This is a genomic window from Virgibacillus chiguensis (assembly GCF_900129865.1).
GTDB lineage: Bacteria > Bacillota > Bacilli > Bacillales > Amphibacillaceae > Virgibacillus > Virgibacillus chiguensis.
Map to the genome: position 1 here is coordinate 1 of NZ_FQXD01000017.1, position 57,671 is coordinate 57,671.

The window sequence follows — 57,671 nt, forward strand, 5'->3', positions numbered from 1 at the left end:
TTAATGTTATGTTTTAAACCACCTCCAGTAACTATTATCGAAATAAGTTACGGGGAGGTGGTATTTTTTGTTTTCCATAAAATAACACGTACATTTGTTCGTTTTTATGGTATGCTAAGAACAAATGTTCTAAGGTGGTGTAATCATGTTAGGCTTATTTAAAAATTCATTAGATAACAAGCAAAAGATCATCATCTTTTATATGGATAGCAATAATCAAGTAACTGAACGCTACGTACGTGTATTGGAGATAAAAGAAAATAGTATTTTAGCCTATTGCTTTTATCGTAAACAAGTGCGAACATTTAACATTGAAAATATTTTATCCGCTGGAAAAGTAAGAAAGAAGGTTGTTTCATAATGGTTAATGATCGAGGTACAATAAAATGGACATCTATCATGATGCCAGAACATATAGAGATGTTGCAGGAGATGTGGGAAGAACAGGACTATAAAGAGAAGCTAATTTTGGATGAACAGCAGCAAGAGGAAATAAACAATAAACTGTTAATGGCTGGAGTAAATGACTTAACTGTCGAACTAAAGTATTTCAATAAGCACGATTTTTATAAAGTAAAAGGTAAGATAACCAGTATCAATAAGCAAAATAAATACATAAACATTGTTGGGCAACGTTTGCCTTTTGAGTGCATTATGGATGTGTGGATAAAATGAAGTGAGGACATCATCTTTTTATTAACGGTACCATTTCTGTGACTATAAATGAAATTAGTTACAAGAGATGGTGTTTTTAGTTACTCAAATAAAGACCAACAAAGTTTAAATAGTAAAAATAACCTATATAAAAACAAGGAAAAAGACGCATGGTGTATGGGTTATTTTACCATTAAGATTTATATAGAGGAAAAAAACTGCAATGTCTTCATAACGAGGGGATTTAAAAGGAGAGGGAGAAGGGGGATAGTTTGTGAAGCGTGACTTACAAATTAATTATGGGGTGTTAGATGATATTATAGGTGAACTTCGGACATATAAGCGTGCTTTAGAAAAAATGGACGATTCACTTAATAAAGTGAGTACCTTTGTGCAAACAAATGAGGGGAAAAGTGTTGAAGCATGGGATCAGAACATTAGCAGCTCGAAAGAAAAAATTGCTAATTATGAAACACAGATCAATGACCTTTTATCCCTGTTTGAAAATTATGTAACAGACACGACGAGATATATCTCACCGATTTCAAGGAATACGATGATGCGTGTGGATCGTAATGATATTTGGGCGAATTTAAAGCAAATAGAGGGGGGTATAACGAATAATCTGTTTAAGGCATTAAACAAAAGCTATCAGCAACCTGCTTCATTTTTCGGCATGTTTGATGACCCAACGGATGCGGAAAAAGAAGCAAGTGAGATCAACCGACGTCATATGGAGCGAATCCAAACGAGTATTGAAGCAACAAGAAAAAAGCTAGAACGTAATATGGACGAGCTATGGGATTTATATCATTCCAAAGTGAAAAGATTTGAAAATGCGGATGATGAATACAATAACTTGGCCGGAAACGTAAAAAGGAAATATACGAATTTCTTTGAAGGTGTCATGGATGTTGTCAGTAGTGTAAACAAAGCTGTCGATGATTTTGAAAAAGGAATTGTCAACAGCATTGCGGGCATGGTCACGGGACTACTAACCGTAGTTAAGGATGCAGGTGTTGTCGCCGTATCTGGCGTTGTACCTGATCCTGTGGAGCCATCTTGGTTAAAAGAAAGTGCAGATGAAACAGTTGATGCCTACACACGAGCTGCGATACAATTCTTACAAGACCCTATGCGTGCAGTAGAATCAACTGCCCAAGCCTTCACAGATACTGTGGAAAGTGAAGGAGTTATGTACGTTACTGGTGCTGCACTGCCTGCCTTGATACCAAGTGCCTGGGCTGTTAAAGGAGCATCAGGCGTTGCCAAACTAGGCGCAGGGGCAGCAAGAAGAGCGCCGAAATTATTGGATAGTAAGCCTTTTAGTGGTAATTATTACCGGGAAAAGGTAGATGCAGCTAAAGCTGGAATGGTTAAAGTGACAGAGAAGTTCACTTTTGGTAAAGACTATGCACTTTCAACTGATGGCGCAACTTTTATACTTAGAGATAAAGATGTTGAAAGTCACGTCAATCCGCAAATGGTTAATGTGAAGAATGGCAGAGGGGAAAGGATAGAGACTAAGGGTGCCGGTAAAGAAAGTAAGATTGATATTGGTAAAGCTGATATAAATGCACTAAGGAAAAAATGGAACGTTCCAGAAACTGAAACAGTGGCAGTTGGAAAAACTGATGTAAAAGGATTAGAAGATTCGAATTTTGAAGGAGGATCGCCGAAAGTACGAAAAGAAGCTGGATTACCCGATTTAGATGAAGTAATGCCTGACAGAAATATTAAAGCCCCAGGGTCTAACCCTTTGTTCACTAGGCATGCAGAGGAAGGGGTTCTGAATGAATTTGATTCAGCAGTAATAAATGCAGGTATAAAACCAGAAGATGTAACAGGAACATTAAAACTTCATCAATCGAATCCTTCAGGTGTATGTAGAAAGTGTTATCAAGGATTAGCAAACGATAAAGTTCCGCCTGGTGTGTTAAAGCAATTAAGTTTAAAATACCCTAATCTAAAAATTATAGTAACATCGGAAATTGATGAAAGCATTAAAGTAACTGGTAGGCTTAATCTAATGATTAAAAATGGAAATTATATTGATTAGTTGGAGGTTAATTATGGTTAATACTAACTTTAGTAGTTTAACAGAAGATGGTAAAGTAATATTTTTTCTTGGACTTTCAGAAAAAGTTTTGTCGTTATTTTCTCAAAAGGAAGATCAAATTTTAGCACAGGAAGTTATATATAAATGTTGGGGATGGCTAAAAGGTAAAGAAAATATAGGGGATATTCTTTATGAATTATTAGTTAATGAGGAAAATGGTATAACAATAATCCAAGAGATATCTGATAATGAAACAGATGTCTTAGCTTGGAACTGTGTTATTGATGCTGTTGCTTATACTAGTAGAAAAGCATTTGAAAGAGAAGGCGTCAAATATTATCCAGAACCAATTGCTTTAGTTGATGATACATTAGTAGATCATTTTATGGATTGCTTTGCGAAATGTATAGAGGATTCAGATACTTATATTCAGAGAATAGTTCTTTTATTGGATGAGTATAAGAATAGGAATATTGAGGGTGATTTGCGGACAGAAGTTTTAAGGGGATTACAAATAATAAATTAACTATTAACATATGAAAACTACCTAACACTTTATTTTGATAGTTTTCAGTATGTCCAACCTTATTTCATTTTAATCAGCGAAAGGCACATTTTTGAGTTCTTAAAGGATTATTTTAATTGTTAGTTCTAAAAAGCTCCTATTGTATTTCAACCCCTTGGGTGGATATTAAGAGATATATTTAAATACAAGAAAACTTAAAACCGTATTTAAAATAGTTATACACATTTGTCTGAAATTCTGTGGATAAACACACGTAATATACAGGTAATATACAAAATCACGTTAAATCCCTTATTTTACAATCAACCACAGTTCTCAAAACGTAATTATACAAGTTTTTGGAATCCCTCAATCGTCTGCGGTTGAGGGATTTCTTATTTTATACGTTGGTCTAAAATGTAGAAAATTCACATGTATTTTGCTCTCTTAATAAAGAGTAATCCATTGTCCTTGTTGAGCAACTCATAATCGAATTAGAAAGTAAAAAACTGGCATAACAACGTAATTGTTGCAGTTTTATGCAGAACCTTATCCACACTCTTTTTAGTTATTTACTTCATGTCATAGGATTTCATTTTATTCAATTCCTGTTTCCTCTTTTCACGAACAACATTTCTTCCCTCATGCCATCCGCCAATAAGAAAGGCTAGACCAACTGAAAGAATTAAGACATAATGGAGCAACTTTTCATTTTCATTAACGAATGTCCAAGTACGCCAAACCACGAATAATAATGGAATTAATCCTCCCAAGTAAACACTATTTCTGCTTGATAAAAAGTATTGCAAACCAAATACTCCAGCAGCAATAAAAGCATCAAAAAAACCAAAACCAAACATTATCTGTCACCTTTTTCCTGTTTATATTTTTCAATAATTAGTTTTGCTTCTTCTAAGTTAATCCGGTCATCTATTGATAGTTTTTTAATAAACTGAATAAATTCCTCATTATCCGTATCATCATTTAATTTTATTTTCTCAATTAACCTATCCAGCTTAATCCTCACTGTTGGATAAGATACATCATAAATTTTCGCGATTTTTTTTAAGGAACCTGATTGCATAACAAATTTCTTAATGAATTCCAGATCTTCTTCATTCAATGACAATATCCAACCAGGAACATCTTTTATACCCATTTATACACCCCTTTATAATGTTTAAGAAAACTTTAACATAAAAATAAACAAAACTAAAGTTTATTTTAATAAAATTGAAGTTTTTTATAAAAATCAATATTATTGTGATGATAAAGGGCAATTGAAAAAAGGATCTTAAATCTGTTATAATATGTAAATTAAACTGTGAACGACATCTATCCTAATATAGAGGGGGGGTGTTTATGTACATGCAAACAATTAGCATAATAAGTTGTAATAATTCCATATTTATTAGTGAGTATTATTCTTAAAAAAGGATAAGGACTCTTTTTTGTAGAATTTATTAGAGGTACAGGAAGTTTAAATAACAATTAAAAGACAGATCTACTAAAGTGCTGTAAGACTTACTTTCATTAATGAAGATATCAGCTAACAAGTCTTTACGAGTATTTGCAAGGGATTGGAGGTGCTTTAATTATTTCCTAAGTATAAAGGTAATAATAATTTTTCTTTCATATTAGACCACGTTATTAATACATTTAACCAATTGATTTGTTCTGGAGCTGCTGTATTTGTTATTCATAATGATGCCATTGTTTTAGAAGAATATATTGGGAAAAAATCAAACAAACCAAATGCAAGTGATGTTCAAGAAGATACTCAATTTCACGTAGCCTCTGTACGAAAAAGCTATATTGGTTTTGCTGTTGCATATGCCAATTATTACGGTTACATACAAAGTATAGATGATCCGGTATTAACATACCTGCCAGAATTGGAAGATGCCATTTGGAAAAATACTAAAATCAGACATTTATTAACACATACTCACGGTTTGAATCAAAAGGAAGAAACTGTTTTTCGCGAGTATCCTGTTGGGCGAAACTGGGCATATAGACAGGTTGGAGTTCATGCTTTAACTCAAATTGTTAAGAGGGCTACAGGGAAAACGGTGTCCGAAATAGTTAACGAAAATGTGTTTACGCCGTTAGCATTCTCTGAATCAAATTGGTATGCGCACAAACACGAAAAACTTGTTGATGTAATACTTCGTGATAAGAAAGATACAAATTGGAAAACTCCTGAAAGCACAGAAGGCGACAAGATGAATATGTATGTGTCAGCACGTGAATTGGCTTTTTGGGGTTATTTGCACCTTAAACAAGGAAATATAGACGGAAGACAAACTGTACCAAAAGAAATTATACAATTGGCTACATCTGTACAAAGCCCAAGAAGTATAGATAAAAGTCTACCGCAAAATGGTTTCTTATGGTTTGTAAAAGATTTACCTACAAAGAAATCGGAAATAGGTGAAAGAGTTCCGAAAGATTCATATCAAATACTGGGTTATACAGGTGTTAATTTATTAGTAATTCCCCGTGAAAACTTGGTTGCTGTTCGCATGTTTAATAGTTTTGGTTCACCAGAAGGATATGATTATTTATCTGATATCAGGTCTTTCGGTAATACTATAATGAGTTGTTTATAAAAAATATAAAATTAGGATGACGAATCTACTATTATCAAATACTTGAGTTGATTCAAACATACCGGTAATTTTAAACGTAACAAAATATGGGGAAACGGAGATAAAATGAAATTAAGACTAGAATTGTTCGTGGCAGATATAGAAAAGTCCATCAATTTTTATATGATGTGTTAGGCTTTCAGCTTCCTAAAGATATGAATGCTAATAAAAGCTACATATCTGTTAGGAATGATGATGTAGTTTTAGGTTTGGAGAAAATGGGAAATTTGTCTCAAAATCATTCACTTAGTGACCTTCATGGTCAACAAGTTGGTTTAGGAATAGAAATAGTTTTGGAAGTTGAAGATTTACATTAAGCATATAACAACGTAGTCTCTAAAGAATATCCAATACAGAATGAAAGGACCAAAAGACCTTGGGATTGGAGGGTTTCAGAATAATGGATCCAGATGGATATTATTTAAGGATCACTTCCTCATCGGCAAATGATTAATTTTTTTCGCTTTGCTAACGGGCGCGATTGTGACATAACAAAGTTATAATTGCCCTTTAAAACAGCTGTAATTCCTGTTTAACCACTACGAAGCTCCAAAAACGTCCCAATCATTTTTCTATCTTTTGGAGAGGACTTTAAAAATTTATGCGAACCAATTTTGACCCAATTGCAGAGGTTGAGCGGCTTTTTGGAATAACTATAATCCCTGACCTAGCTTGTAGAATTTGCTCTATACGCGTTAGGCAGACCATTACCTATAAAATTTTCAGCTATAAATATCCAAGGATAAAAAGCACAGAACGATATCTGTGCTTTTATGTGATAAGCTATTTTACAAAGAAATTTATGTGGCAAACAATTCACAACCATTAATTATGTCATCTGTTGAAGCTAAGGTTGCTTCGTATATGGTTTTGTTATACTTTTTCATATAAGCTTGAACAGCTTTATATCCTACTGCATAACCAGCGCAGAAAGGAAGACCAACAGGTTGATACCCTTCTTGCGCAGCAATTTCATCGCCAAACATATAGCTGCTTACCTCTGCAAACCCCTTTAACTCAAGCGCTTCTCTAATAACATTGGTGGAATACTCTACTTCTTCTTTATTCATACTTGTAACCCAAGGGCCTAATTGCTCTGCTCCATATAACTCTCTTGCAAATGATTCAGCTAACCCCTCTATAACGAGATAATCAGCTACTGTAACATTTCCGTAATCCCAATCAAAATAAGAAAAACGTATATTATGATGAAATTCATGAGCTATTACCGCTGGGATTCTCGGCAAATTATAATGATTTGGATATATATTTACCGTAATAAATCCAGGTATGCCTCCAAACCCTGTATAGCCATTTGATAGTTTTAATTTTTCAGGATCAGAAATATACAGTCCTAATTTTATTTCCTTAGCATTTATTTTCAAACCTGCATGAACAGCTTTATCTATACATGTTTTAATCGTATTTTCTGCTACTGCATAAGCATTAATACCTTTTAAAATAGTGAGTGCTTCTTTAATGGTTTTATCATCAGAAATGTCTGCATAACCAAGCATTTTCGTAGCCATTAAAACGTCATAACCATTTTCTTTCTTCGCTTTTATAGGGACATTAATTAATTTCCACATTTTTTCAAGTGGCAGCATCATCATATAGCGAAAGAAATCTTTCCTCTCTTCCGAATTGGTAATTTGAAGTAATCTTTCATATTGTTTTAATGAGTTAACTATTTTATAATCGATGCTCATTTGAAACACCTCCTTATTTTAAGCATAAAGTTTAACGTGACGTTAGAGTCAAGAGGTTATCCTTGCTTGGATATATTAATTGATAAAAAAGAAGCAAGGCTTAACAGAAAAAGGGTTTAATCATAAAAAACATTCTTTAGCTTTTTGGGGGTTTCCTATTATCTCAATAAAGAGAGTAACGAAAATTTGATAAAAGACTTATTTGCGGGCATCCCGGAAGGTAGTTCTATTGTTTTTGATTTTGCTGATGAAACACTTTTTCAAGAAAAGGGCGTGTCTAATCGAGTTGAAAACATGGTGAAAATGGCTTCGGCAAGCGGAGAGCCAATGAAATCAGCATTCACTTATATTGAAATAGAGCGTATGTTGGAAAAATCGGGCTTGCTAATTTATGAGCATTTGACACCAGATTCGATAAATGAGCTTTATTTTAAAAATAGAACGGATTATTTATCAGCTTTTGAGACCATTCATTTCGTTCATGCTGTAAAGAGATGATATTCATAAAGGAACAAGTGCTAAAACTAAATAAGGAAAGAACTCGTGGAAAAGTAGTTATTTTCAGTTTAGGAAAAGCACCAAATGATGCTTTATAAGCTGGGTGTAACTTTAACCTAAACAGATATACATGATGAGTTAAAAATAAAACGACAAAAGAATACGATAAAAGCAGATGATTTAAAAATGATGTGAAAAGATTGAATAGTTTGTTATACTTGCTGTAAGTGTAATAGGGCTTTCATGGGTGGTAGTTCACCCCTTTTTGAAGAAAGGGGGTGATAGTATGACAGTATTTGAAACATTGGTGTTGATGATCTCTTTCTCAACCTTAGTTGTAGCTATACTGTCACAACAAAAAAAGTAACCACCCGATGAATGCCTAGCCGCATTTTGGTTGGTTACTTTTTAACCACAAAACATGTGAGCTACCCCCTTGAAGGGCTATTACACATTAGACCGTTCCATGTACCAGCATGGGCGGTCTTTTATTATCATATGATCTTCTATATATAGTATACCTCATTTTCGTTACAAAATAAACATGTATGACGCACCAATGGATGTTTATAATGCAATATTTATTTGACTGTTTAATTAACTTAAAAATGATCTGGGTAACAATATCCTTACAAGAAAGTATATTTTAACCATTTAGTTAAATAGTGGTGTTTATATTATTTTAAAGCTTCCTTTTAGTGAAAGTCTGTATTGTACATGGATCGGCTTTGTTTAAAAGGTATGAATGATAACTAAAATCATGGTCGTTAGTAAAATAAATACCCATCCAATATCCATCCATTTATTGCCTGTCTCTACATCAAGTTCCTTTTTTGCCATAAGTGATTCAATAAGAGAGTATAAACCCCCTAAAACGAAAAAATTCAAAACGGTTAATTTATTTGTAACTAGTAAAAAGAGAACTAAAATACAAAATATAAGTGTACGAACAAAAGGTAATCTTAGCATCTTCAATTGCCACACCTCTTTTCCATATTTTATCACTTTGTACATCATTTTTGAACATTATTCCTTTTATATACAGAAAATATCATCTAAAGTGAATAAATATTAGGAGGAAAAGAATGGCGCAATACTTTTATATTGCTTCTACAAAAAAATTAAGAACAGAAGTTGTTGGTTCCAAACTAATATCCCCTGCACAGTCAAATATTTTCAAAGATGAAATAGATGCAACTGGTTTATTTTTTGAAGCAAACTATGATGCAGAGATAAGGAAGCGCGTTAATTATGCTCTTGTTTGTCATTTAAGTATCAAGTCGCTGTTAGTCATAACTTACTACCTCTAAAACATGAAGAACGCGACACTAGGGATGAAGAAAAATGCTTAACGTTATTATACGAATAGATAAGAGAAGCTATTATGGGAAGTGGTGTAATAGAGTTTTGCCATGTATAAATGGAACAGAAGAAAGAGGCGGTTGGGATGAAAAGTCCGCAACATGGTCAAACATAAAAGCGCCTTATGATTTGGTTTTAAATGACCGTGAATTTCTGGCACATTATTATTTACTATAAAGGATTAGAAACTTGTATCTAATGTCTGAGATACAAGCTGAATATTATAGAACAAAACATTAATTACTCAACTTTCGCACCTAAAAAAATCACTACATTTAATGAGCTCAGGTGCTTGGAGTTACTGTAATACATCCCTTGACAAGATATTTTAGGCAAGAATAAACACCGCAACATATGGTATAGTGGAATTAATCAAAACTACACTACCAAGAAGTGTGTCTCCTACTATGATAGTAAATAATGACCCAAATAAGCACTGAAGTGAATTCGTTATTTAAAGAATTAGGTGTTCTAAAACCCTTGCGCCATGTTGGTATTACTAAGTCTTTTGGCTTTTCCAGCGCTTTTATTTTCCAATTAATCTTTCGTCTCATCTTTGAACATAAGAATTGGTTTCGTATGTTGGCCTTGGGATTGTCAGATGGCGCAACTTTTATGCCTTGTGGACTTTTCTTTATTAAATTCACTGGATTGGGCTGAGGCTTTACAGCAATTAATCGAGATTCTTGATAATGCCATAAAACATACCAACAAGAGCCCCAAAAATTTAATTAAAGGACAAGTACGCAATGGAGAGCAGGTTTACCTAGATATAACAAGGGTTACATGCCTAATTTGGTAGGCAAAAGTTGAGTTAACTATTTAAGCATGTTTAAATTAATGCAATTTTTGTAATAAATCTTTATTTCTGAATCAATCTTTCTAGTCTAATCACAAGCTAAGCTTAACAATAGAAATACTTCAAAACAACAAGAAGGCTGGTCTCATTGGGATATTGAAGAGTGTAGAGATGCAGGAAAATAAAGAGCTTTAAAGATAAATTAAAGGTTCAACTTGGAAAGATATATGATGAAATATATATTTTCTCATTAAATAGCGTTAGAAAAATATAAAGTTAAAGATGGTCAACCATCGGAGCATTTTGTTGAACATTCCACTTACACAGAAGGAGATATTTATAATGTACTCACCAGTATTACAATTTATTTTTGTAGTTGGAATATTGCATGGTCTTATTATGCTTTTTGTGGCAATGAAACAAAAACGAAATACAAGTAAGAGCCAAATAGGACGTTCAATAGCTTTAATGGTTGCATGTGGAGCAGCGCTTCTAATAACTATTATTTAACCCATACAATTGCCCTTTAATAATTTGGTGGAACGGGGGGGGGGTATACATTTATGCTTTGAATACATATATATAGGGAAATAATATTTTTAAATTCACGCTTTTTTTATGAAAAGGTATTGATAAAACAGTGATGATCTCTTTCTCAACCTCAATTGTTACCATACTTTCACAACAAAAAAAGTAACCCCCATTGAACGCCTAACAAGCATTTGGGTGGTTACTTTTTAATTCTACAATGTAAGCTACCTTTTGAAGGACTGTTACACATCAGACTGTTCCGTGTACTAGCATGGGCGGTCTTTTATTATCGTATAATCTTCTATATATAGTTATACCTCATTTTCTTTACAAAATAAACATGTATGGCTCGCCAATGGATGTTGTAAAGTATGTAAATTAATAAAAATAACTTCCTTTTTTTTGGGTCAACACATAAACACATTCTTCCCATAAGTGGTAAGCACGTCACAATGATTGATACACTTTTCCGATAAAGGTGGTATAAAAGGTTGTACAAATGATTAAAGTCGTCCACCGTACGCTTTAAAAATTAGTAAAAGCGGGACGAAAACTATTTAAAACTTCCCTATAATTTTGTGCAGCAAAAATTATTCTGAAAGGTACTTCAGCAAATATAATATCTACACTAAATTAAATTTTGTTATAATGGATATATTAATTGAAAATTGTGGTGATAGTTATTTATTCTATTGGGAAGTTTTCTAATATTAGCAATGTGCCGATCAAAACACTCCGATATTATGATAGCATCGACTTGTTAAAGCCTTCTGTTGTTGATAAAACAACAGGGTATAGGTATTATGACTACCAAAAGATTTCTCAGGTGGAGCGCATAAAAGCTTTAAAGAGTCTCGGTTTTTCTTTAAATGAAATAAAGGAAATAATAAATGGAAGCATAAAAAAGGATTTAAATCAAAAATTGATAGAGAAACGAAACGATGTCATTGTTAGAAAAAGTCAATTAGAAAGCATTATTAGTGAAATAGATGATATATTAAGATATTCTAAGCCTTATTTTGAAAAAAAATATCATATCAGTTCAGTTTATTTTGAATATCGTTCGTCTATAACAGTTATTAGTATAAAAGAGAAGATTGAAATACATCAAATGGATCAGTTAGTCGAGCGCTTATTTCAAAAAGTGTATGCATACAATTGTAAAATAAAAGGGAATTTGATGACTATATGGCACGAATGGGACAATCCATTATCACAAGAAACAGAAGTCATGTTTGAAATAGATGGAGATATATTAAATAATACTTTAGAGAATGAAGTAAAAATTATCCCTAATGGAGAATATGCATGTGTTGATTTTGTTGGTTTGTATTCTGATTTAACGGTAGCTTATGACCAATTGAAAGATTTAATTGTAACAGATTCTTTTTTTATTGAAGAATATATGGAGGGTTTGGTTCCTCAAGAAATGGATGATATGTTATGTGTAAAACCATTAAAAGATGCAGATCCTAATAATTTTAAGACCAAAGTAATGTTGAAATTATAAAAATTTACGTATTTACCCTCCAGTTACTGGAGGGTTTATTATTTTTATAGAAAAGCGAAGGAGGAAATGGCAATGAAGGGAAAAGGAAGCTTTGTTTATCTAGAAGGAACTTCATATGAAATAGGATACAATCAAGGAAAAGATCTAAGTGTTATTCCAAACATACAAAAAATGTTGTTTGAAGATCATAAGAAAAGTAAAGCTCGTGCGGAAGATACTTTAGAAAATTTTAATATGTATTGTCCAGAATTGATAGACGAATTACAAGGGGTTTCTGATTATTTCAATAGGGATGTAGAAGAATTAAGATTTATACAAGATAGTTATTTAATGGGTGGTGGTTGTAGCTTGGCGGCTATTACACCGAAAATGACAGTTGATGAAAAAATTTATGTTTTTAGAACGTATGATTTAAGCCCGAATATATCTGATATGAGGCTATGTTCTACGAATGCAGATAATAAGTACTCTCATACAGGTTTTTCTGTTTCAACATTCGGTAGAAGTGATGGTTTAAATGAGTATGGTCTATGTGTAACCTTTGCTTCGTGTGGTGTACCAGTTGGAAACCACCCAGGAATGTTAAAAGCTAAAGTAGATGGTTTAAATTTTATGGTGGTTGTCCGAATTATATTGGAAAATTGTCAAACCATTGAACAAGCTATTGATTTGTTTTATGAATTACCCATAGCATCTAATATGAATTTGTTGATAGCTGATAGATTTGAGAAAGTTGCAATTCTAGAAGCGTATAATGGAAGTAAGGGGCATACAATAGAAGAAAGTAGATACAGTTTAGCTACAAACCATGCATTGCTAGAAAAAGTAAAAATTCAAGAACTGTCCATATTAAAACAATCTGTGGTTCGTTATGAAGCAATGGATCAATATTTTTCAAATAAACAATTGGTAACCAAAGGTGATATGAAGGCAATATTAAAAGCAGAGTATCCAAAAGGTGTGTCGTCTCTAAATTATGAAGAAGGTTTTGGAACCGTTTATGCAGCACTATTTTGTATTAGTGATAAAACAATGGAGTTTTCATTTGGTTCTCCCATGCGCAATGAAATATATCAAATTAAAGTCGGTGATAATATGCCAAACAAAGGCTTTGATATTGATTTAAAAAACAAAAGTTATGGACGAGATTTTTGGGATTTGATGGAATAGTAGAATGCAAAAACAGTGGGAGATTCCTTTCATCGCCCACTGATTGTTTGTAGCCTTAGAAAATCTCGGATTACAAATTGCACGTCTATTAGGATAAAGCAGGGCTATATTATTTTTTATACAGGAAAAGCCCTCTATCCTTTCCCCACACCAAACGTTTTTCTTCCATTACGCTACAAAAAATTTAGCGCCAACTGGCGTATCTTCACAATGGGTGATGTTTGGATTTTTAATAATTTCATAAATATACCAAAAGTCACCAGCACATCCTGCTGTATGGAGAATGAATACAATCCAAAAAGCAGTGCTTTCCATTCCAAAAATAAATAGAAGACAAAATAGTATACTATTTATAACAAACGGGGCTAAAATAATGATCATAAACTGTCGCTTTGTATAAACTTGTCCAGGGTTCGTCGCATAAAGCATCCCTTTTGTAAACCCATACTTCACTTTTCCAGATGTAGAAAAGGCTTTGAAAAATATTCCATGAATAAACTCATGAATCGGTAAGGAGACTAACGTTACTCCTAGTACCCACACCAATGTAGATAGAGAAAAGAATAAACGAACTTCTCCGATTATAATGGTGTGAGCTACCAACACAGCAACCGTTGTAATTATTAGGATCGCTATACTAAATAGGTTTATTTTATTGTATAATTTTTTATCTTCTAGAATGTTTAATTCCTTATATAGTTTCATAAGTAACTCCTTCATTCACTAATGTCTTCCTGTTTTTCTTCTGTATCTTCCATATTCCAAATGATGTTAGGTTCTAAAAAACTAGAGAACTGTCTTTACAGAGTATTCATTTTGTTAATGAGCGCACTAATTTTATTATCTTCTCCTCTATCTACACGCACTAACTCCGTATTTTCAATCAAATCTTTGTAAAAATCTTCTCCTGTTGGGTAGCTGCCGTCCCATCGTAAGGGGATGTTATATACATTTATTGTTCCGTCTCCATTGCTACTATATGTTACGGAACCCGCTACTAAACGGCTACCAGATAACTGAATGACGTCTTCGGGATAGCTCGCACTTGTTTCATCATTGGGGTTAAGTGGTGTCCCAGCGGAAAAATGGCGGATATTCAATTCCTCTACATCTTTAATTGCCCCAAGCTGTAGCCAAATACGTGCATATTCAATTTCCTCTGTAGAATAATTGGATAAGGTATCTTTTTCCGCGTTGTCTTCTGAAGAAGCATCTTTGGATTCACCTGTTTTCCCTTTATTAGATGTGTTGCTAGATGGCGTTTTTTCTAAGTCGTTGTTTTTAGGATCTTCCTTATTATCTGTTTCCGATACTGTAGTGACATCTTTCTCTGAATTCTTCGCTTCTGATTCTTCCTCCATGCTATTTGTACATCCTGCGAGTAAGAAAATAAGTAGGGTAAGTACAATGCTTCCATAAATCTTCTTTGTTTGATTCTTCATGTAACCGACATTCCTTTCTTTACACTATAGGGAGTATAAAAATTATTATTGATTATAGTTAAGAAAAACGAAGGCTTCCGCTATGAGACTTGGCGGAAAACCAAGTTTTTCTAAAAAGAAATTTGATGCTATGACGTAATCAAACAACCGAACGGGCTCCGCCGGCTTCAGCGCCCAGCGACTAGGCGACTTCACGAATTACACTACGAATAAGTCATCATCGGTTCGTACTAAATAGGAAGGCCGGCTAAAGACGGGCTTGCTGGAGGGCGCCGGCATACTCCTGTTGCAGGGAGCATGATTCCTAAAACTTTAATTGATTCGCTCCACTCGCTACGTTGCTAACCGGACGCTTGCGCCTTTGTTCATACATAGCTGTGTAATGAAGCAATATTAGCAGGTTCGTTTGAAAATTAATATAATCCTCCGGCAGTATATTTCAAATTTAACATGTGTTCATTCCAACTTACATCCCCCCATAGAATAAGTGACAACATTTCCCCTTATTCTACCATTTTCCACTATAAGTTCATAAGCTATATAGCCAAATAATAGACCTGTGATAGCGCCTAAGGCAAGTCTGGATAGGAAAGAAAAGGTCTAATAAACAGGAAATAAAACGATAAACGCGCTCTGCCAATGGTTGGAGCATATCCCTTGGTATAGCAAAAGGCTGATCGTAAATGAAAGTTAAAGGGAATTATGAAAGAGTGGCTAGGATAAGAATCTAGCCTATGATAAAACTGGTGCCCAATAAAGAAGGAAACATAGTTTTTACAGGATAGGCAAATATAATATTTTTATAGAGAATAAGCAAAACGATGACATTTTATAGCTAGATAGCTTGGCAATAACCAAGCATTTCTAAAAAAGGTTTGTTTTGATTTAGAAGATAGGTTATACCTAACGAAAGTAAAAAATATAATGAAGTAAATGCAGTAAAAATGTGCATCTGCTGAAAGCAATGGAGTAATGGCGTTACGGGGCGATGTGCGCCTTTTTAGCAAGATAAGAAAGTATAAAATTATGATGCTATAAGATAACCAAATAACCAAATCAGCCCCGTCCGACTCCATCGCCCAGCAACTAGGTACTTTACAATCGCCCTAAGCTAAGTCATCATCGGTTCGTGCCTAAGAGGAAGGTCGATTAAAACTGGCTTGCCCAAAACGTCGTCATTTCCGTTTTAGTGACATAATTGCTAAAACTTTAGTTGATTTGTTCCACTCGCTACGTTGCTAAATGGGCGCTTGAGTCTCTGTTCTTGTCATCTCCTTTGGAAAGAACAATACTAAACAATCGGAGAGCAATAATAGAAAACTTCCTCCTTCTTTTTATTAGCAAATAATACCATTCATAATTTAGACACTAATAATGAACAGAAGTCTTCAAAGCTTTGTATTGTAAGCGCTTAAATGTTTTCTATATGGCTATAAAATTTATCAATTATCCAAGTCTTTCAATCAATGCTAAGGTTGAATTGTGAAGAGGTTCACCAGTAAAAACAGAAAGGAATGTTAACGCATGTCTAAAAAAAGTACAACAAAGTTAGATTTAGTTAGCCTTGTAAAAGGATATAAAGATTCGTTTCCTTTTTACCAAGTACTAGCTCCATCAGGAGAAATTGTGCATTCTGACCTAGAACCTAAGCTAAGTGATGAAGAACTGACTACATTAATGAAAAGACTTGTATGGGCCCGGACATATGATAAAAGAGTTACATTACTAAACCGTCAAGGAGCTTTAGGAAATTATGCTCCAGGTGGAGGACAAGAAGCTAGTCAAATTGCTACACAATATGCCTTAGGTGAGAAGGATTTTTTTGCAGGAACCTACCGAGATTTAGCACCGCTTATTTTACATGGCTTACCTTTAGAAAAAGCTTTCCTTTGGTATAAAGGGCATATGAAAGGAAATGAGTATCCAGAAGATCTCCAAGCTTATGCACCGCAAGTGATTGTTGGTGGGCACATTACACACGCAATGGGTGTTGCATTTGGAATGAAAAAGCGAAATAAAAAATCAATCGTATTGTCATTAAGTGGTGATGGGGCAACGTCACAAGGAGACTTTTATGAGGGCATTAACTTTGCTGGTGCTTATCAGGTTCCTTATGTTGCCGTTGTTCAAAATAATGGATATGGTATCTCGGTACCAGTCGAACAACAAACGGCCGCTGAAACATTGGCACAGAAAGCTGTAGCGGCAGGAATTCCGGGTATTCGAGTAGATGGAATGGACCCACTTGCTATGTACGCAGCAGTCTCTACAGCTCGTGAACATGCCTTGGCAGGGCAAGGGCCTGTCGTTATAGAAGCGTTAACCTACCGTTTTGGACCACATACGATGTCTGACGATCCAACTCGTTATCGTTTAGCTGAGGAGCTAGGAGAATGGGAGCAAAAAGATCCCCTAGTTAGAATGAGAACGTATTTAAGCAATAAAGGCTTATGGACGGAAGAACAAGAAAAAGAAGTTGCAGAATCTTGTAAGCAAGAGATTAAAGACGCCGTTGCAGCAATTGGTCAAGTTGACAAACAAAAAGTGTCTGATTTCTTGAAGAACATGTATGAAGTTTCTCCTCAAAATATTCAAGAACAAATTGCTGAATACGAAGCAAGGGAGATGAAGGAAGATGAGTAAAAAAACAATGGTACAGGCTATTAATGATGCACTGGACTATAAATTAAGTAAAGATGAAAACGTTTTATTGTTTGGTGAAGATATTGGACCTAACGGTGGTGTTTTCAGGGTTACAGATGGGCTTCAAGCTAAACATGGAGAGGATCGTGTATTTGATACACCATTAGCAGAATCAGGAATTCTAGGTATGTCTGTAGGATTAGCTACAGAAGGATTTAGACCTGTCCCTGAAATACAGTTTCTAGGATTTATTCTAGAAGCAATGTCTCCAGTTGTAGCCCAATTTTCTCGAATGCGCTACCGGATGGCAAACACAAGAAGTATGCCAATTACAGTTAGAGCACCATATGGCGGTGGAGTGCATACACCAGAACTTCACTCCGATAGTTTAGAAGGTATATTAGCACAGGTGCCGGGGATGCGTATTGTTATTCCAAGTAACCCATATGATGCCAAAGGGCTACTTATTTCTGCGATTGAAAGTAATGATCCGGTTATTTTCTTAGAACATTTGAAGCTTTACCGCTCCATGAAACAGGACATTCCAGATGAAGATTATCGTGTACCTTTAGATAAAGCAGCAGTTACACGTGAAGGATCTGATGTAACCGTTATAGGGTATGGTCTTATGATTAGTGAAGCACTTAAAGCAGCTAAAGAATTAGAACATGAAATTTCTGTAGAAGTTATTGATTTAAGAACGATTGCACCAATTGATATGGACACAGTGCTTGCATCCGTTAAGAAAACAGGTCGTGTTGTGGTGACACAAGAAGCACAACGTCAGGCAGGTGTCACGGGACAATTAATGTCAGAAATTGGGGAGCGTGCCTTTATGTATTTAGAAGCACCTATTTCAAGAGTTACCGCACCAGATTCCGTTTACCCATTTGGTGCAGCTGAAGCAGACTGGCTCCCTAATGCGAAAGATATTATTAAAAAAGTGAAGGAAGTATATGATTTTTAGAATAAATGAAGGAGGATGCTGAATGATTTATTCATTTATATTACCTGATAGCGGTGAAGGGATACACGAAAGTGAAATTGTCTCGTGGGTTGTACAACCTGGGGATAAAGTAAAAGAAGACGATACGCTAGTAGAAATTCAAAGTGATAAGGCTGTTGTAGAACTTCCTTCTCCTGTTTCTGGTGTTGTAAAAAAATTATTATTTAAGGAAGGTGATGTTCCAAAGGTTGGAGACGCAATTATGGAAATTGAGATGTCTGATGAAGGTGCTGAAAAAGTAGCAACGGCAGAGGAAGGCAATGTTACGAAAGAGCGTGGTACGGATACGGTAGCCATTGAACATGAAGCTGTTCGTCATTTGACTCCATCAGAAGAACTGCCTGAGAAAACACTAGATCAAAAATCAGTCGCTAAAAAGCCAGCTTCAGACGTGGACATTAGAATGTTAGCTATTCCAGCCGTTAGAAAATATGCACGTGAAAAAGATGTTGATATTACGCAAGTTCCAGCTACTGGAAAAAATAGTCGGGTCACAAAAGAAGATATTGATCATTTCTTAGCTTCAGGTGGACAAGCTGCACAAGAAGAAGTGGTTCAAAAAGAAATGGTTCAGGAACAAGCAGCACCCGAAACAACAGTCACTGAACTAGAGCGTAGAGTTAAAATGACTCCTACTCGTAAAGCGATTGCAAATGCCATGGTAAATAGTAAAGCGACTTCACCTCATGTAACGGTGTTGGATCGTGTGAATGTATCTAAACTTGTAGAACACCGGGATCGTTTTAAGGTTATTGCCAAAGAACGAGGCGTTAAATTAACGTATACTGCTTACTTTGTAAAAGCACTGACGGCTATATTAACTCGTTACCCTGACTTAAATGCATCCATAGATGAGAAAGCAGGAGAAATTATTTATAAAAATTACGTGAACGTAGGAATTGCAACAGATACAGATAAAGGTCTCTTTGTTCCGGTAATCCATGATACAGATCGTAAAAGTTTATTTAAGATTGCTGAAGACCTTGCCGAAAATACAGAAAGAGCAATGAATGGAACATTAACAAGTGCAGACATGAAAAATAGTTCAATGACAATTACGAATGTTGGAGCTCTTGCAACTAGTGGTGTATGGTCAACTCCAATTATTAATCAGCCAGAAGTTGCTATTCTTGGGGTAGGTAGGATAGAAGATGAAGTCATCCCTGATGAAAATAAACAACCAATAGTTGCACCGATGTTAAAAATATCATTTGGTTTTGATCATAGAATAATTGATGGTGGAACGGCACAAAGAGCAATTAATGATTTAAAAGATTATTTAGCTGATCCAGAATTACTTTTTGTAGAAGGGTGATGAATTTCATGGTAGTAGGGGATTTTGCTGAAGAATTAGAAACAGTAGTCATTGGTTCAGGACCAGGAGGATATGTTGCTGCCATTCGTGCTGCACAACTTGGTCAAAAGGTAGCTATTATAGAGCGTGGAGAAATTGGTGGCGCTTGTTTAAACGTTGGATGCATTCCATCTAAAGCGTTAATTCATGCTAGTCATAAATATCAAACTTCCTTGGATTCCAAAATTTTAGGCATTCATACGAAAGAAACGACCGTGAATTTTAAAGAAACACAAGCTTGGAAAGATAAAGAAGTCGTTGCTACGTTAACAAAGGGTGTTGAAATGCTTCTTAAGAAAAATAAAGTCGAAATAATAAAGGGAGAAGCACACTTTATTGATAATGAAACGCTTCGTGTTATGTATGATGAAGATTCTGGACAGACGTATAACTTTAAGCATGCGATTATCGCTACGGGAAGTCGTCCAATTGAAATCGAATCATTTAAATTTAGTAAACGTGTTATTGATTCCACTGGCGCATTAAACTTAGCTGAAATACCTAAGAAACTGATTGTCATAGGCGGAGGATATATTGGTGTTGAACTTGCTGGTGTTTACGCTAACTTCGGTACAGAAGTGACTATTTTAGAAGGATCAGAACAGATTTTACCTAGTTTTGAAAAAGACATGGTTAAACTTGTTGTTGATGCATTCAAAGCTAAAAATGTTTCCATTGTAACAAATGCGATGGCTAAATTTGTGAAGCAAACAGACAAAAAAGCAACGGTCACATATGACGCAGGTGGGCAAGAAGAGGCCATCGATGCTGACTATGTGTTAGTATCTGTAGGACGTAAGCCTAACACAGATGATATTGGTTTAGAACTAGCTGGCATTAAAACAAATGATAAAGGCCTTATTGAAGTCGATGAACAAGGTCGAACGAATAAAAAGAATATTTTTGCCATTGGTGACGTTGTGTCTGGAGCTGCACTTGCCCATAAAGCAAGCTATGAGGCAAAAGTAGCTGCTGAAGTAATTAGTGGAAGCAAAGGTGCAGCAGTGGATTACTTGGCAATGCCTGCTATATGTTTCACAGATCCAGAACTAGCAACAGTTGGTTATACGAAAAAAGAAGCGAAAGAACATGGATATGACGTCAAAGAGAGCAAATTCCCACTTGCAGGTAATGGTCGTGCATTATCCCTCAATCAAACAGAAGGATTTGTCCGTCTCATTACAGAGAAGGAAAGCGGTACGCTATTAGGTGCGCAACTAGCTGGAGTTAGCGCAAGTGATATGATTGCTGAAATAGGATTAGCCATCGAAAACGGATTAACTGCGGAAGATGTTACATTAACGATTCATAGTCATCCATCCATGGCAGAAAGTGTGATGGATGCTGCCGAGTTAGCATTAGGACAACCAATCCATATTTAAATGTATGAGTAAGAGAGCGGGGCTTTATCACATGTTCATTCAGAAATTCTCCTTTGATAGAGCCCTTCGTATAAAAATGAAAAAACCTTCTAACTAAAAGTGGTTTTATTATAAAAAAGTTTAAAATTTAGATTTTATAATAGGGAAAAACAGAAGCTTTCCTCATTGGAGATAAGCTACGTATTTCTAACACAATGATTTAGTTTCTTGTGAATTTTTTAACAAGAGAAGGCTAAGATAACTAAAAATTTTACAGCAGAGGAGAATATTCATGGGAACAGAAACAATGACAGCCAAGAAGTTTTCGATGAATGTACTAAATGGATTAGCAATAGGTACTGTTTTAGCATTAATACCAGGTGCATTACTAGGAGAATTATTTAAAGCATTATTACCTATTTTTCCTCAAGGTCAGTTTGTTTTAGATGTTACATCCATGTCCAACTCGATATTAGGATTAATCGTTGGTGTTTTGATTGGTTATCAATTTAAATTCACTCCTATTCAATCAGCTTCCCTCGGTCTTGCAGTCATGGTAGGTGGAGGAGCAGTTGATTTTTCAGGTGACGCGCTAACTATGGCAGGAACGGGTGATGTCATTAATATGATGTTTACCGGTGCTATTGGTGCTGGGATTATTCAATTGTTAGGTTCACGTTTAAAAAGTTACAGTATTATTTTAATACCGCCAATTCTATTAATTGTTGGTGGAGGGTTAGGTTATGCGCTTTTACCATATGTTGGGCACATTACAACACTTATCGGCCATTTTGTATCTCAGTTACTTACGCTACAACCTATTATCATGAGTGTTTTACTTGCGATTTTATTCTCTATTCTTATCACAACGCCAATTACTACAGTCGGAATTGCCCTTGCTGTTTCCCTAGCAGGTATTGGATCTGGTGCTGGAAATTTAGGGGTCGTTGCTGCAGGCTTCGGGCTTGCGATTGCAGGTTGGAGAGTAAACTCAGTGGGGACATCACTGGCTCACTTTATTGGTTCCCCAAAAATGTCAATGCCGAACGTCTTTGCTAAACCGAAAATATTGCTACCAGTTATTTGTAATGCTGCTGTATTAGGAATACTAGCGGCGATATTTAAGATACAAGGAACGCCTATGAGTGCGGGGTTTGGATTTAGTGGACTGGTTGGCCCGGTTAACCATCTCAACTTGGCAGCAGGTGGATGGTCCGTTGGAAACATATTCATTACGATATTAGTATTTGTTGTCGCTCCAATAGGTTTAGGGATATTTTTTAATTACCTGTTTACAAAAATCTGGCCAATTATTTCACCAGAAGATTACAAACTCGACGTAGAATAACGGGAGGCTTACAGCATGTTACATGATTTTCAAGAATTGGAACAAAAGATAGGCAACATAAAGGAACCTAAAAAAGTAGCTGTCGTTAAAGCGGCTAATGAACATGCGTTAGAAAGCATTTTTGAACTAGCTAATGAAGGAGTAGTTATACCATTTCTAATTGATAGTCAGTCAGAAATAGAAGATTTAATATCAAAAATGGATATGAAAAACACTACTTATCATATCGTTGACGTGTCATCTGATCAAGAGGCAGCGTATAAAGGTGTTGAATTAGTAAGGGAAAATAAGGTTCATTTTATTATAAAAGGAAATATTCAAACGGGGACATTATTAAAAGAAGTCGTTCATCGGGAAACAGGAATACGAGAGAAAGATGTCCTTTCTCATCTAGCGTTAATCGATGTCCCTGCTTATCCAAAACTGATTGGAGTTACAGATGGCGGTATGCTGTTAACGCCAAATGTCGATCAAAAACAGGCGATGATAGAAAATGCGCTAGAAGTCATGCGGGCATTAAACTATTATCACCCAAAATTTGCGGTATTATCTGCAGCTGAAGTTGTTCAGCCTAAGCTTCCAGCTTCAACAGATGCAGATGAATTAACGAAACGATTTAAGGAAAGTGAAGATTGTGTTGTAGAAGGACCTATTTCATTAGATGTTGCTCTCAGACCTTCCATTGCGACTGAAAAAGGGTACCAAGGAGAAATTAACGGGGATGCAGATGTATTAGTTGCTTCTGATGTTGTAGCCGGTAATACACTATCCAAAAGTATGCTCCTACTTGCTAACGGCACAATGGCTGGCATTATTCTTGGGGCTCAAGTTCCAATTGTTTTAACATCTAGAAGTTCAAGTACACTGGAAAAACGATATTCTCTTCTGTTGGCATTACAAATTAGCCATGCACAAAAAGAGGAAGGAGTAAATGAAGATGGCGGATCGTATTCTATCTATAAATCCTGGAGCAACATCAACGAAACTTGCATATTTTGAACATGATGAATTGATTTTAAGTAAAGAATTAACCTATTCCTATGATGATATTGCTAAATACGATTCTATCATGGATCAATATGATTTTCGATTTAGAGAGATTACCATGTGGTTAACAGAACAAAACATGACGAAGGGTTCTTTCGATGCGGTTGTAGGTCGTGGAGGGTTGTTACCTCCAGTTAATGCAGGTGCATATATTGTTGATGACGCAATGATAGATTGTTTAAAACATCGTCCTGTCTTACAACACGCTTCAAATCTGGGAGCTACGCTGGCAAAAGGGGTTGCTCAAGCGTTTGGCACATTGGATTGTAAGGCCTATATATATGATCCTGTAACGGTTGATCAAATGGATGATGTTGCACGAATTTCAGGGGTTGCAGACATAGAGCGTAAAAGTATTGGTCATGTGTTAAATATGCGAGCTGTCTGTATGAAAATTGCAGAAGAAAAGTTACAGAAGCCTTATGAAGAAAGCAATCTTATTGTAGCACATGTTGGCGGAGGAAGTTCAGCTAGTGTGCATAAAAACGGCCGTATGATTGATCTTGTATCTGATGATGAAGGGTTATTTTCAACAGAACGTTCTGGAGGTCTCCCATTAAAAGAAGTTATTCCATTGTGTTTTGAACGTACGAAAAAAGAAATGACGGATTTGACACGGAAAAAAGGTGGACTTGTCTCTTATTTTGGTACAAATGACGCTCGTATTGTTGAGGAAAAAGCTAAAAATGGGGATGAAAAAGCAAAACTTGTTTTAGAGGCGATGGCTTACCAAATAGCAAAGACAATTGGTGAACTCGCTACGGTTCTTTACGGAAAAGTGGATGGAATTATTATGACTGGTGGACTTGCTTATTCGGAGTTTATTACCAGTCTGGTGAAAGATAGAACCTCTTTTATTGCCCCTGTTTTCTTTGTTCCGGGGGAAGCAGAAATGGTAGCACTTGCTAAAGGAGCGAGGCGTGTTTTAGTCGGTCAAGAAAAAGCGCAAGTTTTTAAAGAACACGACAAAAAGGCAATTGTTGTGTAAAAAAACTAGTAGGTGAGATAATGAAAATAGCAATCGCAGGATCTGGAGCGTTGGGTAGTCGGTTTGGCTACATGCTTTACGAAGCAGGAAATGATGTTATCTTAATTGATAAATGGAAAGAACATATTGATTCCATTCGGGAAAATGGTCTCATCGTTCAAGATGGAAATAACAGAAAAATAGTTAACATTCCTATCTTTTATCCCCATGAAGTGGCTGAGGAAGTTGATCTTGTCTTCGTTTTCACAAAATCAATGGGTTTGCAGGATATGCTAGAGGACATAAAACCAATTTTAAGGGAAAATACAAGTGTGATTAGTTTACTAAATGGAATTGGCCATGAAGATATATTAAAAGAATACCTTCCTGTTAAAAACATTTTTATGGGTGTGACCATTTATACTTCAGGATTGAAAGGTTCTGGCCACGTTATCTTTGAGGGATCTGGCACCATTGAAATTCAGAACTTTACACCAGGAGATCGTGAAGAGAAAAAGGCCTTACAACTTGTAGGTATGCTCAATCAAGCTGGTTTTAAAGCATACTATAGTGAGGATGTTACACATTCTATTTGGAGAAAAGCATGTGTTAATGGAGCGATGAATGCAATTTGTGCACTACTTGATTGTAACTTGGCAGAGTTCGTATCAACGAATCAAGCCGAAATGATTATTCGTCATATCGCGAAGGAGTTTGTTAAAGTAGCCAAGGAAAAGGGAACAATACTAGATGAGAATGATATAGTTGAATATATTTTACAGTCTTCTAGAAAAGTTGGAAGTCACTATCCCTCCATGCACCAAGATCTCATTCAAAACCATCGTTTAACAGAAGTGGATTTTTTAAATGGTGCTGTAGCCCGAATGTCGAAAGAACTTGGCTTTGAGACTCCATATAATACATTCATTACGCAATTAATACACGCTAAGGAACAAATCATAATGGATGAATAGTGTTTGTTCTTCGTTATAGGTTACGAGATAACAAGGTAATTTAGGGTATAGAAGAGCGGTCATGATCATGACAAGTATGTGCCAATATCTCTTTGATGCTGTCTTCTTAGTCATGAATGATGCCCGCTCGTTGTCAAATCGATTGCGAATGTATCTTGTAGATTCCTAACATAAGTAGCGAGGAATTATAGCAATTCATAAAACCCAATTTTGAGGTGTTCTATGACAATCATTTTAAAATAACCTACCTTTATCTGTTATTCGCATAATTTTTTAAAAAACGAAAAATTTAGTTGGATTTCAAATAATTTTAGTTAATTCTTTTTTATCGTATCAATGAAACGTATAGCAATATCTTTTAAGTGTTCATTTTTTCTTTTTGCAATTCCTATTTTAAAATAATTTGCTTTATCATTAAGCGGTATCCATTTTAAATTGTTATAGTTACTCAGGCGTTCAAGTGCTTTTGGCATTAAGGTGACACCACCTGTAATAAGCGTATTCTGTAATAAAACTTCCCAGTTGTCATTCATAAAAATAATATTTGGTTGAAATCCATTTTCCTGACAGGATTTATGAAGTATTTTTCCCAATACGTAATTAGAAGAAAATGAACAAATGGAAGCACCCTTTAAATCGGAGAATTGTATGGATTTTTTCTCAGCTAATGGATGGTTAAAAGGCATGACAACAGCGACTGAGTAATCTGGATTAGAAGTGTTCAAGTTTTCAATAGTAATGGAAGGCTCATAAATAGGGAAAGATAATAATCCAATATCTAGTTCCTTGTTGGCGAGCATTTTTTGTAATTTGATAGAACCAGTTTGAATAAGGGATACTTCAACTTCAGGATGGGTAGAAGTAAAATGAACAATTTCTTTCATATATTGAATAGCAAAAAGAACAGTTAGGCCAACTTTTAGTGTTTTGTTTTCCTTTTGATGGAGTTGCTGAATGGTTTCTGTTAATTCATCTACATGAATAAGAATGTCCTTTCCTTTTTCATAGAATATGTTTCCTGCCTCGGTTAGTTTTAATCCTTGATTTGTTTGATAAAATAAACGAACGTTTAATTCTTCTTCTAGCTTTTGTATGTTCCAACTTAAGGTTGGTTGCGTAACAAATAAATTATTTGCTGCTTCTGAATAACTTTTAGAGTTTGCAATGGCTACAAAGTATCTAATTTGTCGAAGCTCCATAGTAACAAGCCCTTTCTTTTATCATAGATTAAATCCGTATTGATAAATTAATCACAGCAATAAAACTATGTATAGGGTGATGATTCTATTATAAAATGAACAGTTAAAAAAATAAACTTTCATAAAATTATTATTAATTGATAGAAGGATAGTAGTAGTATCCAAGTCTTAAATTTTTATTTTAAAAGGGGGTTTTTGTGATTTTTATGGATAAAATCCTTTTAAGGATTTTTAAATACATAGAAGTCGGGAAGATTTAAATTTGGGTCTCTTGCGTTCTTGGAGATAATGGAGGCAAAAAGCTAAGATATTTGGAGCATTTCTATGACAACTTTATGCTTTCATCGGCATGCACTATATGAAAGTAGAAAAGTATATTGGCGTATAAGTTACTAATGCGTATCGTGTACTTTTTTATTGCAAGTTTATGACATTTTGCTTGCTTAGACACCATTTTATCTTGCAAAATCTTCCTCCATACAGCATAATATTTTTATACTACTGCTTGGAGGATACAGATTTGAAAAAAGTATTGTTTTTAATTGTTATTAGTATTTTGAGCCTTTCATTGGCTGCTTGTTCTGGAGAAACTGAGAGCGAAGCAAAGGCAGAAAATGAAAAAGAGACGGAGCAAGAAAATAAGGAACAAGAAGAGGCAGATAATCAAAAGACGGAAGAGAAACAAGAACAAAACAAAGGTATGAATGTGGATAAAGCAACACAATTATTAGAGGATCATGTATTAGAAGAAAATGATGAAATACAAAAATTAACGATGAACGATGGAGAAATAAAAGCTTCCATTATAATTGGCGATAACGACACGATAAATGATAAAACTTTGTTAGCTCAAATTGCTTATAGTAGTGCCGGTGATGAATTTTTGCAACATGAAGGCTGGGAAGTACTAACCATAGATTTTGTTGATCTTGCTGAAGTATCGATGCATCGAAATGAACAAGAAACCGATGAAAATGATTTTGTTTATTTTCCAATGGATAAAATAATTGATCAGTTTGAGTCAGAAGCAAACTAAATACATAGATTTTCAAACGAAAAGCTAAAAAAGTGTTTGTATTTTGAGAAGGGCATCTTGGGAAGGTGCCTTTTTTCGTTATAGGAAAGTATAAAAATTTTTGGTTTTATCGTATAAGTTACTATACATGTTGTCAGGAAACAAGGTGATTCTATGAGAATAACAAACTATTTCTTGAAAAATAAAGTTTATAAGCTAAACGACCTCATCACAAATAGTGATGTCTATATTGGCGGTTTTGATAACCAGTCATTAATTAAACTCGTACAAAAAAATAAAGCTGCGTATGTGGAAAATGGTCTACTGATGTTAGAAGGAGGGCTTATATTTCGTACAAACGGTAAAGAAATTGGCAGTATATCCATGTATGATGATTTGCCTTCTTTATATGCTTATTATTTAAATGCAGTAGAAGAATATCTAGACAGTGGGGAAGCAGGTTTTTATTATCCAAGTCAACCAATAGAAGTGGTAATAACAAAAGATATTGGTCTAAAATCTAAAGTAACAATTGATGCGAATCCCTTGATCGTCATGGAAAAGGAATTATTGCAAGCTCTCATTTACAGCTCCCAATGTTTCTTTGAGGTGTTGTTCTATGATTTAAAGCTTAGAGCATACAAACAAGAACTTTTGCAAATAGAAACAATGAAAAAGGAAATCACTAAAAATATATAAGAACGGAACACTGTTCTTTGCAGGTCTTACGTGTAAACTCTTCAAGAATAGGAGGAGTAACCTTGGAATACTAAAAAATAGTAGAGAAAACTTTATCCCATACCGTCAAAGCTAATTATTAAATAAAATAAAAAACGAGTGGGAACTACCCACTAGCCCATATTATTTGCTTCTTAATAGTAGATAAATAAAATACGGTGCTCCGATAATTGCCACAACAATACCTGTGGGAATGCCTTCTGGCTGCAATATATTCCTGCCAATCGTATCGGCTACTAGTAATAACCAAGCACCCATCAGAATAGTGATTGGTAGGAATAGCTGATGTCGTGGCCCGACGAGCCCTTTTGCGATATGTGGTGCCATTAATCCAATAAAGACAATCCCACCTGTCACAGATACGGTTGCAGCTGCTAAGGCAACGGCTACCATTAATAATACGATTCTTTCTTTTTCTACATGCATACCAAGCCCAATACCTACTGGTTCACTCATCCCAAAAATGTTTAACTGGTGTGATTTTATGTATGTATATGGAAATAAAATCAAAATCCATGGGAGCAGAGCTAAGATAAATGGCCAGTCTGTTCCCCAAATATTTCCTGCCAACCAGTTAGCGATGAAGTCGACTTTCTCATTTTTAGCACCAGATGTGAGGATGACCATAAGACCAGATAATGCCATGGAAAATCCAACCCCAACAAGAACAAGATGGATAGGATTTAGACCGGTTTTTCTTTGGTGGGAAAATATATATATCAATATGGCAGTAGCCATAGCACCGATAAAAGCGACAACAGGTAGCATATATACAAAATTTTCTACTTCTATTGGCATAAATAAAAAGAATACGGCAATAGCTAGACCAGCTCCCGAGTTTATCCCGATGATTCCTGGATCAGCTAAGTCGTTTCTAGTTAATGCCTGTAAAATAGCCCCAGAAAGTGCGAGTGCCATGCCGGCTAACACGATAATAATAAGTCGTGGTAAGCGAATAGAGAAAAACACGAAGTCTTCTTTAAATGTTCCGTTTCCTAAAATAGTCGGAATTAAACGATCTATCGACACAGAAGATGAGCCTACGCCAATTGCTATGATGGACGTCATGATAATAAGTAGTAGTAAAATGAATATAATGATGCGTTGTTTGCGTATTAGTTGGGATGGAATCATTGAAATGCGCTTCCTCCTTTTCGCACAACAAATAGAAAGAACGGGAGTCCAAGAACAGCAACAATGGATACAACTGGTGTCTCCATTGGTGCATGAATCATACGTCCGACTAAATCTGCAAGCAACATAAAGATGGCTCCAGTAAAGATAGACATCGGAATGATATGACGATAATCAACACCAACAATTGCTCGTACAATATGAGGGATCATTAAGCCGATAAATGCCATATTCCCGACTAACGAGACGGCGGCTCCAGCTAATATAACAATCACAATAAATAACAGCCAACGAATTCGCCTTGTATTTTGACCTAAACCAGTGGCAACATCTTCCTTTAAGCTGAGAATCGTTACTTGACGAGATAGAAGCAATGCAAATAGTAACCCGATTAAAATAAATGGAATAACAATGGACAGCTGTTGCCATGTCGTACCAATAGCACCTCCTGCTGTCCAAAGGGAGATGTTTTTGGAGATTTTAAAATATAAACCGATAGCATCCGCAACTGCTTGTAAAAAGATAGAAATGGCAGCGCCTGCTAATACTAATTTGACAGGGGTAAAGCCACCTTTTTGCATGGAGCCAATACCAAAGACGAGCCCTGCACCTGCTGCAGCCCCAATAAAACATGCCACCATAATTCCAAAAGTGCTTACGCTCGGTAACATGGCCAGTGCGAATGCTAATGCAGCATTGGCACCGGAAGTTAAACCAAGTAACCCAGGATCAGCTAAGGGGTTGCGTGTCATCCCTTGCATAATGGCACCGGAAACAGCAAGAGCTGCTCCAACAAACATCACGGCAACTTCTCTTGGTAAACGAATATCCCGAATAATGGAATAGCCTGGAGAACTACCTTTTTGGAAAAACGCATTAAAAACGTCAGCAAAACTCGTTTCTTTTGCTCCCATTTTTGTTGCTATAAGGAATGTGAAGAAGCATACTATAATAGCGATGATTAATTTGATTGGAAAAGCCGTATGTTGGATTTCTCTTTTTACTTTCTTCACCGTTTATTCCCCTAAAAATTTTTCTTTGAAAAACTCCAATTGATATTCAAGTGTTGACGCATCGTTAAAGTAAAATTCTTTTCCATTAACAACAAATATATGATCATTTTGTACAGCAGGAATGTTTTGGAACGTATCGGACTCTAAATAAGAAGTATCTTCTGCACCAGATTGATCACTAACAATTAAATAATCACCTGCAAAATCAGGGATCACTTCTTCTGAAAGAGCGTAATAACCGTCTTTTAAAGCTTGTTCTTTCACTGATTCAGGCATGTTTAGGCCCATGGCTTGATAGAGAATTTCGGTACCGCGTCCCCAATTATCACCAAATACATACCATTGTTTATCGAACTTTTCGATGACAGATACGGTAGCATCTTTGCCAATTTTATCTTTAATTTGTTTACCGATATCTTTTGCTTCTTTCTCAAAGCTTTCTACCCACTTGCGGGCTTCTTCTTCCTTGTTTACGAGCTTGCCAATTTCAATATGTTGATCTAAGTAACCAGCTTTTCCGTAAGTAAATGTAACGGTCGGTGCAATTTCTTTTAACTTGTCTATATTTTTAGTGGAAGATAAGCCGATGATTAGATCTGGTTCTAGCTCGATGATTTGTTCTAAATTATCTTCGGAAACGGTGGCAGCGTCTTTTAATTCTTCAAAGCGCGGGTTATCTTTCGCCCATGAGTCAGCACCAACAACATGGACGCCAAGTTTGATTAAATCTCCAGCAAATTGGCTAAGCACAACAACACGTTGCGGGTCTGCAGGAACTTCTACAGGACCGTCTTCAGATTCATAGGTAATGGTATCTTTTTCATTGTCTGAAGCTGCTTTATCGTTATCTTCTTGCTTTTCATCGTTCGTATTACAAGCACTAAGTACAAGAATGAGGATGCTAAATAGCAGAATGAATCTTTTTTTCATTGTTATGTTGCTCCTTTTGTTTAATTAGATCGTAAGTGATGCAGATCGGTTTGCCTGTGCGTGGATCTGTCCCTATTTCTCCGTCTATTTCATATACATTTCGTAACATTTCTTTGGTAAGTACTTCTCCGGGACTCCCTGTTTGAATAATTTGTCCTGAACGCATGGCGAGCAAGTGATCACTGAACCTAGCCGCTTGGTTGATATCGTGTAAAACCATTATAATGGTTCGGCCTTCTTGCTTATTCAGTTGCTCTAGCAGTTGAAGAATGTCTAGTTGATGGGCCATATCGAGATAGGTTGTTGGTTCATCAAGTAGAATGATGTCCGTTTCTTGCGCTAAAGCCATTGCAATCCACACGCGCTGTCTTTGACCGCCAGACAATTCATCTACAGTGCGGTGTTTAAAACCTATTATAGCAGTTACCTCCATTGCCCAATGAATTACATCGATATCTGCTTGTTTTAATCGACCTAAACCACTTTGATGTGGAAAACGTCCGTAAGATACCAATTCACCAACTGTTAATCCGCTTGCGCTATCTGGTGATTGGGGGAGGATGGCCATTTTCTTAGCAACGTCCTTTGTTTTCATCGTGGCGATTTGGGAACCATCTAAAAGGACAGAACCATCTTCATAAGGGATGATTCTTGTTATCGCTTTTAATAAAGTAGATTTACCACAACCATTACTACCGATGATGGATGTGATCTGCTTATCAGGAATAGTAACGGATAAATTTTGTATAATGGGCACTTTGTCATAGCCAACAGTTAGGTCATTTGCGGTTAAACGAAACATTTTCTTATCCTCCTTTCTTTATATATATATAGCGAAAGGGTAAAGGTTATTGATCATACAATGGAATTGTTTACGAACGTTTACTTCCTGAATAACAAAACATTAATTTACCCTTTAATTGAAAATGATTATCAATACCAGAATGATATACCGTATCTTTTTGTTTGTCAATTGCTAGTATTAAAATTAATATGGTGAAAAGCAGGCTTTATTAGTATCTCTATATAAAAAGGGTTGCAACACGTTGTAAAATAGTATAAGATGGATGCAAATGATAATCATTTTCAATTGTGAGGAGCATTCAAATGATTCATATATCTGAGGCAGATGTGTATGATGTAACGATTGTTGGAGGAGGGCCAGCGGGGCTTTTTTCAGCATTTTACAGTGGTCTACGTGAATTGAAGACAAAAATTATTGAGTACCATCCTTTTCTTGGTGGGAAAGTGAATGTATATCCTGAAAAAATTGTCTGGGATATAGGTGCGATGCCACCTCTTCCAGGACAACAAGTTGTTGAAAACATGGTGCAGCAAGGACTTACCTTTGACCCTGAGGTAGTGCTCAATGAGGAAGTTGTATCCATTGACAAAAATGAGGCTGGTTTCTTTGTTGTGAAAGCGTCCTCAGGAAATGTGCACTATTCTAAGACCGTAATTGTAGCAGTTGGTGGGGGAATATTAAATCCAAAACGTTTACCAATTGCTAATGCGAGCGACTTTGAAAATAAAAATCTGCATTATACGATAAAGAATTTGAAAGATTTTAAGAATAAGCGTGTATTAATTTCTGGTGGAGGGAATTCTGCTACGGATTGGGCTAAAGAATTATCAGGTATTGCGAAAGAAGTATATATTGCATGTAGAAGCGATTTTTCTTGCCATGAATCCCAGATTACATATTTACAAAATCATTCTGTTGTTTGTTTCACGCAAACTGAAATTGCGGAATTAGTGGCAAATGCCTCTGGTGATCGAATAGAAAAAGTAGCACTGAAAAATCGAGAGTCAGGTGTAAAGCAGTATATTCCGATTGACGAGGTTATTGTGAACCATGGCTATGAGAGAGACAAATCATTATTAGAAGACAGCCCACTTGATATCCAAATCTTTGATCATTATTTTATAGCTGGATCAAGCAGCAGTGAAAGCTCTATCTCTGGCTTATTTGCTGCAGGAGATATTTTACATCATGACGGCAAGCTTCATCTTATTGCTGGTGCTTTTCAAGATGCAGCAAACGCAGTCAATCAAGCCAAGCTTTACCTTGAACCCGAAGCGACGAAAACAGCAATGGTATCCTCTCACAATGAAAAACTATATGGACGGAATGAAAAGATCGTAGCGGATTTATTGAGGGAATAGAAAATGCTCGTTTAAAGAGGAAGTATAAAGGAAAGGTCAGATAAGGTCTACGAAAGAAAGGCGAGATTGATAACATAAGCAACACTAAAGCTTATGCCATAGGGGATTTCAGCTGAACTTTCTAAGATGGGTAGGTTGTCTTAGCCTTCCTTTCGAGACGTAAAGCAGCCTTTAGAAAATGTTTTCTGAAGGCTTTTATGTTGTAAAGAAAGTTTGCAAGCTGGATAAAAATTTTATGGAACACAATGAATCATGATTTGTCATTTTGCCTTTTTATACGATAGAGCCACATTAACTATTATAATAGTACAAACAAGCAAAATTCCCTCTGCTCGTTTTTGCTTATATCTATTTATATGACAGTTAAAAGGATATTACATATCATTTTTTCATTGGAGCACAGCTTTTCCGTTCAATAATATGAGTTGCTATTTCTACTTTTTTAGCTAGTTTCCTGTATCCTTTGATCCGTTCTAGAACAGTGATCATTGCTTCTTGCCCCATTTCATTTGTATTTACTTTTAATGTAGACAATGGGGGGTAAATGTATTCCGTTGTATAGTCACCATTAAATCCAATGACCGACATATCTTCTGGAACCTTTAGCCCTGCATCTTGCAATGCTTGCACTACACCAATTGCCGTTGGATCGTTAGCAACAAACAAAGCCGTTGGTATTTCCTCAAGTTCTAGTAATTTTTTAGCGATTTCTTGCCCCGCTTCTATTCCTTTGTCTCCAAAAATAACCCAATCTTCATGATATAGATCTAGTGCTTTCATATACTCGGTGAAATGCCATTTACGTGAATCAGTGTTTAATAGATCAGATGATTCTTCGGCACCTAAGCAGCCAATTTGTTCATGACCAAGTTCTCTTAAATAGTTCAGTACCTTATACACAGCTTGTCTTGTATTAAATGAAATATGGTCATATTGATCGGCATAAGGATTTGCAAGACCAATAACAACTACATGTTGCGAATGAATATACTCACGAATAAAATCATGTTCATCTTTGGAAAGGTTTCCGAGAATAATGGCGCCATCAAAAGTCGTATTCGTAGTAGAGATCGTTGTTAAATGATCCAGTGGTAAACTGACAATGGTCACATTCTTCTTCAGCGCCATATGCTCTAGTCCATTACGAATAGAAAAGTAGAAGGCTCTATCTACAGTGCTTTTAAATGCTTCATTGTTATGAATCATTGCCACATGGTATTGCTTTGGTTTTGTCCTTTTTTTACGTAAGGGCTTATATCCTAATTCTTCAACGGCCGCCAGTATTTTCTCTCTCGTTTCATCCGTCACTGTAATGGTTTTGTCGTTATTTAATACGCGTGAGACAGTTGTTTTAGAAATACCAGCTTTTCTGGCGACGTCCTCCAACTTCACCATAAAAGCACCTCCAATTTTTGGCTTATTATGAAACAGAATGTAAGGTGCTATGACACGCCAGCTGGCGATTCCAGCACCTTACATGATCATTTCGTTCCAATAGGTTTTATTAACTATCCATGAAAGCTTGACGATAAGTCACTATATTCATTTCGGTTGATAAGTAGCGCTGTATTAGTCTTAGTGAGCATGGTCTAAACTCGTTACTTTTTATAAACGCCCCGAAACACTTTTCCCTTCGTGTTTGTTAATTTCTTCAAGTAACTCGTTCCATTTTGTACCTATTAGAACGGTTTGATTTTCTGTTACTTCTACAGGTAAGCCGACCATTTCTGCGAAGATAACAGCAGCTTTATAATCCCATGCTTGTTGATCTTTTCTATAAAAACAGCTTGCTTCTCCAATTGCTACTCGAATGATTTCGATAGCACAAACTTCTAGGTAACGAACACCTTTAAAGCGATTGGCAAACGCTTCATATTTTGCTTCCTTTAGATAGCTTGGGGTAATATGGATAATTCCATATGCTGCTGTTTTTGGTCGGGTAAAAGGTTGACCATTAATAAAAGCTCCCGAGTTGGAATGAGCGTGATATAGTGTGTCTTCCTTTACATCAAAAACAAGTCCGAATTTTTCTTCATTTCCTTCAAAGGCGATGGATATAGCAAATTCACGATGACGATAAATGAAGTTTGTCGTTCCATCAATAGGATCAATGTACCAGCTGTTTTGTTTGTTTCCTGATTTTGATTGTTCCTCACCGACTATGCTATCCTTAAATCTGTTGCTAATTTCATGAACAATATGCGCATTAAGTATTTTATCTAGATTGGTAACTAAATCTTTATCGTGTTCTTTTTCTTCTATATTTTCAATGGAATGTTGCTCTAATAGAAGTTTGCAAGAGTCGATTAAGTTGATTGCAAATTCATATCGTGGCGATATAGGTTTAAGGCTCATAGACGAGATTAACTCCTTTTTGCTCAAGATATACTTTTAATGGTAGTGGCCAATCTGTCTGAATAATATCAAAGCCCATTTCTAATAGCTTTCCCCACCCTAAATCAGGGTCTTCCAACAAAGAAATATCGTCGTCAAACCCACCGCAAAGTGATGGGCGATCATTCCAAAGAACAATGGCGTTTATCATAGTGTGATAGCCCATTTCTCGAAGCGTCTGTATAGTTTCCTTTGATACATAAGCTGCTTGCGGATCATCAAAGATCATTTCAAATCCAATGATATTAATGCGATCACGATACGACATAATGGTTTCAAAGTCAGTTTCGCTCCAGACCTTTGGCAGTGTCATATATTTTACATCGTGCTGTGCTAATACTTCCAAATAATCGGTTGCTTCGACATCTGTTTTAATTATAATCGATTCTCGCTGATCTTCAAATTGATCGAAATGCTCCAAAAGCTCTTTTCCCCATTTCTTGGCATGATCAACATGTAATAATGTATGGGGATGCTTTTTCATAGCCGCCATAAATTGTTTCACTGTTGGTGGGGAATCGACAGCCTGCATATTCATATTCAGTAAAGGCATATGACTTAATGCCTCAGAGGTAAATTCGCGAAATTTTTCTTGTTGATTCAAGCGAATGGGCTCTTCATGCTCGTGAAAAATATAAAAGATACCGTCTTTTGATCGACTAATATCAAATTCTACAATATGAGCACCTTGACGAATGGCATTCAGCATGGAACGATATGTGTTGTAGGAAATATTCCCTCCTGCCGACCCTTGGTGACAAGCAATTAAACGATCATTTTTTTCCAATAGTTTGTTTAAGATAGTGGTGTATTTCATTTTGCAAATCCTCCCTTATTTCTTCTTTTCTTTTAATAACCAGCCATAAACGATTGAAACGGTGATGGCGGCAATCGCCATCAAAATTGTCGAGAAGACATAAATTAATGCTTGTGTATCGCCAGTCGCTTCCACAGATGTATATCTCCGGATCAATAACCCGAGCGGCTCCTTTAAAGGATGCGATAAAAATGCTGCGATGTTATAGTCCGATAGTAGTGAGTTGAAATTTAAGACAATTAATGCGAGAACCGTTGGCAGGAGCATAGGTAATACGATTCGACGAAACGTGTAAAATGAACTCGCGCCGAGTGATTTTGCAGCCCGCTCATAATCCTGATCCACAGATTGATAGGAAGCTCGTAATAGTCTAGAAGTAATCGGAATGAGAATAATGATATACGCTAGCACTAATATTTCGGTTGTACCGATTAACACCTTGTTTCCAATAATTAATTTCGGCTCATCATAAGTGGTTAAAAATCCAATTGCGATTAACGTAGATGGTAGCATCCATGGTATTAAAAATGCATATTCAATAAACTGGGTAAAAAGATTGTCATGCTTTCTTCTTATGCCTACACCTAACAAAACAATTATTGTAACTGCAATTGCTGCTTGGATAGAAAAATTAGCACTATTAAAAAACGGGGTAATCTTTTCTATATCATGAAATACTGTTAGATAGTTATCTAGAGTAAATGCGGAAAAGCTTAATTTTACTTCATGGATGGCAGCAGAATTGGTAAAAGAGAATGCAATGATTAAAACCACTGGCATGACATAAATAATAAATAGTAGGTAAGCTATAGCATGAACAAAGATATGAAGTGATTTATGATTAATCTTCTGTTTGACATATACTGCTTTTGTTTTTGATATAGAGAAAAAAGTTCCACCTTTTTCGAGTTTCGTGAATAAGATTAATAGCAAAATTGTTGTCAGTCCGAGTACTAACGAAAGCATAAGTGCCAACCCTTGTGACCCAGGGATTTTATTTAATTCTAAAATTAATGGGGCAATGGTTTGAAAGTCTTTTCCGCCAATAATTAAGGGAGCGGCAAATGCACTTAGCCCGCCCAAGAATTGCAAAATAGTAATGGCAAAAATGGTAGGCAACACGACAGGTAAAACAATTCTTCTTATAATGTAAAATGACGAAGCACCCATGTTTTTAGCGGCTTCAATCGTGTAGTTGTCAATGGATTTAATCGCATTTCCTAAGAACATCATATGTGAGGTTGTCGTAGATACTGTCATTACAAACAGAACAGCCCAAAACCCTCCAAACCATTGCACATTAAAATTAGGGAAAAATGAAGCAAGTGTCTTTGTCACAATTCCGTTTTCGCCGTAAATCATCGAGTAGCCTGAAACCAATATGATTCCGCCATAAATAAATGTTGTCATATATCCAATTTTTAATAGTTTAGCTCCTTTTATTTCAAAGTACTCAGAAACAAGTACAATAAAGATCCCGACAATATTCGTGGTAATTGCTAAGGATATAGCTAAGATGAAGCTGTTTTTTAACCCATCCATGGCAATGGGCGACTCGAATAGCTTACGAACAATAGTAAAGGAAAATCCTGATTCTGTTCGAAAGCTTGCTAGAATGATGTTGAAGTTTGGATATATGAGAAAGGCAATGACAAACCACAGTAGAAAGGCGCCGATTAGTAGACGCATACTATTTTTCTTCCATTGTTTTACGTTTATAAGTTGTTTCATGTCTATCATCGCCTCCCTACAAATGGATGAAATCACGTTGCTTTAGATATAATGTTACGTTATCGCCAATATTCATTTGGTTAGAAAGGTCTACCTCGACATTGCGAAGTGTCAGTCCAGAAACGGTTTTGAACGTATATTTGCTATAAAGCCCAAAATATTCCACGTTTGTTACGACACCTTCCAGTTCGATTGCTTCTTTGATAGGCTTTGTGTGCACATGATTTAGACGAAGGTAGCTTTTGCCGCTTGGACGAGAAAGGTTCTTAGCGTTTAAAAAAGTAGCCAGTTCTTTTGTTTCAAAGACGTTGCTATCACCTATAAATGTTGCTACAAAATCCGATGTTGGGTTGTTAAATACATCGTTTGGCGTGCCCAGTTGTTCCAGTTTTCCATTGTTGAAGACAGCAATTTTATCAGACATTGTTAATGCTTCTTCCTGGTCATGGGTGACATAGACAGTTGTAATCCCAAATTGCTTTTGCAGTCTTTTTAACTCTACTCTCAATTGGTTTCGTAGTTTTGCATCCAAATTGGAGAGAGGTTCATCTAAGCATAATATTTTTGGTTGAAGTACTAATGCGCGGGCGATGGCAACCCGCTGTTGCTGTCCGCCAGATAGTTCGGAGGCATTTCGTTGTAAATGCTCTTCGCTTAAATCAACCATCTGAGCAATTTCCAATACTTTCTCTTTTATTGCTTTTTTTGATAATCGCTTTACTCGTAACCCGAAAGCAATATTTTCAAATACGTTCATCGTTGGAAAAATCGCGTATGATTGAAAAACGATGCCAACGCCTCTTTTTTCTACGGATTCGTCCGTCACATCTTTACCATCAATAATAATTCGTCCTTTAGACGGGGAAACAAACCCTGTAATGGTTCGAAGTAAACTGGTTTTTCCACATCCAGAAGGACCTAACAGCGTAAAAAATTCGCCTTCATTGATCGTGATGTTAAGTTCATTCATGGCAATAAAATCATCATAGGTAATTTCGATACCTTGTAATTCAATCATTCATAATCCTCCATTGGTGGAATGACAGGTGTTTATTATCAGACAACCTGTCATTCATTATTCCGAATATAAGTTGTCGTATATGCAGATAGAAAAAATAGACCTAAAATTAAAATTGGGTAAAGGCTTTTAGTGTAACTTTATAATGCTAGCAAGCAGTGGGGGATGGAAGGATATCCCTCTTCATTACTTTCATATTAGTTTACTGTGCATATTCAAGTGCCATTTTTTCACGCCATGCATCCATATGTTCATAGATATAATTCCAGTCAAGTTCTTGTGTTTCTAAACGATCAAGCAATGCTTGTATCTCTCCACCAATTTTCTCTAGTGCTTCTTTATTTGCTGGGGCTTGTCCAGTTTTTTCTCCCCAAGTTGCTTGGACATCGGCAGAACCCCACCAGTTAATAAATTCTTCTGCGTTTTCCATTTTCTCCTCGTTACCAGTATGAATCTTTCCTACAAGAGCAGGTAAAAACGGTGTACCTACAGAAGGTTCCATAATATCTAGTTCGATATTTTTGTCACGAGCTACGGAAATCACGCCGCCTCCCCAAATGAAGCCTCCCGTGACGTCTTCCTTCAGTGCTTCTTGCCAATCTTGCGGAGCTGGATTTACGGCATTTGCATAAATATCTTCTACTAATTTCCAACCTTCTTCTGATACGCCATGCTCCCCATTTTTGTCCTGATATCTTACAAGCATAGAAGCGAACAGAACAGAACCTGTCGTTCCAGAGGGTTCGAAAATATAGTATTGATCTTTAAATTCAGGTTTTGTTAAATCAGGCCAATCTTGCGGTACTGGTGGTTGATTATTCCCACCAACTAAATTTTTATTGTACGTATAGTGAACCGTATCGATTGCCCATGGCCAGTAGTTGTTTTCTGATCCAACTAAACTGGGGTCGACATTTTCTGCCCAAGTAGGAGTAAATGGTGCCAATATATTATTTTCTGCTAAAGCTAAATGCTCTAATGGCGAGCCTCCCAAAACAACATCTGCGAGTGGATTGTTTTTTTCAGCGATAAGTCTGTCTTTCATTTCTCCTCCACCAGCTTGCACAAATACAACTTCAAAATTGAAATTTTGCTCTTCTATTAAACTTTTAGCTACTTCCTCGCGATCACCAGAAATTTGGTTGGTATACACGACTAATTCCGATTTCTTATCTGATTTTGCTTCAGTTGCTTCTTTTCCTTCTTCACTGCAAGCGGTGATGAATATAAGGGTTGAAACTATTCCAAACATGAGCAATAATTTTCGCATAGTTACTCCTCCATTTTGTTTTAGTGAATTAAAAGATAAACTAACTGTTAGTTCACTGAAAATGATATATTGTGCTTGTCTGCATTGCAATAGAAATCGGAATATTTTACAATCATTTAACGCTATATTTACAAACGAACAATTGGAGTGAGAGGGAACTTTTTATACATATTAAGAGGTTCTGTCAGATGCGTTTGGAGATGTTCTATTTACAAATATTGTTTTCAATGGAGTACCGACTTTTTTCATCGGCATACGTTTCATCTCGGGACCAATGATATGAAAATGAGTTCGTGTCACAGGAGTAGAAGGCGACAATGATTGCGTCTTGACCAGCAAAGAAACACGTCTAAAAAGCCGCTCGCTCTGATAGAAATTGGCACGAGTGCCGGGCTTCAGCTCTTGTGGGATAAGTACAGCTATTCTTATAACAATAAAGCAGATCGTTATGGAGCACCTCATTCTTATGTGCACATAACATCAGAGATGAAAGGGACTGGGATGCCTGTTCTGTATAAAGAGAGTCCACCAGTTGCATGGCGAGTTGGCGTTGATTTGTATGTGAGTGAAGTTAATAATCCTGAGAATGTAAAGTGGTTAAAAGCTTTGATTTGGCCAGAACATAAGCATAGATTAGATTTGTTCAGAAAGGCTGTGCAACAGATACAAGCCTTTTCAGTAGAATTAATTGAGGGAGATGGGGTGGAGTTACTTTTTGAAATTGCTAAGCAAGCACCTCATAATGCGTCCTTATGCATTTTTCATACGCATGTGGCAAATCAAATGCCGCAAGAGGTAAAGCAACAATTGCTAACAAGTATACAAAAAGTGGGTGAAAATAGAGACGTTTTTCATTTGTATAACAATATATGGGATGCAAATCTTCATCTAGATTATGTGATAAATGGGAAGGAACATAAACATATTATTGGCCAGACAGATGGACATGGCAGATGGTTTAGCTGGAATTAGAAATTGCCAATTTAGTGATGCTGACGTAAAATTCCTATTAAATTAAATATTCGCTTTGTGGTAGAATATTTGGAATAGGAGGTAGGAAGATGCAAGCATTTATCAAATTCAGTCACTTTATCGGAAAAACATTTGCTATTTGGGTATTGTTGGTGGCGGTAATAGCTTTCTTGTTGCCAGAGCAATTTTTGTGGATTGGTAATTACATATCGATTTTGTTGGGAATTATCATGTTTGGGATGGGGATGACGTTATCGGTGCATGATTTTCGGGAAGTCGCTCGCCAATCGAAAAGTGTAGCTATTGGTGTTGTCTCGCAATTTTTGTTCATGCCGCTTATTGCTTATGGTTTAGCAAAAGGGTTAAATTTACCACCAGAAATTTCCATTGGCATCATTTTAGTTGGAGCTTGTCCCGGAGGCACAGCCTCTAATGTCATGACATTTTTAGCAAAAGGGAATACAGCTCTTTCCGTTGCCATCACATCTGTGTCCACGTTGATTGCACCTTTGTTAACACCTGCCATTATCTATTTTCTAGCGCAAGAGTGGTTACAGGTATCCGCATCAAGTATGTTTATGTCGGTTGTAAAGATTGTCTTAATACCTATCGTTTTTGGGTTAATTGTCCAACTTTTCTTAAAAGAACAAGCAAAGAAAAGCGTTGATATTATGCCACTTGTTTCTGTAGTTGCTATCGTTTTAATCGTGGCTGCTGTTGTTGCAAGTAGTAAAGACAAGATCATTGAATCAGGCGTGCTCATACTTGCGGTTGTTATTTTGCATAATGGGTTTGGTTATTTAATTGGTTTTTTTATTGCGAAGTTATTTAGACTAACATACACGGATCGAAAAGCTGTTTCTATTGAAGTTGGCATGCAAAATTCAGGCTTAGGTGCGGCATTAGCTGCTGCTCATTTTAGTCCGCTTGCAGCAGTTCCTAGCGCCATCTTTAGTTTTTGGCATAATATATCCGGCCCTATACTGGCTACATATTGGGCGCAAAAAGCAAAGAAATAATGGAGAAGTAGGTGGTTGCTTTTTTAAGGATAAGAAAGCTTCACTTGCTTTATGTAAGATCAACCAAGTAGTTCGTTTCATGGTCTTAAAAAGATTTGCTAAAATTAAATGTCCTATCCGTAATGAACTATACGTGTTAGGTAGTGAGCGTATAATTAAAAGCTATAAATATATGTAGATAAGGAAAATGACCGTATAAGAAGGTGATCATATGGTAAAAACATTACCAGAACCACATCGTTATGCCGTTTGTGCACCAGAAGATATACCCATTAAACGGTTTTATGATGGAGTATATGAGGAAGTTTTTATTTTTTTCCATCCTTTTATGAAGCAGAAGCATACAGAGCAAGAAACAGTGCGCACGACTTGGAATAAAAATAATCTAAGCGATCAATTTGAAGTACGAACATGGAAAGAGTTTTTACACCTATCTAAAATAACTACTGTGCACCAACTAGATATTGGCTTGCGAACTAGGATCCTCGCTTTAACAAAAGAAAAAATGGATGAAGAAACTGCATTAGCAATTGATGAAACTTGTCAACAATATAATCTTATTACGCCGGGGGAAGGTAGACTACCAGAGATACTTATAAATCCCCTTTTAAAAAGTGTCCAGCAATTAGGGTATTTTTGGATATGGTGTGGTGATGAGTTTGGGACGGAGCGTAAACTAGAAGCTGTATCTGATCTCATTAGCAAGAGCAAACTATCGGATGATTACAGTAATTTTTTTACGCACTACAATGAACTGCTAATAACGACGCATTGGGATAGCCATTTTTCTATGCTATGTGGTACCAAGGAAGCGCTTGAAGCAGTTCGGCTGAGCTGTCAATTAGAAGGGTTTTATTGCAATCATAAAACTGACATATATTGGAGTGTAACTACCTGTTGAATGTCCAGCAAAAGCTGTTATGATAGTGTTGTGTTTAAGTAGTAATGATGTCCGTGGCAATTTCTATAAATGGTATAGGAGGTGGAGAAGGTGAATAGAAAACGTAGCTTCATGCAAATCTTTTTCTTGTCTGTTTTATTTACGTTTGTCTTGTTTAGTCAAGCGGTGCAATTAGTAGAGCAAATCGGTAGTCTGCCATCGAATGAAACGATTAGCAAGTCGACTATCCATGCGCAAGACTATGATGCTGTACAACTCTCATTGCCTGCTATGCCAAAAGAGGATTTGCTACTACCTATTCCAATACCGCCAATCCAAAAGCAAGTGCTTTCTCCGCATTCCTTTATAGGTTTTGATAGCGGTAGCGTGCTTTATGCTACGGATACAAGTCGAACGATAGATGTAATGAAATACGGGTCTAATTACCTCGCTTCCTTTCATGCTGATTTTAGTCATAAACAAGCATGAAAGGAGTAAAGAAAATGAAAGCAAATAAACAGTCAGAATGGAAAGAAGTATTGATTTGTTATTTGGTTATCTTTCTCATCTTAGGGCTGTATGTAGCAGTTTTTTTGATTAGTGGAAAACTCACAGGTATGGATTGGATTAGCTACGTATGCCACTTAGATATTGATGTGAATGTAGATTTGTTACGACAATTATTTTTACTGGACTAGTATCTTAAATAAAACCGTATGAAGTCCCTATTTACTGTGATTTCATACGGTTTTTTATGGTCTATAAAATTTTGCAGCTGTGGATAAACTAACTAAGTTATTTAGCCACGTCCGGTTCCAGCGCCCAGCAACTAGGCGACTTTGTTTACTTGACGTATATCACATATAGCTTATTTATTACAAAGCTAATTTCAATATCTCCACTATATCTGTAGCATTTAATTTCTTAAGGTGTCCAATGGCTTGGGTGTTATTTTTCGTTGCACGATTTGCCATTTCTTCAAAATGTGTATCGTCAATTTCCAATTCACTCAAGTGTGACTTCATGCCCATACGGGTAAAGAAATTACGTGTTTTTTCAATACTTAATTGAATAATTTCTTCCTTCGAGTGAGCGAACGGATCAATGTTAAATACGCGAACGCCGTACTTAACAAAAATATTTGGATGGAACTGACTCACATATTCCATCCAAGCAGGAAATACGATGGCCATTCCTTCTCCATGAACAATTCCATATTGCCCGCTAAGCTCATGCTCCATACGATGTGAGGCCCAGTCAGGTTCACGACCTAATTCTAAGCTATTGTTATGCGCCATGACGGCAGTCCACATGACTTCTGCTCTTAAGTCATAATCTTCTAGTTGTTCCATCAATTGTTGCCCACTAATTAAAAGTGATTGTACTGCACCTTCAAGAAGAAAATCAGTTAATTGTACATGCTCTATTTTAGTAAAATAACGTTCTAAAAGATGTGTTAAAATATCGGATACACCTACACCAGTGTGATAACTTGGCAGTTTTACTGTGAATTCTGGGTTGAGAATAGAAAATGCGGGAATAATCAGGTTTGTTTCTACACCTAGCTTGTGTTCTGCGTTAGAAACAATGGTTGCATTCGACATTTCGGATCCAGAAGAGGCAACAGTAGAAATCACGCCAATTGGTAGTGCTTGCTTTACTTCAGCCTTACCAATAAAGAAATCCCAGGCATCTCCGTCGTATAATGCACCAAAGGCTACAGCTTTTGCTGTGTCAATCACGCTACCGCCACCGACAGCTAAAATGAAGTCAATTTCCTGCTCTTTTACAATTGTCACCAACTTGCGGATTAAGCTAATTTCAGGATTAGGAACGACATCTCCATTTTTGAAAATCTTTATATTTTTGGTATGAAGCTTTGTTTCAATGGTATCATAAATACCTAAATCAAAAATATAGTCGCCACTATAGAGTACGAGAACATGCTTAGAGTGACTTTCTGCGTCAATAAGCTCGCCAATACGACGTTCTTCGCCTTTCCCGAAATAAATATTTGCTGGGTTATAGTAGTTAAAATTTTGCATAATTTTTTAAACTCCTTTTAAAATATATGTTTTGTTGGGAAACGTATATTCATAAAGGAATCAATCAAATTAATAAATCAACTGTATGTTATTATTTTGAAAGAAATGTATCCACTCTGGCGATGGCTTTTGGTCTGTAATTATGGTAGAGATGTGGGAAAAGTCATCAATTAAATGGATCGTTCGAAAATCAAATTTTGTATGATCCACTACTAAATAGTTTTTCTCGGATTGTTGTAAGAATTGTTTTCTAATTAGCGATTCTTCTTCGCTGTAATCGGTTGGACCAATATGCAAGCTCATGCCAGAGCTACTAATAAACGCTTTATCAATTAAGTATCGGGAAATAACATTTTGGGCATTTACACCAATAAAGGAATGCGTTACATTCCTAAAGTTGCCGCCAATAATAATTAGTTTAATAGACTTGTGATCCTTTAAGACGTTGGCAATATCTAGTGAATTAGATATCACAGTAATTTTTAATGTTGTCATACTTAAAAGTGTTGCTATAGATAATGATGTTGTGGAGCTGTCTAAAGCAATAGACTCTCCGTCTTCAATGAATTGCAAGCATTTACCAGCCATATTTGTCTTTTCTTCTTTTAACATCGTTTCTCTTAATAAGACAGGCACTTCTTTATCAAGTGTTTTGGGCTGATAAGCACCACCACGCACGCGCTTTAACTTCTTTTCCTTCTCTAAGGTTGCTAAATCTTTACGGATTGTTTCTTCTGTTACATTTAACATTTTGCTCAAATCCGTCACTTTTACACTGCCGGTATTATTGAGTTGTTTTAAAATTTCTTGTAATCGATCATATTTCATCAAAACAATCTTTCCTTTACGATTTGCTACTTGCACTTTATCATAAAAAAACCGAAAAGTAAATATTTCAAAACGTAATCGCAAGCTTTTTGCCAACAAAACCCAAAATATCAAAACAAAATAATTTTGATTTTCTTTGAAAAGTATTGACAATCTGTTTTGGCTCTATTATTATTAAGTCGTTGGGAGCGTATACATAAAGTTTCATATAAAGAATACAGGAGAAAGGAGTAAGGATTTGGGGAGATTTTTGTTTTCTAACTATCATAGAGAAAAGGAGCAAAATCCTAATGCAGAAAACAGAAGAAAAAAACAAAACTTCCAATAAAGGGAGATTTATGGGGCTTGTCCCGTTAATTATCTTTTTGGCTTTATATATGTTAACCGGTTTGGTGTCAGGTAGCTTTGAAAACATGCCATTGATGATTGGTATATTAATTGCTTCAGGTGTTGCATTAATGATGTCAAATAAAGACAATCCGACAAAGTTTGAAGAGCGAGTGACAATGTTTTGTAAAGGTGGCGGCGACCACACACTGATGTTAATGGTTGTTATCTTTATTTTAGCTGGAGCATTTCATGGTGTAGCCAGTGGCATGCATGCTGTCGATTCCGTAACAAATTTAGGTCTTAGTGTTCTACCATCCAATTTAATTTTGCCAGGCTTGTTTATTATTGGTTGTGTACTTAGTTTCTCTATGGGAACGTCTATGGGGACGGTTGCGGCTTTGGCACCATTAGCCATTGATATTGCTGATAAAACAGGATGTAATGTAGCATTGGTATGTGGTGTTGTTGTTGGTGCTGCCATGTTTGGTGATAATTTATCGTTTATATCTGACACAACAATTGCAGCAACGCGTACACAAGAAATATCTATGAAAGATAAATTTAGAGCAAATATTTTAATGGTTTTACCAGCAGTAGTTATTAATATGATTTTATTGGCTTTTGTTCCGATTAATGCGGTTTCGATTTCAGGCTCTTATGATTATAACTTAATAAATATCATTCCATATGTGCTAGTTATCGTTTTGTCATTAGTCGGTGTTCAAGTTATTACAGTAATGGTTACAGGAATATTTGCAGGTATGTTTATTGGTTTATTCCATGGAGATTTTACAATTATTGAGTTTATGAAGATTGCCCATGATGGTATGAGAGGCATGGAAGATATGGCTATTATTGCTATTTTAGTCGGTGGGCTTGTTGCATTAATGAAATATCTTGGAGGAATTGATTGGCTACTTCATACGCTTACTAGAAAAACGAAAACAGCACGAGGTGGGGAACTTTCCATTGCAGCCCTTGTTAGTTTAATGGATATTTCAACTACTAATAATACGATTTCCATCATCGCTGCAGGTCCACTAGCGAAAGATATTTCGGATGAATTCGGTATTTCACGTTCACGTACAGCGAGTTTGTTAGATATATTTTCTGCCGCATTTAATGGTTTATTACCATATGCAGGACAATTATTGGTGATTGGCGGTATGGCAGGAGTGTCGCCTGTTAGTATCATGCCTTATAACTGGTACTCCATTCTAATGATAGTGATCGGTTTACTATCTATTGCTATTGGCTTTCCAAAAGGGAAGGATGTAAAGGTTAATTAATCATGTGAATTATATAACAATCGATATACGTAGGAGCTTCTTCTAGAAGACAGTTGCCCAACTTGTCTATCATCAGCTTTGGGAAGTTCCTCGTGAACGATAGCAAAAAATGAGTATTCTTTCGTACCTTGAATATTTTACACGCGGAAGGTAAGATCGGTATTCTCCGTGAAACCTTTTATATTCAGTTATAAAAGAACAGCTTATATAATAATAGTAACATTTGTTAGAAAAAATAACATGCAAAGAGCTTGAATATAAATATTTATTAAGAAAACGTAAGTCCTTACAGATTTAATTAAATTACAGGAGGAAAGTACAATGTCCAAATTCACACAGCATTTTTTAATGGCACATGAAGACGTGAAACAGTTTGTGACGGATGAATTAAAGCTATTCCCAATGGATGCAGAGCTAGAGGTAAGTGAAATTGGTGATGGTAATATCAATTATGTGTTTAAGGTTGTCGATAATAAATCAGGTAAGCGTGTCGTTGTGAAGCAGGCGGATGTGCTACTTCGATCATCTGGTCGTCCGCTTGATATTTCAAGAAATAAGATTGAAGCAGATATATTAAAAATACAATATGAGCTTGTACCAGCATTTATTCCTGAAATTTACAATTATAATGAAGCGATGAGCACATTAACAATGGAAGATATATCTGCTTATAAAAATCTGCGCTATGAATTAATGAATGAACAAATTTTCCCGAATTTTGCCGAAGACATCAGTACATTTTTAGCAAGTGTACTTTTACCTACTACGGATTTATGTTGGGATCGTCATGAGAAAAAGGATCTTGTTAAAAATTTCACCAATATAGATATGTGTGATATTAGTGAAGACCTTGTCTTTACGGAGCCTTATTATAACTACAAAGATCAAAATATTATTATTGAAGCGAATGAACAGTTTGTAAAAGATCATATTTATCAAAATGATGTGCTTATTAGCCATGTTGCCGAATTACGTAACAAGTATATGAATCAAGCCCAAGCGTTAGTGCATGGAGATTTGCATTCAGGCTCCATTTTTATTAATCAAGCAGGGGTTAAAGTGATTGATCCAGAGTTCGCTTTTTATGGCCCGATGGGCTACGATATTGGGAATGTTATCGGTAATTTATTCTTTCCTTTGGCAAGAGCTCACTATTACAATGGAGACGGAAAATTTCAAGTATGGTTAGCAAACACGATTTGTGATGTGTATGATAAAGTGAAGGAAAAAATGGCAACTGTTTATGACGAAAGAGTGACGCTTCCGCTTTATAAGAATACATCTTTTAAAACGACTTATCTAGCTGAAGTAATGGCTGATTCTTTAGGGTACGCAGGAACGGAAATCATCCGTCGTGTTATCGGTGATTCCAAAGTAAAAGAAGTATCCGAGGCGCCACTAGGTGAAGAACGTATTGCTATGGAACGTGCATTACTTAAAATGGGAATGGAATTAATTATACAACGGAATGAGATTACAACAGGGGAAGAGCTAGTTCGTCGATGTCACCAAATAATGGCTTAACGATCGCATAAGGAGGATTTTAAAGATGCAACGAGCGGATTATGATTTACCGTTTTTATTAACTTATGAAAATGTAGCTTGGTATGAGAATGGCAAAGTACGCATTTTGGATCGGAGAATTTATCCGACAGAGATTCGTTTTGTTGAATGTACGACACATCAAGAAGTTGCCCAAGCTATTACAGATATGGTCACCCAAAGTGCTGGTCCCTATACAGCTGCTGGAATGGGTATGGCATTAGCTGCGTATGAAACACGCGGTAAAAAAGAAGCGGAGCAAGTAGCCTATTTAGAAAAAGCTGCTCATACGATTGCTTATGCTCGCCCAACTACGGCCAATCGGATGGGGAAAATTACGAGTAGTTGTTTAGAAGTAGGGAAAGCTGCGCTAGCAAAGGGGCAAGATCCTGTTGAAGCAATTTTTCTCTCCACGGTAGATTCTTTAAATCGTCGATATTCCATCATGGATAAAGTAGGCAAACACTTAATTCGATTAATGCCACATAATGGAAAGATTCTGACGCAGTGTTTTGGGGAGACAATAGTGGGAACTTTCCTACGCGCTGCTAAAGCAGAAAATAAAGATTTAGAAATTTTTTGCGCGGAAACTCGACCATATTTGCAAGGTGCTCGTTTAACGTCTAGCTGTGCCATTGATTTGGGCTTTCCAACAACAGTAATTACGGATAATATGGTAGCTTATGCTATGGAATACAAACAGATTGATGTGTTTACGTCTGCTGCGGATTCCATTGCTAGAGATGGGCATATAGCGAATAAAATTGGTACCAATCAGATCGCTATTGTCGGACAGCATTATGAAGTTCCTTATTATGTGACAGGGATTCCGGATACCGATAAGCAAACAAAGGCGGATATTGTAATTGAAGAGCGTGACCCGAAGCAAGTATTAGAATATCGAGGAATTCCTAATACCTTGGCTGGAGTTCAAGCTATCTACCCATCCTTTGATATCACAAGCCCATCTCGAATCAGCGGAATTGTGACAGATAAAGGCGTTTACGCTCCTAATGATTTGGATACATACTTCAAAGAGGAGCAAGTCCGGTTTTATTAAGTTTTATGGATGTAATGTGTCATATCTTTTACCATGATTATAATTGGAAAGGATTGGTGACCGAGATCACAAGCTTTTTACTTGCTAAATCTAATCGTTTGTGGTCACGTGAGAAAAATTTAAAGAGTGAGGATAATAGACATGAAATATGCTGAAGAACGGAAACAGATTGTAGATTATGGGAAGAATTTATTAGAAGAGAATTTAACGACAGGTACTGGCGGTAATATAAGTATCTATATAAGAGAAGATCAAGTGATGCTTATTTCACCAAGTGGCATTCCTTACCCAGATATAAAGGAAGAAGATATTGTACTATTGAATCTTGATGGAGATGTATTGGAGGGAGATCGTAAGCCTTCAAGTGAGTATGATATGCACCGCATTTTTTACCAACGTACAGAACATGTGAATTCTGTTGTGCACACACATTCGGAATATGCAACTGTTTTTGCATGCTTGCACGAAGAAATCTTGCCTCTCCATTATATTATTGGTTCAGTTGGCAATAAAGTTCGCTGTTGTGAATATAAAACGTTCGGTACGTATGAGCTAGCGGAGGAAGTTTTTCAAACGATTGGCAATGATAAAGGACTCTTGCTTGGTAACCATGGTGTGATTGCAGTTGGCGAAGATTTACCAGCGTCTTTTTCCGTTGCGAAGGACATCGAGTTTATTGCGAAACTGTATTATCGGGCGCGGAGTATTGGGGAACCAGTTCTGTTAAATGATGAACAGCTAGCTGAAGTTGTTGATAAATTTGGTACGTATGGACAATTAAGAACATACGGCCAAGATTAAGCTACTTATAGTAAAAAACAATGAAGGGAATGTTTGGAGGAAATCACCTTTTCTTCAAACATTCCCTTTTATTTCCCTTTTATCGATATTTCTTTACTTTTTGCACGCTTTATTTTGTACATAGATACAGCTTTTAATATACCAATTGTTTTTAAATGTATAAGCAATTTTTCGCTAGTACCACCAAGAGACCAAAAAGCGTTTATCTATGCATTGAGAGAGGTGTCCAAACGCGCGGTTTCAAATGCGATAATGAACTATCGTTTTCAATCAGAGTTGTTTGTGTTATTATATGAAACTCAAAATTAGATAGTATGATGAATATCCATTCATATTAGTAGTAGAAATGAAATCGTCGTGTTAGCATAGATCAAAATGGGTATTGTTTTAACAGGGTGATTTTAAGTTAATACCATTATCTTTATTGCTTAGATATGAAAAGAGTTTACTATAAATCTTTTATTTTGAGGAGGAGAATAATGAAACAACAACAACTTATTTTTAATGAACGACCTAATGGGCTACCAAATGCAAGCACGTTTGCTATCAAGGAAGTGAAGGTGGGGAGTCCAAAGCAAGATCAATTACTATTAAAAACGCTTTATATTTCTGTTGATCCGTATATGCGTGGCAGAATGGCAGATGGTCCATCCTATATCTCCCCATTTCAAATTGGCGAGCCTCTTAATGGTGGAGTTGTCGGGCAAGTGATTACTTCAGAAAGTAATCAATTCCAGCAAGGAGATATTGTTACAGGAATGCTAGACTTTCAAGAATATCATATAGTGAATGCGGATCAAGTACGTAAGGTAAATACATTTGGTTTACGTCCTAGTGTTGCTCTTGGCCCTTTAGGAATGCCGGGACTGACGGCGTATTTCGGGATGATGCATATTGGTGAACCAAAACAAGGAGAAACGGTAGTTATTTCTGGAGCGGCAGGAGCTGTTGGACAAATAGCAGGTCAACTTGCTAAAAGGGCTGGTGCACGTGTAATAGGAATTGTTGGTTCTGAGGAAAAAGCAGCGTACGTTACGGAAACGTTGGGGTATGACCACGCGATCCAATACAAGCATGGCGATGTCCATAAACAATTGAAGCAAGCTTGTCCAAATGGTATCGATGTGTATTTTGAAAATGTAGGTGGAGAAATAGGCGATGCGGTATGGCCGTTACTGAATGCATTTGCTCGTATACCTGTTTGTGGCGCTATTTCGTCGTATAACTTGAAAGAGGGCGAACGAGACATTGGTGTACGGGTGCAGACGTATTTAATCAAAGCTAGGGCAAAAATGCAAGGCTTTTTAGTCGGTGACTATACAGAACATTTTAAGGAAGCGTATGAGGAATTAGGCAAAGCGATAGCGAGTGGAGAATTAAAATACGAGGAGACAATTCGCGAAGGATTCGAGTCGATCCCTGATGCTTTCATCGGTTTGTTTACAGGTGAGAACATTGGCAAGCAATTGGTGAAAGTCGCAGAACAAGAATAATGAAGGGTGAGGAGCACAATCATTTTGATTGTGCTTTGCTCTATTTTAAAAGATAAGAAAGTATAAAATTTTCGGTTTTATAGAAAAGTGGTAGCTTTCGCATAAAAACTTGTGGCAAGCCAACTTTTATCTCGGATGTAATTTGCTGTAAGCCTCCAAATTTAAGAATTGAATGATGTGATCCGAACAAGTCTACGTGTGGGAGATAATAGTACTTAAATGATTTGTGCAGAGGTTTTAGGCATACACTTGTGGTACCAAACAATCAGTGTGAGATAAAAGAAAGCCTCCCACTGTTTGAAGATTTACTTTATACGAAAGCTTTTAGGTGTGATGGTTATACTTTATCCTATTCTGCTAAGCCAAAGATGTGCATTGCTAGGAGTTTTTTTCATTGACATACTATGTGTTATCTATGTCATTGACGGTGAATTCGCCTTGAAGTTGTGCGCTTGAATGGAGAAAAGTATCTTCCAAACGTCTTTCGTTGAGTAAGTTAAATGTTTCACGTGAAAAGCACCGAGTGTATATTCTCTTTTTAATACTAAGCAGTAGGGTTGATACAGGCTATGTGAAACAACTAACTTTTGTCAAAGGTTCAAACAGGGTACAATGATTTTGAAAGGGGTATGTATACGTTATGCAAATGAAAGAGGAATTACCAGCAAATATAAAAGAGCAATTGCAAAAGTTCCAAAGAAATACAACTGCTTATACAGAATTAATTCGTGAAGGTGGCTATATGGCTCCTAATAAGGAGATTATTATTGATGCCGTTACAGCACTGTTACTAGGGAAAAATATTTTATTAAAAGGTCCTACTGGTGCTGGGAAAACAAAATTTGCCGAAACGCTATCTTATTTATTTCAGCAGCCGATGTTTAGCATTAACTCTTCTGTGGATATAGACGCTGAGAGCTTACTAGGGTTTAAAACACTCACCTATGAGGATGAAAAGCAAGTGATTGAATTTATCTCAGGTCCTGTGATAAATGCGATGGAGCACGGAACCTTTTTATATATAGATGAAATTAATATGGCCAAGCCAGAGACACTCCCTATTATAAATGGCGTATTAGATTATCGACGTTCGATTACAAACCCTTTTACAAATGAAATTGTAACCGCGAGTAAAGGGTTTAATGTCATTGCTGCAATAAATGAAGGCTATGTAGGAACGGTGCCTTTAAACGAGGCGCTAAAAAATAGATTTATCGTGATTGAAATTCCTTACATTCAAGGTGAGCAATTAAAACAGTTAATCGTCCAAAATACCAAGTTGGAAGATGAAAAGCTGGTGGATTTATTTGTTAAATTATCGAGCGATCTGATTGAAGCAGTAGCTCAAGGTAAAATTGGTGAGGATGCAGCTTCTATTCGTGCTTTATTAGATGCATGTGATTTAAGTAAGCATATACCTGCTAAACGTGCAATTCAACGAGCAATTGCTGATAAATTAGAGGAAGATCGCGAACGAGAATTTATTATGAGCCTCGCCGAAACATTATTTAGTTAGGAGTATGAAGGATGTATCGATTTCATCATAACATCGTAGACACGCAATTATTCCGACAGTTACAAGATTTGTCTACGGTTCTATCTGGAGTTTCTGACCTTACATTCACGTATCGTTTTGGTTCTTATATTGATATCGTTGATCGGGAAGTAACAGCAAGCAGAATGTGGGATAAAGCAAAATTTGAATACCGAGTAGCTGGTTTGAAAACAGACGTATATTTACGAACAATTGGAACGCTATCCTACACGGATGTACGTGCTGTGCAACAATATGTGCAAGCTTTACATCGCTTTTCGTTACCTAAATTCGGCAGAAATTTATTTGCTTTATTAGAAGATATTCGGCTGGAGGAACAGATTAAACAGGAGCGCCCGGGTACGAAAAATGTCTTTTTACAAAGAAAAGCGTATTTAAAACATCAATTCGACAAAGATCGAGCAGCTCATGTAACGAGAGGGCTTGCGCTTGATGAATTATTTTGTCTAATCTACTTACGCCTGCAATCAGACGTTGCCGAGCCGGGTTTCCCGAGGGCAAGCGAAGAGCAACTGGTTCAACTTAAAAGGTTAGCTGCCAATTTATACGAAGTGTTTGAAGCAAAAAGCACGTCTGATATTGCTCGCATATGTGAGCAAATGCTACATGTATTATCAGAAACCAGTCATTACGACATGATTCATGATTATTTTGTCCTCCCCATCCGCCACGTCCATACGTCTGCAAAAAATACGTTATTTGATGAATTAACGCGAACGGACCCACTGGAAAATGACGATAAGGAAGAATTGGACGAAGACAAAAATGAATATATTGACGAAACTTTTTCGACATGGCATAGGGAAAATGAAAACAGTGATCGTAAACAAACCTTTCTGCAGTTTGAGTTAGAAGTGGGGACAAAAACGAATATGAAAGGGAATGGTGCGCGTGAGACCGAAGATGGCGATCAAGCAATGGGGACAATACAAGGTGCTGCTGGGCAAACAAAAAATAAGGATTATTCTGACCTAGAATCACTAGATAAACAAGAAAATAAACAAGGCCAACGTGCAGAAAATGTCTATGGGGAAGAGAATAAGGATGCGGTTAAGCTTCTAAAACAAGCGGATGCGCCAACTAAATCGGAAGTGGCGCTTTATGAAGCGTATGTAAAAGATGTGGAGCCGTATAAGCGAAAATTAGAGAATATATTAAAAAAGACCATTGAACATAAACAAAATGCACCGAGGACGAATATAATGGCTGGCCGCTTATCGAGAAAGCTGTTACCAATTGTGCTTGATGAAAAGCCACGCATTTTCTACAAAAAGAATGAGAAATCGAAGGAATTTGATGCCGTTTTTACGCTGCTCATTGATTGTTCAGCATCGATGCAAGGGAAAATGGAGGAAACGAAGCGAGGCGTTACACTGTTTCATGAGGTATTAAAAGCTTTTCAAATTCCTCATTCTATTATTGGCTTCTGGGAAGATGCAATGGAAGTTAAAGAGCATTATCAGCCAAACTATTTCCATGTTATTCATGCTTTTACTGATTCGTTTTATGAACGTAATGGTCCTAAAATTATGCAGCTTGAACCGCAAGAGGATAATCGAGATGGCTTTAGCATTCGTGTGGCGACAGAGGAGCTCGCAGTAAGACGGGAAAAGAATAAGTTTTTACTTGTCTTTTCAGATGGGGAGCCAGCTGCTGCGAATTATAATCAAAATGGTATTGTTGATACAAATTTAGCGGTCATGGAGGCTAGGAAGCAAGGAATTGAAGTAATTGGAACGTTTCTTGCTGATGGAGAAATAGGTGAACTAGAGGATCATTTTATGCAAAATATTTATGGAAGAGAAAGGATTCTTGTTCCCAATGTAGCTGAGCTGCCAGAACATTTTGCACCACTTATGAAGAAGCTGTTGTTAAAAGCACTTTAAGGTATTGGAATGAAATGTGCTGTATTGTCAAAATTTGTACTAGGTCGTTTCACCAAGCCTCACTATAGAGACGTCGTTAAAATGAGAGTTGTTCTCAAGTAAGTTTTGAGGCAACTCTTTTTTAAGCCAGTTTATTGACAGAAGGATAGTCAATACATCAAGTAATTTAAAAAAGAAAACTAATTTTCTATAGGCACATAGCCAAAAATTAACAAAAGTAATAGATTTTTATCTCATTGTGCGTTAAAATTGAAGCAATATTTCTACATTTAATGCATGATAGTTGTTAAAAAATAAGCATAATATGCAGTTTAATAGCATAAAAAGAAGCTCTTCGACGAAGGATAAGCTAATTTTTTTAACACTATAGGAAAGAAAGTATAACAATTTTGGTTTATAAAATAAGAAAACTCCACTAAATAAATTGGAGAAAAGCTACGTTTTTTTAAAGAAGGGTTGTGGAAGATGTCGTACCAGAACAATGTGTTTAAATTTTTCTTTTCGATGGAAAATCACTTCGAGCATATCAAACATGCGGAAAGAATTCGGAACTTTTGGCGTGGTCTTTCCCTGTTATTTTTTTGTAGCATTCTTATATATGGATTCATGGCATATTTAGGCTTGGGAACGGATATCCTTTCATCAAATATGATAAAAGTAACGCCGTTGGAATATGAGCAACAGAAGTTTTGGTTTATGGTGGGAAGAATGGGATATGCTGCTTTACTTGCTGGATTTATTTTATTTGTACCATCCTTACTTTATTATGCAGTTACAGGAATACCTTATCGTAAAATAGTGGTTATGCAACAAGTCGTTTTAGTTGCCATGCTAATAGAACGATTAACATGGATTCCACTTGCTGTTTGGAACGGATTAGATTGGTATCTTTCCCCATTGTCGTTAGGTATTATTGCTTCTTATATTACCGAACAGGAGTATTTGATTTATTTTTT

55 protein-coding genes and 2 pseudogenes (1 of these 57 running past the window's edge) are annotated in these 57,671 nt (G+C 36.3%); 38 read left to right on the plus strand and 19 right to left on the minus strand.

The genetic code is table 11. The annotated features are described in order from the left end of the window. Window positions 1-145: 145 nt before the first annotated feature. The 4 genes from BUB45_RS15825 to BUB45_RS15840 all read left to right on the plus strand — a co-directional run bounded on the left by BUB45_RS15825 (window position 146) and on the right by BUB45_RS15840 (window position 3,239). Complete coding sequence (locus BUB45_RS15825; protein ID WP_073011928.1) at window positions 146-361, plus strand: WYL domain-containing protein; 216 nt, start codon at window positions 146-148, stop codon at window positions 359-361. Next, window positions 361-675 carry a YolD-like family protein gene (locus BUB45_RS15830; protein ID WP_084723750.1) on the plus strand — a complete coding sequence of 105 codons (315 nt, stop codon included), beginning with the start codon at window positions 361-363 and terminating at the stop codon, window positions 673-675. Before BUB45_RS15825 ends, BUB45_RS15830 begins: the two co-directional genes overlap by 1 nt. A gap of 253 nt (window positions 676-928) precedes the next feature. Further along, window positions 929-2,713: a hypothetical protein gene (locus tag BUB45_RS20490; RefSeq protein WP_244527749.1), complete on the plus strand. Its 1,785-nt coding sequence runs from the start codon at window positions 929-931 to the stop codon at window positions 2,711-2,713. Between the two features lie 13 nt (window positions 2,714-2,726). Then, window positions 2,727-3,239 carry an Imm6 family immunity protein gene (locus tag BUB45_RS15840; RefSeq protein ID WP_073011933.1) on the plus strand — a complete coding sequence of 171 codons (513 nt, stop codon included), beginning with the start codon at window positions 2,727-2,729 and terminating at the stop codon, window positions 3,237-3,239. A 551-nt stretch (window positions 3,240-3,790) separates the two neighbouring features. Here BUB45_RS15840 and BUB45_RS15845 read toward each other — a convergent pair. Both BUB45_RS15845 and BUB45_RS15850 read right to left on the minus strand, forming a co-directional pair. Further along, the gene (locus BUB45_RS15845) at window positions 3,791-4,078 is read right to left on the minus strand and encodes a hypothetical protein (protein WP_073011935.1); all 288 of its coding nucleotides are present in this window, start codon (window positions 4,076-4,078) and stop codon (window positions 3,791-3,793) included. Beyond that, entirely contained in the window at window positions 4,078-4,377 is a 300-nt protein-coding gene (locus BUB45_RS15850; protein WP_073011938.1) for a DUF2089 family protein, read from the minus strand. The genes BUB45_RS15845 and BUB45_RS15850 overlap by 1 nt, the downstream gene beginning before the upstream one ends. A gap of 508 nt (window positions 4,378-4,885) precedes the next feature. Here BUB45_RS15850 and BUB45_RS15855 point away from each other — a divergent pair. Then, window positions 4,886-5,830, plus strand: a complete 945-nt coding sequence (locus BUB45_RS15855; protein WP_244527750.1) for a serine hydrolase domain-containing protein — start codon at window positions 4,886-4,888, stop codon at window positions 5,828-5,830. Window positions 5,831-5,997: 167 nt separating this feature from the next. Beyond that, on the plus strand, window positions 5,998-6,186 hold the full coding sequence (locus tag BUB45_RS20255; RefSeq protein ID WP_084723752.1) for a hypothetical protein: 189 nt from the start codon (window positions 5,998-6,000) through the stop codon (window positions 6,184-6,186). A 483-nt stretch (window positions 6,187-6,669) separates the two neighbouring features. Here the strand turns inward: BUB45_RS20255 and BUB45_RS15865 are convergent, their stop codons facing one another. After that, entirely contained in the window at window positions 6,670-7,578 is a 909-nt protein-coding gene (locus tag BUB45_RS15865) for a DUF2268 domain-containing putative Zn-dependent protease (protein ID WP_073011944.1), read from the minus strand. 126 nt (window positions 7,579-7,704) lie between these two features. Here BUB45_RS15865 and BUB45_RS15870 point away from each other — a divergent pair. Further along, window positions 7,705-8,076: pseudogene (locus BUB45_RS15870) on the plus strand (class I SAM-dependent methyltransferase); the annotation flags it as partial. A 286-nt stretch (window positions 8,077-8,362) separates the two neighbouring features. Further along, window positions 8,363-8,443 (plus strand): putative holin-like toxin, encoded by an 81-nt coding sequence (locus BUB45_RS20800; protein WP_367946665.1) that lies wholly within the window; start codon window positions 8,363-8,365, stop codon window positions 8,441-8,443. 365 nt (window positions 8,444-8,808) lie between these two features. On the opposite strand, the gene BUB45_RS15875 is transcribed toward BUB45_RS20800, so the two are convergent. Then, a complete protein-coding gene (locus tag BUB45_RS15875) occupies window positions 8,809-9,045 on the minus strand; it encodes a hypothetical protein (RefSeq protein ID WP_244527753.1) in 237 nt (78 codons plus the stop codon). A 116-nt stretch (window positions 9,046-9,161) separates the two neighbouring features. Between BUB45_RS15875 and BUB45_RS15880 the strand changes: the two genes are divergently transcribed. From BUB45_RS15880 to BUB45_RS15900, 6 genes and pseudogenes are all read left to right on the plus strand, one after another. Continuing rightward, complete coding sequence (locus BUB45_RS15880) at window positions 9,162-9,386, plus strand: hypothetical protein (RefSeq protein WP_073011947.1); 225 nt, start codon at window positions 9,162-9,164, stop codon at window positions 9,384-9,386. 34 nt (window positions 9,387-9,420) lie between these two features. Further along, window positions 9,421-9,615: a hypothetical protein gene (locus BUB45_RS15885; protein ID WP_073011950.1), complete on the plus strand. Its 195-nt coding sequence runs from the start codon at window positions 9,421-9,423 to the stop codon at window positions 9,613-9,615. A gap of 243 nt (window positions 9,616-9,858) precedes the next feature. Beyond that, window positions 9,859-10,023 (plus strand): annotated as a pseudogene (locus tag BUB45_RS20805) (IS4 family transposase); the annotation flags it as partial. 556 nt (window positions 10,024-10,579) lie between these two features. Then, entirely contained in the window at window positions 10,580-10,747 is a 168-nt protein-coding gene (locus tag BUB45_RS19975) for a hypothetical protein (protein ID WP_170861773.1), read from the plus strand. 694 nt (window positions 10,748-11,441) lie between these two features. After that, the gene (locus BUB45_RS15895) at window positions 11,442-12,278 is read left to right on the plus strand and encodes a MerR family transcriptional regulator (protein WP_280157540.1); all 837 of its coding nucleotides are present in this window, start codon (window positions 11,442-11,444) and stop codon (window positions 12,276-12,278) included. A gap of 72 nt (window positions 12,279-12,350) precedes the next feature. Continuing rightward, the gene (locus BUB45_RS15900) at window positions 12,351-13,448 is read left to right on the plus strand and encodes a C45 family autoproteolytic acyltransferase/hydrolase (RefSeq protein ID WP_170861774.1); all 1,098 of its coding nucleotides are present in this window, start codon (window positions 12,351-12,353) and stop codon (window positions 13,446-13,448) included. Window positions 13,449-13,616: 168 nt separating this feature from the next. On the opposite strand, the gene BUB45_RS15905 is transcribed toward BUB45_RS15900, so the two are convergent. Both BUB45_RS15905 and BUB45_RS15910 read right to left on the minus strand, forming a co-directional pair. Next, window positions 13,617-14,153 (minus strand): DUF3267 domain-containing protein, encoded by a 537-nt coding sequence (locus BUB45_RS15905; RefSeq protein WP_170861775.1) that lies wholly within the window; start codon window positions 14,151-14,153, stop codon window positions 13,617-13,619. Window positions 14,154-14,248: 95 nt separating this feature from the next. Further along, the gene (locus BUB45_RS15910) at window positions 14,249-14,890 is read right to left on the minus strand and encodes a hypothetical protein (protein WP_073011963.1); all 642 of its coding nucleotides are present in this window, start codon (window positions 14,888-14,890) and stop codon (window positions 14,249-14,251) included. Between the two features lie 1,524 nt (window positions 14,891-16,414). Between BUB45_RS15910 and pdhA the strand changes: the two genes are divergently transcribed. The 8 genes from pdhA to BUB45_RS15950 all read left to right on the plus strand — a co-directional run bounded on the left by pdhA (window position 16,415) and on the right by BUB45_RS15950 (window position 25,590). Continuing rightward, the gene (gene pdhA / locus BUB45_RS15915; protein ID WP_073011965.1) at window positions 16,415-17,533 is read left to right on the plus strand and encodes a pyruvate dehydrogenase (acetyl-transferring) E1 component subunit alpha; all 1,119 of its coding nucleotides are present in this window, start codon (window positions 16,415-16,417) and stop codon (window positions 17,531-17,533) included. Beyond that, window positions 17,526-18,500 (plus strand): alpha-ketoacid dehydrogenase subunit beta, encoded by a 975-nt coding sequence (locus BUB45_RS15920; protein WP_073011968.1) that lies wholly within the window; start codon window positions 17,526-17,528, stop codon window positions 18,498-18,500. Before pdhA ends, BUB45_RS15920 begins: the two co-directional genes overlap by 8 nt. A 22-nt stretch (window positions 18,501-18,522) precedes the next feature. Beyond that, a complete protein-coding gene (locus tag BUB45_RS15925) occupies window positions 18,523-19,854 on the plus strand; it encodes a dihydrolipoamide acetyltransferase family protein (protein WP_073011971.1) in 1,332 nt (443 codons plus the stop codon). An 8-nt stretch (window positions 19,855-19,862) separates the two neighbouring features. Beyond that, window positions 19,863-21,275 (plus strand): dihydrolipoyl dehydrogenase, encoded by a 1,413-nt coding sequence (gene lpdA / locus BUB45_RS15930; RefSeq protein WP_073011974.1) that lies wholly within the window; start codon window positions 19,863-19,865, stop codon window positions 21,273-21,275. Window positions 21,276-21,546: 271 nt separating this feature from the next. After that, complete coding sequence (locus BUB45_RS15935; protein WP_073011977.1) at window positions 21,547-22,602, plus strand: PTS sugar transporter subunit IIC; 1,056 nt, start codon at window positions 21,547-21,549, stop codon at window positions 22,600-22,602. Between the two features lie 15 nt (window positions 22,603-22,617). Next, window positions 22,618-23,601 (plus strand): phosphate acyltransferase, encoded by a 984-nt coding sequence (locus tag BUB45_RS15940; protein ID WP_073011980.1) that lies wholly within the window; start codon window positions 22,618-22,620, stop codon window positions 23,599-23,601. Continuing rightward, window positions 23,540-24,637, plus strand: a complete 1,098-nt coding sequence (buk, locus tag BUB45_RS15945) for a butyrate kinase (protein WP_073011983.1) — start codon at window positions 23,540-23,542, stop codon at window positions 24,635-24,637. Before BUB45_RS15940 ends, buk begins: the two co-directional genes overlap by 62 nt. Window positions 24,638-24,657: 20 nt before the next feature. Next, a complete protein-coding gene (locus BUB45_RS15950) occupies window positions 24,658-25,590 on the plus strand; it encodes a 2-dehydropantoate 2-reductase (protein WP_073011986.1) in 933 nt (310 codons plus the stop codon). A 314-nt stretch (window positions 25,591-25,904) separates the two neighbouring features. On the opposite strand, the gene BUB45_RS15955 is transcribed toward BUB45_RS15950, so the two are convergent. Then, window positions 25,905-26,789, minus strand: a complete 885-nt coding sequence (locus tag BUB45_RS15955) for a LysR family transcriptional regulator (protein ID WP_073011989.1) — start codon at window positions 26,787-26,789, stop codon at window positions 25,905-25,907. A gap of 520 nt (window positions 26,790-27,309) precedes the next feature. Between BUB45_RS15955 and BUB45_RS15960 the strand changes: the two genes are divergently transcribed. Both BUB45_RS15960 and BUB45_RS15965 read left to right on the plus strand, forming a co-directional pair. Next, on the plus strand, window positions 27,310-27,825 hold the full coding sequence (locus BUB45_RS15960; protein WP_073011991.1) for an acid shock protein: 516 nt from the start codon (window positions 27,310-27,312) through the stop codon (window positions 27,823-27,825). A gap of 174 nt (window positions 27,826-27,999) precedes the next feature. Beyond that, on the plus strand, window positions 28,000-28,503 hold the full coding sequence (locus BUB45_RS15965) for a hypothetical protein (protein WP_139300185.1): 504 nt from the start codon (window positions 28,000-28,002) through the stop codon (window positions 28,501-28,503). A 162-nt stretch (window positions 28,504-28,665) separates the two neighbouring features. Here BUB45_RS15965 and BUB45_RS15970 read toward each other — a convergent pair whose 3' ends face one another. From BUB45_RS15970 to BUB45_RS15985, 4 genes are read right to left on the minus strand one after another with little or no spacing between them, the layout of a single operon-like run. Next, window positions 28,666-29,676: a FecCD family ABC transporter permease gene (locus tag BUB45_RS15970; protein WP_073011997.1), complete on the minus strand. Its 1,011-nt coding sequence runs from the start codon at window positions 29,674-29,676 to the stop codon at window positions 28,666-28,668. After that, window positions 29,673-30,689 carry a FecCD family ABC transporter permease gene (locus tag BUB45_RS15975; RefSeq protein ID WP_073011999.1) on the minus strand — a complete coding sequence of 339 codons (1,017 nt, stop codon included), beginning with the start codon at window positions 30,687-30,689 and terminating at the stop codon, window positions 29,673-29,675. Before BUB45_RS15975 ends, BUB45_RS15970 begins: the two co-directional genes overlap by 4 nt. A gap of 3 nt (window positions 30,690-30,692) precedes the next feature. After that, window positions 30,693-31,619 (minus strand): iron-hydroxamate ABC transporter substrate-binding protein, encoded by a 927-nt coding sequence (locus tag BUB45_RS15980; RefSeq protein WP_073012002.1) that lies wholly within the window; start codon window positions 31,617-31,619, stop codon window positions 30,693-30,695. Beyond that, entirely contained in the window at window positions 31,591-32,421 is an 831-nt protein-coding gene (locus BUB45_RS15985) for an ABC transporter ATP-binding protein (RefSeq protein WP_073012004.1), read from the minus strand. Before BUB45_RS15985 ends, BUB45_RS15980 begins: the two co-directional genes overlap by 29 nt. A gap of 314 nt (window positions 32,422-32,735) precedes the next feature. Between BUB45_RS15985 and BUB45_RS15990 the strand changes: the two genes are divergently transcribed. Further along, window positions 32,736-33,785: an NAD(P)/FAD-dependent oxidoreductase gene (locus BUB45_RS15990; RefSeq protein ID WP_139300188.1), complete on the plus strand. Its 1,050-nt coding sequence runs from the start codon at window positions 32,736-32,738 to the stop codon at window positions 33,783-33,785. Between the two features lie 381 nt (window positions 33,786-34,166). Here the strand turns inward: BUB45_RS15990 and BUB45_RS15995 are convergent, their stop codons facing one another. The 6 genes from BUB45_RS15995 to BUB45_RS16020 all read right to left on the minus strand — a co-directional run bounded on the left by BUB45_RS15995 (window position 34,167) and on the right by BUB45_RS16020 (window position 41,015). After that, the gene (locus tag BUB45_RS15995) at window positions 34,167-35,180 is read right to left on the minus strand and encodes a LacI family DNA-binding transcriptional regulator (protein WP_073012009.1); all 1,014 of its coding nucleotides are present in this window, start codon (window positions 35,178-35,180) and stop codon (window positions 34,167-34,169) included. Window positions 35,181-35,390: 210 nt separating this feature from the next. Further along, a complete protein-coding gene (locus BUB45_RS16000; protein WP_073012012.1) occupies window positions 35,391-36,140 on the minus strand; it encodes an inositol monophosphatase family protein in 750 nt (249 codons plus the stop codon). Further along, entirely contained in the window at window positions 36,130-36,996 is an 867-nt protein-coding gene (locus tag BUB45_RS16005) for a glycerophosphodiester phosphodiesterase family protein (RefSeq protein WP_073012015.1), read from the minus strand. The genes BUB45_RS16000 and BUB45_RS16005 overlap by 11 nt, the downstream gene beginning before the upstream one ends. Before the next feature lie 15 nt (window positions 36,997-37,011). After that, window positions 37,012-38,727 (minus strand): ABC transporter permease, encoded by a 1,716-nt coding sequence (locus BUB45_RS16010; protein WP_121641220.1) that lies wholly within the window; start codon window positions 38,725-38,727, stop codon window positions 37,012-37,014. A gap of 16 nt (window positions 38,728-38,743) precedes the next feature. After that, window positions 38,744-39,745 carry an ABC transporter ATP-binding protein gene (locus BUB45_RS16015; protein ID WP_073012017.1) on the minus strand — a complete coding sequence of 334 codons (1,002 nt, stop codon included), beginning with the start codon at window positions 39,743-39,745 and terminating at the stop codon, window positions 38,744-38,746. A gap of 202 nt (window positions 39,746-39,947) precedes the next feature. Then, window positions 39,948-41,015: an extracellular solute-binding protein gene (locus tag BUB45_RS16020; protein ID WP_073012020.1), complete on the minus strand. Its 1,068-nt coding sequence runs from the start codon at window positions 41,013-41,015 to the stop codon at window positions 39,948-39,950. 321 nt (window positions 41,016-41,336) lie between these two features. Between BUB45_RS16020 and BUB45_RS16025 the strand changes: the two genes are divergently transcribed. The 5 genes from BUB45_RS16025 (at window position 41,337) to BUB45_RS16045 (ending at window position 44,584) form a co-directional block, all read left to right on the plus strand. Then, window positions 41,337-41,987 (plus strand): DUF2332 domain-containing protein, encoded by a 651-nt coding sequence (locus tag BUB45_RS16025; RefSeq protein WP_073012023.1) that lies wholly within the window; start codon window positions 41,337-41,339, stop codon window positions 41,985-41,987. Window positions 41,988-42,076: 89 nt separating this feature from the next. Further along, window positions 42,077-43,006, plus strand: coding sequence for a bile acid:sodium symporter family protein (locus tag BUB45_RS16030; protein WP_073012026.1), 930 nt, complete (start codon window positions 42,077-42,079; stop codon window positions 43,004-43,006). 211 nt (window positions 43,007-43,217) lie between these two features. Then, window positions 43,218-43,907 carry a DUF2711 family protein gene (locus BUB45_RS16035; RefSeq protein ID WP_073012029.1) on the plus strand — a complete coding sequence of 230 codons (690 nt, stop codon included), beginning with the start codon at window positions 43,218-43,220 and terminating at the stop codon, window positions 43,905-43,907. 90 nt (window positions 43,908-43,997) lie between these two features. Beyond that, on the plus strand, window positions 43,998-44,375 hold the full coding sequence (locus BUB45_RS16040) for a hypothetical protein (protein WP_073012031.1): 378 nt from the start codon (window positions 43,998-44,000) through the stop codon (window positions 44,373-44,375). After that, complete coding sequence (locus BUB45_RS16045; protein ID WP_212590783.1) at window positions 44,372-44,584, plus strand: hypothetical protein; 213 nt, start codon at window positions 44,372-44,374, stop codon at window positions 44,582-44,584. Before BUB45_RS16040 ends, BUB45_RS16045 begins: the two co-directional genes overlap by 4 nt. Before the next feature lie 177 nt (window positions 44,585-44,761). Here BUB45_RS16045 and BUB45_RS16050 read toward each other — a convergent pair whose 3' ends face one another. Together BUB45_RS16050 and BUB45_RS16055 are read right to left on the minus strand one after the other, a co-directional pair. Continuing rightward, window positions 44,762-45,931, minus strand: coding sequence for an iron-containing alcohol dehydrogenase (locus BUB45_RS16050; RefSeq protein ID WP_073012035.1), 1,170 nt, complete (start codon window positions 45,929-45,931; stop codon window positions 44,762-44,764). Between the two features lie 69 nt (window positions 45,932-46,000). After that, entirely contained in the window at window positions 46,001-46,855 is an 855-nt protein-coding gene (locus BUB45_RS16055; protein ID WP_139300186.1) for a DeoR/GlpR family DNA-binding transcription regulator, read from the minus strand. A 194-nt stretch (window positions 46,856-47,049) separates the two neighbouring features. On the opposite strand from BUB45_RS16055, the gene BUB45_RS16060 reads away from it, so the two are divergent. The 8 genes from BUB45_RS16060 to BUB45_RS16100 form a co-directional block, all read left to right on the plus strand. After that, on the plus strand, window positions 47,050-48,378 hold the full coding sequence (locus BUB45_RS16060; RefSeq protein ID WP_073012037.1) for a Na+/H+ antiporter NhaC family protein: 1,329 nt from the start codon (window positions 47,050-47,052) through the stop codon (window positions 48,376-48,378). A gap of 321 nt (window positions 48,379-48,699) precedes the next feature. Further along, on the plus strand, window positions 48,700-49,902 hold the full coding sequence (gene mtnK / locus BUB45_RS16065; protein WP_073012040.1) for an S-methyl-5-thioribose kinase: 1,203 nt from the start codon (window positions 48,700-48,702) through the stop codon (window positions 49,900-49,902). A gap of 25 nt (window positions 49,903-49,927) precedes the next feature. Next, entirely contained in the window at window positions 49,928-50,980 is a 1,053-nt protein-coding gene (locus tag BUB45_RS16070; RefSeq protein ID WP_073012043.1) for a s-methyl-5-thioribose-1-phosphate isomerase, read from the plus strand. A gap of 141 nt (window positions 50,981-51,121) precedes the next feature. Beyond that, a complete protein-coding gene (locus BUB45_RS16075; protein WP_073012046.1) occupies window positions 51,122-51,781 on the plus strand; it encodes an L-fuculose-phosphate aldolase in 660 nt (219 codons plus the stop codon). Between the two features lie 479 nt (window positions 51,782-52,260). Then, window positions 52,261-53,274 carry an NADP-dependent oxidoreductase gene (locus BUB45_RS16085; protein WP_073012051.1) on the plus strand — a complete coding sequence of 338 codons (1,014 nt, stop codon included), beginning with the start codon at window positions 52,261-52,263 and terminating at the stop codon, window positions 53,272-53,274. Between the two features lie 640 nt (window positions 53,275-53,914). Then, window positions 53,915-54,790, plus strand: a complete 876-nt coding sequence (locus tag BUB45_RS16090; protein WP_073012053.1) for an AAA family ATPase — start codon at window positions 53,915-53,917, stop codon at window positions 54,788-54,790. A gap of 11 nt (window positions 54,791-54,801) precedes the next feature. After that, window positions 54,802-56,715: a vWA domain-containing protein gene (locus BUB45_RS16095; protein WP_073012056.1), complete on the plus strand. Its 1,914-nt coding sequence runs from the start codon at window positions 54,802-54,804 to the stop codon at window positions 56,713-56,715. 648 nt (window positions 56,716-57,363) lie between these two features. Then, window positions 57,364-57,671, plus strand: partial view of a hypothetical protein gene (locus BUB45_RS16100; protein WP_244527751.1) — the 5' portion only. The gene runs 184 nt beyond the window's last position; the window shows 308 of its 492 coding nt (coding positions 1-308); the start codon lies at window positions 57,364-57,366; its stop codon lies beyond the right edge, outside the window.

Coding starts and splice junctions, on each gene's coding strand:
- BUB45_RS15880 (WP_073011947.1), top strand. CDS start 9,162: ATGGCGCAATACTTTTATATTGCTTCTACAAAAAAATTAAGAACAGAA.
- BUB45_RS15935 (WP_073011977.1), top strand. CDS start 21,547: ATGGGAACAGAAACAATGACAGCCAAGAAGTTTTCGATGAATGTACTA.
- BUB45_RS15905 (WP_170861775.1), bottom strand. CDS start 14,153: ATGAAACTATATAAGGAATTAAACATTCTAGAAGATAAAAAATTATAC.
- BUB45_RS15920 (WP_073011968.1), top strand. CDS start 17,526: ATGAGTAAAAAAACAATGGTACAGGCTATTAATGATGCACTGGACTAT.
- BUB45_RS15900 (WP_170861774.1), top strand. CDS start 12,351: ATGAAGGGAAAAGGAAGCTTTGTTTATCTAGAAGGAACTTCATATGAA.
- BUB45_RS16095 (WP_073012056.1), top strand. CDS start 54,802: ATGTATCGATTTCATCATAACATCGTAGACACGCAATTATTCCGACAG.
- BUB45_RS15950 (WP_073011986.1), top strand. CDS start 24,658: ATGAAAATAGCAATCGCAGGATCTGGAGCGTTGGGTAGTCGGTTTGGC.
- BUB45_RS15850 (WP_073011938.1), bottom strand. CDS start 4,377: ATGGGTATAAAAGATGTTCCTGGTTGGATATTGTCATTGAATGAAGAA.
- BUB45_RS15925 (WP_073011971.1), top strand. CDS start 18,523: ATGATTTATTCATTTATATTACCTGATAGCGGTGAAGGGATACACGAA.
- BUB45_RS16030 (WP_073012026.1), top strand. CDS start 42,077: ATGCAAGCATTTATCAAATTCAGTCACTTTATCGGAAAAACATTTGCT.
- BUB45_RS16015 (WP_073012017.1), bottom strand. CDS start 39,745: ATGATTGAATTACAAGGTATCGAAATTACCTATGATGATTTTATTGCC.
- BUB45_RS16085 (WP_073012051.1), top strand. CDS start 52,261: ATGAAACAACAACAACTTATTTTTAATGAACGACCTAATGGGCTACCA.
- mtnK (WP_073012040.1), top strand. CDS start 48,700: ATGTCCAAATTCACACAGCATTTTTTAATGGCACATGAAGACGTGAAA.
- BUB45_RS16005 (WP_073012015.1), bottom strand. CDS start 36,996: ATGAAATACACCACTATCTTAAACAAACTATTGGAAAAAAATGATCGT.
- BUB45_RS16035 (WP_073012029.1), top strand. CDS start 43,218: ATGGTAAAAACATTACCAGAACCACATCGTTATGCCGTTTGTGCACCA.
- BUB45_RS15955 (WP_073011989.1), bottom strand. CDS start 26,789: ATGGAGCTTCGACAAATTAGATACTTTGTAGCCATTGCAAACTCTAAA.
- BUB45_RS15830 (WP_084723750.1), top strand. CDS start 361: ATGGTTAATGATCGAGGTACAATAAAATGGACATCTATCATGATGCCA.
- BUB45_RS16075 (WP_073012046.1), top strand. CDS start 51,122: ATGAAATATGCTGAAGAACGGAAACAGATTGTAGATTATGGGAAGAAT.
- BUB45_RS15980 (WP_073012002.1), bottom strand. CDS start 31,619: ATGAAAAAAAGATTCATTCTGCTATTTAGCATCCTCATTCTTGTACTT.
- BUB45_RS15970 (WP_073011997.1), bottom strand. CDS start 29,676: ATGATTCCATCCCAACTAATACGCAAACAACGCATCATTATATTCATT.
- buk (WP_073011983.1), top strand. CDS start 23,540: ATGGCGGATCGTATTCTATCTATAAATCCTGGAGCAACATCAACGAAA.
- BUB45_RS15845 (WP_073011935.1), bottom strand. CDS start 4,078: ATGTTTGGTTTTGGTTTTTTTGATGCTTTTATTGCTGCTGGAGTATTT.
- BUB45_RS15875 (WP_244527753.1), bottom strand. CDS start 9,045: ATGCTAAGATTACCTTTTGTTCGTACACTTATATTTTGTATTTTAGTT.
- BUB45_RS15865 (WP_073011944.1), bottom strand. CDS start 7,578: ATGAGCATCGATTATAAAATAGTTAACTCATTAAAACAATATGAAAGA.
- BUB45_RS15885 (WP_073011950.1), top strand. CDS start 9,421: ATGCTTAACGTTATTATACGAATAGATAAGAGAAGCTATTATGGGAAG.
- BUB45_RS15985 (WP_073012004.1), bottom strand. CDS start 32,421: ATGTTTCGTTTAACCGCAAATGACCTAACTGTTGGCTATGACAAAGTG.
- BUB45_RS19975 (WP_170861773.1), top strand. CDS start 10,580: ATGTACTCACCAGTATTACAATTTATTTTTGTAGTTGGAATATTGCAT.
- BUB45_RS15910 (WP_073011963.1), bottom strand. CDS start 14,890: ATGAAGAATCAAACAAAGAAGATTTATGGAAGCATTGTACTTACCCTA.
- BUB45_RS16060 (WP_073012037.1), top strand. CDS start 47,050: ATGCAGAAAACAGAAGAAAAAAACAAAACTTCCAATAAAGGGAGATTT.
- lpdA (WP_073011974.1), top strand. CDS start 19,863: ATGGTAGTAGGGGATTTTGCTGAAGAATTAGAAACAGTAGTCATTGGT.
- pdhA (WP_073011965.1), top strand. CDS start 16,415: ATGTCTAAAAAAAGTACAACAAAGTTAGATTTAGTTAGCCTTGTAAAA.
- BUB45_RS16045 (WP_212590783.1), top strand. CDS start 44,372: ATGAAAGGAGTAAAGAAAATGAAAGCAAATAAACAGTCAGAATGGAAA.
- BUB45_RS15825 (WP_073011928.1), top strand. CDS start 146: ATGTTAGGCTTATTTAAAAATTCATTAGATAACAAGCAAAAGATCATC.
- BUB45_RS16010 (WP_121641220.1), bottom strand. CDS start 38,727: ATGAAACAACTTATAAACGTAAAACAATGGAAGAAAAATAGTATGCGT.
- BUB45_RS16090 (WP_073012053.1), top strand. CDS start 53,915: ATGCAAATGAAAGAGGAATTACCAGCAAATATAAAAGAGCAATTGCAA.
- BUB45_RS20800 (WP_367946665.1), top strand. CDS start 8,363: ATGACAGTATTTGAAACATTGGTGTTGATGATCTCTTTCTCAACCTTA.
- BUB45_RS15940 (WP_073011980.1), top strand. CDS start 22,618: ATGTTACATGATTTTCAAGAATTGGAACAAAAGATAGGCAACATAAAG.
- BUB45_RS16000 (WP_073012012.1), bottom strand. CDS start 36,140: ATGAGCCTTAAACCTATATCGCCACGATATGAATTTGCAATCAACTTA.
- BUB45_RS16070 (WP_073012043.1), top strand. CDS start 49,928: ATGCAACGAGCGGATTATGATTTACCGTTTTTATTAACTTATGAAAAT.
- BUB45_RS15840 (WP_073011933.1), top strand. CDS start 2,727: ATGGTTAATACTAACTTTAGTAGTTTAACAGAAGATGGTAAAGTAATA.
- BUB45_RS16020 (WP_073012020.1), bottom strand. CDS start 41,015: ATGCGAAAATTATTGCTCATGTTTGGAATAGTTTCAACCCTTATATTC.
- BUB45_RS16050 (WP_073012035.1), bottom strand. CDS start 45,931: ATGCAAAATTTTAACTACTATAACCCAGCAAATATTTATTTCGGGAAA.
- BUB45_RS15995 (WP_073012009.1), bottom strand. CDS start 35,180: ATGGTGAAGTTGGAGGACGTCGCCAGAAAAGCTGGTATTTCTAAAACA.